We start from the raw sequence: 55,971 nt of genomic DNA, 5'->3' as shown, positions 1-55,971 counted from the left end.
AGCCTTTTTGGGTACTTTTTCGGCGTTTGGAAAAAGTGCCTCGCCGTAAGGGCGAAACCCGTAGAAAGCCGTGGCGCATCGAATGGATATGTACGCTGTAAAGGCAGCTATTTACCTGCTGCAAAAACAACAGCCCCCCCAAGTACATATCCGGCACACGCGTCCAAGTAACAGCACCTGCGTTGATCTTTCCCGGCAGGCAAACCCCTTTTAAAGGGGCAACTGCTCAGGACTGCTCTAGAGTCCATACACACCTCTAATAAAAACAATCGAGTGTCGTGAGCCGCCATGAACATTCTTTACGATGAACGCGTCGATGGCGTTCTGCCTGACGTCGATAAAGCCGTCTTGCTGCACACCTTGCAGGCGCGCTTGCCGGATCTTGAAGTCCTGCATCTGCGCGAGGAACTCAAACCGTACGAATGCGACGGTCTGTCTGCCTACCGCACCACACCGCTGCTGGTGGTGTTGCCGCGCCACCTTGCCGAAGTCCAAGGCGTGTTGCGAATCTGCCATGAACTGCATGTTCCTGTCGTCGCCCGCGGCGCCGGCACCGGTTTGTCCGGTGGTGCACTGCCGCTGGAAAAAGGCGTGCTGCTGGTGATGGCACGCTTCAACACCATCCTGCACATCGATCCGGATGCCCGCACCGCACGGGTCCAGCCAGGAGTGCGCAACCTGGCGATTTCCCAGGCCGCGGCGCCGTTCGGCCTGTACTACGCGCCGGACCCCTCCTCACAAATTGCCTGCTCGATCGGCGGCAACGTCGCGGAAAACGCCGGTGGCGTGCATTGCCTGAAGTACGGCCTGACCGTGCACAACCTGCTCAAGGTCGAAATACTGACCGTAGAGGGTGAACCCCTGACCCTGGGGTCGGACGCCCTCGACTCCCCCGGTCTGGACCTGCTGGCGCTGTTTACCGGCTCCGAAGGCATGCTGGGGGTCATCACCGAGGTGACGGTCAAACTGCTGCCCAAGCCCCAGACCGCCAAAGTGCTGCTGGCCGCGTTCGATTCTGTCGAAAAAGCGGGGCGGGCCGTGGCAGACATCATTGCCGCCGGCATCATCCCCGGCGGCCTGGAGATGATGGACAACCTGGCCATCCGCGCCGCCGAAGACTTTATCCACGCAGGCTACCCCGTCGACGCCCAGGCCATTTTGCTGTGCGAGCTCGATGGCGTGGAAGCCGATGTCTTTGATGACTGCAACCGCGTGCGCCAGGTGCTGCAACAGGCCGGCGCCACCGAAGTGCGCCAGGCCAGGGACGAGGCAGAACGGGTGCGCTTCTGGGCCGGGCGCAAGAATGCCTTCCCGGCGGTGGGCCGCCTCTCGCCGGATTACTACTGCATGGACGGCACCATACCGCGCCGTGAACTGCCGGGCGTGCTGCAAGCCATTGCCGCGCTGTCGGCCGAATACAACCTGCGGGTCGCCAACGTGTTCCACGCCGGTGACGGCAATATGCACCCGCTGATTCTGTTCGATGCCAATCAACCCGGCGAACTCGATCGCGCCGAGGCCCTGGGCGGCAAGATCCTCGAATTGTGCGTGAGGGTCGGCGGCAGCATTACCGGCGAACACGGTGTGGGCCGTGAAAAAATCAATCAGATGTGCGCGCAGTTCAGCAGCGATGAGCTGACCCTGTTCCACGCGGTCAAGGCCGCCTTCGACCCCGGTGGTTTGCTCAACCCCGGCAAGAACATTCCGACCCTGCATCGCTGCGCCGAGTTTGGCGCCATGCATGTCCATATGGGTCAGTTGCCCTTCCCTGATCTGGAGCGTTTCTGATGCGCAGCCCTCAGGATATCGATGACAACAGCAGGCTGCTGGAGCAGGTAAACCAGGCGTTGCAGTACGCCACCCCGCTGCGCATCCAGGGCTCAAACAGCAAGCTGTTCCTTGGCCACAACGTGGCGGGTGAAGTGCTTGATACCCGCTCCCACCGGGGCATCGTCAGCTATGACCCGACCGAACTGGTGATCACCGCCCGCTGTGGCACGCCGCTGTCCGAGTTGGTGCGGGTGCTGGACGAGGCACAACAAATGCTGCCCTGCGAACCGCCCTCCTTCGGCGACGCCACAGTGGGCGGCATGATTGCCTGCGGGCTCTCGGGGCCGCGTCGGCCATGGTCGGGCTCGGTCAGGGACTTCGTGCTCGGCACACGGGTGATCACCGGGCACGGCAAGCATTTACGGTTTGGCGGCGAGGTCATGAAAAACGTCGCCGGCTATGATTTGTCACGCCTGATGGCTGGCAGTTACGGCATGCTCGGAGTGCTGACCGAAGTGTCCCTCAAGGTTCTGCCCAAGCCGCGCCAATGCCTGAGTATCAGCCTGGAACTGGACGCCGGTCATGCCCTGCTGCGCCTTGCGCAATGGGGCCAGCAACCGCTGCCGATCAGCGCCGCATGTCACGATGGCCAGCGCCTGCATCTGCGGCTCGAAGGCGCAGAAGGGTCCGTGGCGGCGGCCCATGAACGGCTGGGCGGTGAGCTTCTGGCCCCGTCCTTCTGGGCCGGCCTCAACGAGCACCGGCTGCCGTTTTTCAATGAAGACCAGCCCCTCTGGCGGCTGTCATTGCCTAACAACATCCCCGAACTGGCACTGCCCGGACGGCAACTGATCGACTGGGGCGGCGCCCAGCGCTGGCTCAAATCGGACGCCGACGGGGCGTTTCTTCGCCATGTGGTAGCCGAGGTCGGCGGGCATATGACCTGCTACAGCCACGGCCTTGCTGACAGCCCGTTCCAGCCGCTGCCCGAGACCCTGATGCGCTACCACCGCAACCTCAAACAACAACTCGATCCACAGGGCATCTTCAACCCCGGGCGCCTGTACGCGGAGCTTTGAGCCATGCAGACCACCTTGAGCGAACACGCACGCCAGCTTCCCCGCGCCCTGGAGGCCGAAAGCATCCTGCGCAGTTGCGTGCACTGCGGCTTCTGTAACGCCACTTGCCCGACCTATCAACTGCTCGGTGACGAACTGGATGGACCCAGGGGCCGTATCTACCTGATCAAGCAGGTACTCGAAGGCAACGAGGCGACCCAAAAAACCCAGCAGCATCTGGACCGCTGCCTGTCGTGCCGCAATTGCGAAACCACCTGTCCCTCCGGCGTCGACTATCACAATTTGCTGGATATCGGCCGCGCGGTGGTCGACGCACAAGTACCAAGGCCACTCGGCCAGCGCTTGCTGCGCGAAGGTTTGCGCAGCGTTGTACCCAATGCGGGGCTGTTCAAAAAGCTCCTCGGCAGCGGCCAGGTTCTGCGTGCGTGGCTGCCCGCCCCTCTGCAAATCAAGGTGCCTCGCCAGGTGCCGGCGGCTAAACCACGCCCCGCTACCCGCCATGCACGCCAGGTGCTGATGCTCGAAGGCTGCGTGCAGCCCGGGCTGTCCCCCAACACCAACGCGGCCGCCGCCAGAGTCCTGGACCGACTGGGGATCAGCGTCACTGACGCCCGCGAAGCCGGTTGCTGCGGTGCCGTGGATTATCATCTGGACGCTCAGGCTGACGGCCTGGACCGCGCCCGCCGCAATATCGACGCCTGGTGGCCGGCCATTGAACAAGGCGCCGAGGCCATCGTGCAAACCGCCAGCGGTTGTGGTGCCTTTATCAAGGACTACGGCCACTTGCTGTGCAGCGACCCGATGTATGCGCACAAGGCAGCCAGGGTCAGTGCGCTGGCCAGGGACCTGGTTGAAGTGCTGCGCGACGAGCCGCTGGAAACACTCCGTATCCGCAGCGATCAGCGCCTGGCGTTCCACTGCCCCTGTACCTTGCAACACGCGCAAAAGCTCACCGGGGCGGTTGAAGCCATGCTGACCAGCCTGGGTTTCAACCTGACCCACGTGCCCGACAGCCATCTGTGCTGCGGCTCGGCAGGCACTTATTCACTGACCCAGCCCGAACTGTCCCGGCAACTTCGCGACAACAAACTCCAGGCCCTGGAAAGCGGGCACCCCGATGTGATTGTCACGGCCAATATCGGCTGCCAGTCCCACCTCGACAGTGCAGGCAGAACCCCGGTGCGGCACTGGATCGAACTGGTTGAGGCCGCCCTGCCCTGACCCGAATCAGCGAAGGCCGGCTACTGGCACGAAACACGCCAGAGCTGGTCAACCCTGGTCGTATAGCTCTGGCTCATCATCTCCCGCCGCATTCCCCAGTCCGGGTTTCGCGGCACGCTGGCCGTTCGCAGCGTGCCCCTGCCCCAGCGCCCGTTGATCGCATCCAGTACCGCCATCACCTTTGAAGCGTCCGCCGGTTGATTGACCGCAAACAGGTCGTCCGAGAACTCACCCGGCTGGCGCAGATCCAGCAGCAACACCTCGGCCTTGCTGTATTTGAACCCCGGCTGGAAAACATGTCCCAGCGCATCGACCGCAGCCTTGGTCAGTAACCGCACGTCATCGGTGGGGTACGGCAAGGTCACCACCACCCCTCTGGCGTATTTCGCTTCGTCCGGGTTGAACATGCCTGTGCGAATGCTGACCCGGATTTTCTTGCAGAAGGATTTTTGCCCCCGCAGTTTTTCCGAGGCACGCATCATATAGGTGGCCACGGCCTCCTGGATGGGCGCCAGCTCGGTCAGGCGCTTGCCGAACATGCGGCTGCAACAGATTTCCTGCTTGGGCGGGTCGGGTTCGTCCAGGGCCAGGCACGAGGTGCCGGCCAATTCACGGGCGGTCTTTTCGATGACCACACTGAATTTTTTGCGCAGCGTCCAGGGGTCGGCCCTGGCCAGGTCCATGGCGGTGCGGATGCCCATGCTTTCAAGGTGAACGGTCATGCGCCGCCCGACGCCCCAGACCTCTGACACCGCAGTATTGCGCAGCACCCAGTCACGCTCATGGTCGCCACAGAGGTTCACAACCCCGCCCGTATGGGTCTGAAGCCTTTTGGCAGTATGGTTGGCCAACTTGGCCAGGGTCTTGGTATGAGCAATCCCGACCCCGACCGGAATACCCGAGCACCGCAGGATCCGGCTGCGCAACTGCCGCCCCGTCGCGGTGGCATCCACAATGCCGGTCAGGTCGGCAAAGGCCTCGTCGATGCTGTACACCTCGACTGCCGGCACCATCGACTCAATCAGGCTCATGACGCGCTCGCTCATGTCGCCATACAGCGCATAGTTGGACGAGAACGCCACAATTCCCAACTGCTTGAGCCGGTGCCTGATCTGAAAATACGGTTCTCCCATCTTCACATGGGGCTTGGCGTCATAACTGCGGGCGATCACGCAGCCGTCGTTATTGCTCAGCACCACGATGGGAACCTTGGCCAGATCCGGTCGAAATACCCGTTCGCAGCTGGCGTAGAAGCTGTTGCAGTCAATCAGCCCATAAACCGGACCAGGCTTAGTGGTCATGGCTGCGCACGGTATAGGTGATCACGCCCCAGATCGAAAGCTCATCACCTTCCAGCACATAGCGGTCCGGGTATTTCAGGTTTTCGGACTGCAGGATCACGCTCTTGGCGCGCAAACAAAGGCGCTTGCAGACGGGGTCATTGTTGAGCAGCGCCACCACCACATCGCCGTGCCCGGGTTCGATTGCGCGATCCACCACCGCCAGGTCCCCGGAAAAAATCCCGGCGCCCTGCATGCTGTCGCCATCGATCCGTACCAGATACACGTGGGGCGCGCGGATACCGAGCAGTTCGTCGAGGGAAATTTCCTTGTCGATATGATCCGCCGCCGGTGACGGAAACCCGGCAGGAACCTTGAAGGAACACAGGGGCAGGCGAATGCCATCTTCAGCAATAGGTCCCAGGGGTGTGAAGCTCATGACGCGCGCCTTCTTCTAACTGTATGAATATACAGTTAACAGCGTAGGATCATTCCGGTCAATTTATCTATCAGGGATTGCGACGAGAGGACGGTCATCCGCGAGCAGCCCTGCCTGTCTGGGCCTGCTCGCTGATGGCATGTCTTATATCTGAAGATCGGCCAGACGCCACGCCGACATGCTCCCGAAACACCCCGTGCCATTGACGGCGAAGGCGCTGGCCAACAGGCTGTCGGGCCGAGGATAGATCCGGCTGCTCAGGGTGTAAGCGCCATCGTCAACAAATACTTCGATGGACGAGCGATCAAGGAACACCCGCAGCGCGATCCGCGTTTGCCCCGGTGCAATCGGTACGCTGCGCACACCGCTCACCCCGGCTCCCGAGTACTGGCGGTCGAGCACCAGACGGCGGGCCATCGCATCGAAATACAGCAAAGTGCGCTCCCGACCGTCTTCGCTACAGCGCAGCGCCAACCCGAAACGCTCGGCGCTGCTGCCCGCCAGGTCCAGTTCAAGCTCAAACTCCAGCAGCGCCCCCTGAACATCGAGCACGTGACTGGCGGATGCGACCTCATCGATCTGCAACAGGGTCTGTGACTGCCTGAGTGCCGTCAGCTCGCGGGCGGGACGCATGCGCAGCCGGTCGCCGTCACGGCTCAATTCACGCGGCAGTGACAGCGCGCCACACCAGTGCTGCGCCTGGCTGGGCATAGGGCTTTCCCACATGTCCATCCAGGCCCAGAGCAGGCGGCGGCCGTCGGGTGCCAGCAGTGTCTGCGCGGCATAGAAATCGTGGCCATGATCAAGCTCGTGCAGTTCACCGCAGGGGGTGAACTGCCCGCTGTCATCCAGCCGGCCTGTTCTATAGCTGTTCTGGTACAGGTTCCAGTTATCGTAGCCACAGGGCTTGAGGCCTTGGGGCGAGTAAAGAAACACGTCGCAGCCGTCCAGCTCGAAAATATCCGGGCATTCCCACATGTAACCATCGGGCTCGCGCCGCCCTTGCAGCGCACAGCTCAGGTACTCCCAATGGTGCAGGTCAGCGGAGCGGTAGAGCAGCAACTGCGGGTCATCACCTTGGCGTGCGCCCAGTGCCATCCACCATTGCCCGTCGCGCCTCCAGACCTTCGGGTCACGCCAGTGCATGATCGAGGGGTCAGGAGGTGTCTGGAGCACGACGCCCTGCTTGGTAAAGGTGATGCCGTCCGCGCTGCTGGCCAGGCATTGCACCTGACGAATCTGCTCGTCATTGCGCGTTTCACCCAGCCACTGGTGCCCGGTGTAGATCAAGTACAGGGTGTCGTCCGCGACCACGGCCGATCCGGAAAAGCAGCCGTCCCGGTCGTAAGGTTCACTCGGCGCCAGGGCAATGGGCAGATGCTCCCAATGCACCAGGTCCCGGCTTTTGGCATGCCCCCAGTGCATCGGCCCCCACTGCGCCGAATACGGGTGATGCTGGTAAAACATGTGGTACTCACCGCGAAAAAAAACCAGCCCGTTCGGGTCATTCATCCACCCTGCCGGCGGTGACAAGTGATAGCCGAGGCGATAGTCATTACCTCGTTCAGGCAGTTTCTTTTCGATGGCGCGATGCGCTTCATCCAACAGTGCAGCGTGCATGGTTTGATCCTTATCAGGGTTCATAGCGGGTAACGGATTGAGCAATGGCAGGCAGTGCCAGTGCATCCGGGAGAGAGGGTTTTTCTGTGGCTCGCACCGGGTCCGGGCGCAGCAGGTTCCAGGACAGCAACAGGCAAGCCCCCACAAGTCCGGCCATCAGGATGTATACGTTGGCAAAGCCAAACTGGTCATAGCCGTAACCCACCACCGGCGACAGCACCATGGCTGTCAGTTGCTGCGCAAAATGGAAGCCTACAAGATAGATCGAAGCAGACAGGCGCACGTCAAAGTTCAGCGAAATGTATTTGAACACCGACACCAGCAGGATCGGCACCTCGATGGCATGCAGCATCTTGCAGGCCGCGACTGTCCAGACGTCCGTCGCCAGCCCGGAGCCCAGGATGCGCACAAACATGATGGCGCCGGCCAGGATCAATCCGTACTTGGCCCCGGTACGGCTGACCAGCCAGGGCGCCAACAACAGCAAGGCGGCTTCAATCAGCACCTGGGATGAGTTCAAGTACCCGTAGGCGCTGGTGCCCTCCTGCGGTGTGGCGAAAAAGGACGCAAAATAGACCGGGAATTGTTGCTCGTAGATCATGTAGATCCCGCAAACCCCGGTCAGATACACACTGAATGCCCAGAAATGCGGCATTTTAAGCAACTGCCAGAGGTCGGCCATGCGGACCGGAGCGGCCCCACCCTTTTGCAGGCCCGGCTGGTTGAGCCGGCTCAGGTCCAGCCGGGACAGAATCAGCAGGAACATGACCCCGGCCGCGCTGCTCATGTAGAAAGCAATATCAGGGTCAATGTTGAAAACCACCCCCACCACACAGGTTGCCGCAGCCCAGCCTAAAGACCCCCACATCCTGGTAGTGCCGAACTCGAAGCCCACGTGACGCGATACACGTTCGGTATAGCTCTCGATCACACCCACACCCGCAAGCATCGCGAGCGCCAGGAAAACTGCGCCGACCACGGCCCCCAGCACCACGTTCTGGGCCAGTAGATTGCCATAGACGTAGATCGAAAACGGGGCGGCGGCGCACAGCAGCAGACCGATCCACACCAGCAGTTTCTTGGACAGCCCGAGCCGGTCCTGAAGCGCGCCATAGAACGGTTGGATCAACAGCGCCGCCACTGCGTTGGCGGCGAACACATACCCGGTTTCGGTGCCGGAGAGGCCTATGACCCGGTGGAGCCAGATAGAGAAAAGCGAATAGCTGGATGACCATGCAAAAAAGAAAAAAAACAGCAAACCACTGATAAGCCAATACTCGCGCTTGACCGTCTGTTGCATGTGATGCCCCTCTTATTTTTATTTAAGTTAACGTTAACATAGCAACATCATTACGCGGGGCAAACTCGTTGCTGTCAAGGATTTCTAGTGCAAGTGGCTGCGGGTTGCTGTGGGAACCTGCCTGCCGGCGATGGCGTCACCGGGGTGTGCCTGAAACACCTCACCGCCGGCATCGCAGGCAGGCCAGATGCCGAAAAAATTGCGCCGTCGCCGTTGTATCAGGCAGCAGCTTTCGGTTTGCGGCTGAACCCGTCGATCACGATATACAACAGCGGGCCTATGGAGACGAAAACCGCCGTGAGCAGAAAATAAGGCACCAGGGAGACAAGCGAGCGGCCCTTGGCACGGCCATCCCGATACATCCACACGCAGGCCATGGCTGCGAGCAAATAAAGATCAATGACCACCTGAGCCGTGTCCGGGCTCGACATCAGCCCAAGACCGAACGCAACAAGGGACTGGTCGGCCCGCAACATCGTGCCTGCCGTATACAAGGAGAAACCCAGCAATGCAGCGAGGGCGATATAAGGTCGGTTCATGTCGTCTTCCAATAAGGCTGAAGCAGGTGATAAGTACGGGCACGTTAGTGATACTTTTGCCCCTGCAGCAATGACCTCACAGGTCATGGACTCAGCCCCCCGGTACTGCCAGAGTTAACCCATGAACAGCCGACCTTTCCCCCACACGACGCCCCCGACCACAGGCGGCACGCAACTGCGCCTGCTACGCCGTCAGGCCAGGTTGAGCCAGCTGGATCTGGCCTTGATCACGGGTATTTCCCAACGCCATCTGAGCTGTATCGAGACGGGCCGTGCCAGGCCAAGCCCCGGCACGCTGCACAACCTGTTGATGGCGCTTGAAGTGCCACTTGAGCAGTGCAACAGCGTGTTCCTCGCGTCCGGCTATGCTCCGCGCTACGAGGCCACCCCGCTCTCTTCACCGGCAATGGATGCCGTGCGTGACGCCATCACTCATGTACTTCACGCCAACAATCCCGCCCCGGCGATTGTGCTGGGCAGCCACTGGGAAGTCCTGGCGGCCAACGCCAGCACCCGGGCGCTGTTCGATCTGGTCGGGTTGCCGGCAGACTCGGCACAAGGGCTGAACCTGCTGGTTACGCTGCTGCAGCCCGGGGGGCTGGGCGACCATTTGATCAACCCCGGGGAGATACGCAGCCTTGCCTGGCAGAGGGCAACGCGAGAAGCCCTGGACAACCCCGTGCTGGCCGACCTGGTGCAAACCCTCACCGCGCCGGACTCCCCGCCTGCAGTGGCCGGTGAACTGCCCCCGCTGGTGTTGACCCGAATCCGAACCCCCCATGGCGAGCTGAATTTCATGTCGACCTTCACCACGTTCGGCATGCCCCTCGACATCACGATGGCCTCGTTACGTATTGAGCATTTGATCCCTGCCGACGCGAACACCTGGCAGATCATGACGACGGCCTATGAGCAATCGTCCCGCCCCCTCACAGATGCCTGAACACCGCGGCCGCAACCACGCCTGCGGCAATCGCGGGCAGGGGCTTCCTGAGCAACAGCATTACGACAGCCGTGGTCAGCAAGGCGAGCCGCGCGCCGTTGTCGCCGTTGAGCGCCAGGGGCGCCAGAAGGGCCACCAGCACCGAACCCGACATCGCACTGATAAATTGCTGCACCCTGTAGTTGATGGGCACAAAAGACATCACGAACACACCCCCCAGGCGCGTGATCAGAGTCACCACGGCCATGATCAGGATGATGATAAAAGTGCCGTAACCTGCGCTATCAATGCTCATGCTTCTTCTCCATCCATACCGCACCCAGCAGGCCGCCGGCCAACGCCCCGACAACCACATGGCTGTTGTCAGGCAAGTAGCGGTGCGCCAGCAGTGACGACACGGCTGCCACGCTCCAGATGATCAGCATGCGCAGGTTCTTTTGCCCGCCGACCACCATGGCCAGCAGAAAACAGCCCATCACCATGTCCAGTCCCAGGCTCACCGGGTCCTGGATCTCGCTGCCAAAATACACACCCAGCCAGCTGCCCAGCACCCATGCAGCCCACAAGGCAATGCCACCGCCCAATATCAGCCCCACACCCGACTTGCCGCTGTTGAATGCCTGCATCGACATCGCCCAGTTGGCGTCCGAGATGACCATCATCACTCCGTAGCGCTTGGCCGCGGGAAGCTCACGCAGCCAGGGATACAGGGTCGCACCCATCAAAAGATGCCGGGCATTGATCGCGAACACCGTCACAATCAACGGCACAACAGGGACCTGTGCCCCCCACAGGTCCAGCGCCGCAAACTGTGACGCACCGGCAAAAACCAGGGTGCTCATCAGCAGGCTCGCCCCGTTATCCAGCCCGGTCTGGGCGGCAGCCAGACCGAAGGCCACCCCGAACACCACCACAAACAGGGAAATGGGCAACAGTTGCTTGAAGCCCCCCCACACTTCACTCCAATCCAGTTCGACCGGACTCTTATCACGACTCAACAAAGCATCCCCTCCTCTGTGCCACGACCTGCTGTTTTATTGTCAGTATTTTTGGAGGTTGAATTTAATCCAGAAAAGCAGGTAAGTGTTACAAGTTGCCGCCACTGTTGTGGTTTTCCCTGAATGTTGATTGTGGAGCCTGCCATCAAAGCCTTATCCATCGTGCACCCGGGAGGGAGCCGTATAGCCTGCGGCGAGAAAACCCTTGAAGTACGGCGCTGGCATCCGGAACTGGAGCCTTTTGAGGACCTGCTGATTGTTGAAAACGGGCGATTTCTTCATCTGGACGGTGAGGAAGATGCCGAGGGGATGGCCGTGGCCATCGTGCGTGTCAAAGCGGTGCGCCCGTTTGTGCTCGCCGACATGCCCGCAGCCTGTGGCAACTATTTCGAAGAAGGCTGGCTGGCATGGGAGCTTCAGGACGTCAGGCCTCTCACGCCACCGGTGCGCATGCGCGCGGCTCGGGGCATTTACGAAGCTGACCCGGGTCAGCTCAATAGCACCCGCCCACACATGGGCTGAGCACTCAGCCCATCAACCCCGCGACCCGGTGCCGGGTAACGCCGGACTGGCTTTGCACCAGTTGCGCCACCCGCACATAGTCATTGCCCTGCCCTTTGTCCTGCTCGAACACGCGCCCGGCAAAGTCATGGGCCCAGCGCTTTTCATCCTTGCTCTCGTGGCGGTTGATCTGTTCCTTGACGTGGCCCTGGCGCTGGTTGAGCTGTTCAATGACGCCATTGACCCGCACCAGCCCCTTGTCCACCGTGTCCAGCAGCTTGCGCAGCTCGATGCGGCCCGTGTTCTGCGGGGCAATCAGCGGTGCGCCCAGCAGGTTCTCTTCCCTGCTTTGCACCGGGGTGAAACCGGCCTTGTCGAAGAGCTTGCCTTCACCCTGAATCGACATCTGGCCCTTGAGCTTGCCCCACTGCGACTCGGCAGCCGAGAAGCGCAATTGCGCCTCGTCGGTGACCTCTGCATGCAATCCGGCCTGGGCCAGACTAGTGTTGAAACGGCGCAGGATCTGGCTATTGCTCATGTCATCGTCCAGCACCACGGCGATCGGCCCCGCCATATGCCGGCCAGCGCTGAACAGCAGGGTTTCGTTGCCGGACGCCTGAACGTGGCTCATCGACTCAAGGCCCTTGATGCTGAACCGGCTGCGCAAGGGCTGATCCAGGTTGAGGCCCAGCTGGGCATCGACACTGGCCGCCGACAAGCGGCTGCGGTTTTCCAGCAGGTCGTTGAGGCGCTTGACTGAACGACCAAGGGTCTCGCTGTCCAGAGTGCCCTTGCTTGCACCATTGAGGCTGCGTCCCAGATCACGCTTGAAGCTGCTCAGTTGCTCAGTCACCTGGGTCAGATACAGGTGCGCCGACTGGATCGACGAAGACTGCTGGTTCAACTGCAAACTCAAACCGACCATTTTCCCCGGTTGCCGGGCGGGCGGCTGCACCTGCGGCAACTTGGGGTTGTGCACCCGCTGCCGGGGGGCGGTATCGCGCAATTGAGCCTGGGTGCGCATGCCCAGGTCATAGGAGGCAATGGCAGAGCGTTCGTTAACAACTTTCATCAATAGCTATCCGCAATCAGGTTTACATCAGGTCAAACAGGGAGACAGCTGCCACCCGGGTGTAGACCTTCTGGCTGGCTTGCATCGCCAGCTCATAGCCGCTGACTTGCAAGAACGCACCACCCAGGTCCAGCTGCGACAGGTCGCCCTGGATTTTCTGGTTGACCAGCGACACATCGGCGTTGCTATTACCCAGCAGGGTCAGGGTGTTTTGCCGCCCGCCCAGATCGGTAATGGCCCCCATCACCCGGCCGTGGGTCAGGTCCAGTTGCTCCAGCGTGCTTTTGAGCTGGTCTCGGGTAGCCGGGTCATTGGGTGCGGTTTTAAGGCTTTCGATCAGGCTGTGCAGGTCATTCAGCAGGTCGGCATCCGCCCCCAGGATGTCCTTGGCTGTGACGTTGTCATCCATCAATACGCCATTGCCGACCACGGCCTGGCGGTGCTGATCGTTACCGGTGACGCTATAGGTTCCGGAAGCCGGGTCGAAGGTCACTGCCGGTGTATCGTTGAGCGTGCCGGAAAACAGATAGTTGCCGGATTCATCCTTGGCGTTGAAATAGCTCATGAGGCTCTGCTCCAGGCTCGACATTTCGCTGGCGATGGCCGAGAGGTCCTCGCCACTGTTGCTGTCGTTACTGGCCCACAGCATCAGGTCACGGATGCTGAGCAGGGTGTCCGAACTGGATTTCAAATAGGTTTCCTGTGCATCCAGGCCATCCGAAACCTTGCCGATGTTGAGGTTGTACTGCCCCAGGCTGGCCTGCTCGCGCTCGATGCGCATCAGGCGGGCACTGGCAATCGGATCGTCCGATGGCACTTGGATCCGCAGGCCGCTGCCGATCTGCGCTTGCAACTTGCCAATGGCTTGCGCATTGCGGTTCATGTTGGCGTGCATCAGGGCGCTGGTTTGCGCGTTGGAAATTCGCATGGTGTCGGGCCTTTCCTTAAATCGGGACGCTGATGCTTCAGACAGCAGCAAGAATGGTGTCGAAAATTTCGTTGGCCGTCTGAATGACCTTCATGTTGGCCTGCAACGCCTTGTTGTAGTCCATCACCGCCTGCGCCTCTTCGGTGTCGTTGACTGCACTGACACTGTCACGCTGGCTCTGCGCCTGTTCGGCCACGGTGCCGGCAGACTTCAGGTCGGCCTGGTTCTGCCGGCTGGCGCTGGCCACTTCCCCCAGCATGCCGCTGTAGGCTTCGCTCAAGGTCACGGAGCTGCCGCCCACCGTGACCTTGGTGTTTTTCAATTCAATCAGGGCCAGCAGCACTTCATTGTTGCCACTTTCGCCAGCCACGCCGGACAACGCCAACTCCTCGGGCTTCAAGTCGTTCATCTGCAACAGGCCGGTGGTGCTGCCGGGGTTGAAGGTCAATAACCCCTGGCCCGGGTTGCCGGCCAGATCGAAGCCGGTAGCCAAAGTGTCATTGACCTTGGTCACCAGCGCTTCGGCCATTTCCTTGAGGTTTTCCCGGGCCGGCAACAGGTTGTTCTGTTCAACGTCGTAGAGCCCGCCGAACGCGCCGCCCAGGTTGTCCTGGCGCAACGGGAAGCTGGTGCCGGCAAAGCTGAGCGCCACTTCCTGCTGGCCTGCGGCATTGGTGGTAATCGACAGTTGGCCGGCAGTTTTACCCGACACCAGAGGCTGACCGTTGGCCAGGGACACGTTAAGGCCTCCGTCACGGCCCTCGGTGACCCGGATGTCAGCGTATTTGCTCAGCTCACCCACCAACTGTTCGCGGTGGTCACGCAAGGCCGCCGTGTTGTTGCCGGTGGATTCGGCCTGGATGATTTTCTGATTGATCAGGGCCAGGTTGTTGGTCAGGCCATTGATTTCCGTGCTCATGGCCGTACGTTGCTCGTGCAGGGCCTTGAGCTGGTTATCAATGCTGGAATTGAGCCCGTTGAAGCGCTGCGTGAGGTTTTTCATCTCGGACAGGATCTGCTGGCGCATCGGAATATCGCCGGGGCTGCTGCTGGCCGCGCTAAGCGCCGCATAAAAGTTATTGAGCCCGGTGCTCAGGTTGGAGCCCTCGCCCGACATCACGCCTTCGAGTGAACTCAGGTAATCCTGGCCTGCCTGGTAGTAGTTCATGTCGGTGGTGGCGCGCCACAATTGCTGGGTCTTGAATTCGTCGCTCATGCGCTTTACGCCAATCACGCTGACACCGCCACCCGCCTGCTGGCCTTGCCCGACGACCGACCCCAGGACCGTGCTCACACGGCTGTAGCCCGGGGTGTACATGTTCGCGACGTTCTGGGCAGCACCGTTGAGCGCGATTTGCGCGGCGGATACGCCGGAATAGCCAATCTGACTCATCATGCTCATGATTCAATCTCCTTGCGTGCAGACCGCATGTTCGGGGCAAAGGCCGGTGAACTAAGTTCGGCTGTACGGCTGACGGTGGTTGTGTGGTCTTGCCCTCTTGAGGCGACCAGATCGGGCCGGGACTTAAACCCCAGGCCATCAGGCTGCAGACCCACTTTGTGCGGCACCGCAGACTGCACCTTGAGGGGCACGCGGGACTGACCAAGGTCCGCCAGAATGGAGCGTGTGTAGTTGCGGGTTTCCTTGAAAGGGATGCGCTCGACCCACTGGCTGACGCTGATGGTTCCCTGACGCGGATCACCGTTGCTTTTAAGCCACTGGTCCACACGGCCGGGGCCGGCGTTATAGGCCGCGACCGCCAGCGCCGTGGCACCGTCATAGCGCTTCAACAGTTTGTCCAGGTAGGCCGAGCCCAGTTGTTTGTTGTACTCGCCATCACGGGTCAGGCGTTGCTCGCTGTACTGCAGGTTCAGCTCCTGGGCCATTTCCCGTGCCGTGCCGGGCATCAACTGCATCAGGCCACGGGCCCCCTTGGGGGAAACCGCAGCAACCCGCCCGCCCGATTCGTGCACGATGACCTTTTCCACCAGTGCCATTAACCCCGCCGCGCCTTTGCCCAGGCTGTCGATACCCCGCTGCCAGGTGTTGACGATCGGGGCCAGCAAACTGTCGACCGTCTGCGGCTTCGGCCCGGCGGGCGGCAAGTCATGATGCGCGGCTCGCACGCTCGCCAACTGCTTGCCCGCGGGCATGAAGGGCTGGGGGGCGGACGGGCTGCCACACAGCCCGTTCTGGCCGCTCTGGGCTGGCACAAAGGCAGGCGCTTTGGGCGCATCGCCCTGGGACAGCTGTTTGACCAGCATGTCGGCGATGCCTGTCTTGCGATGGCTGGCCAGGGTCCCGGCCAGCGCTTCATCGTGAAACTCACGCAGGGTGTCGGTCTGCCGGCTGCGCAGCGGGCTGCCTTCTGACAGCACGTCACCGGCCTTGCGCATTTGTTTGAGGATCTGCTGCAAGAACATCGCTTCGAACTGTTCTGCAGCGTTTTCCAGGCGCGCCTGACGCGCAACGGCCGGGTCAGAGGACAGTTCCTGAGCCGATTTACGAGAGTGCGAAATGTGGGTAATGCTCATGGGTATGCGGCCTTAAATCACGATCAATTCGGCGTTCAACGCGCCTGCCTGTTCCAGCGCCTGCAAAATGCTCATCACGTCATCGGGCGTCGCGCCAAGGCTGTTGACCGTTTTGATGATGCTGTCCAAATCAGCCCCGTCCGGCCAGGCGAACATCGGATTGCGCTGCTGGCTGACGCCGATGTCCGAGCGCGGCACAACGGCTGTCTGCCCGCCCGAAAAGGCACCCGGCTGGCTGACTTGCGGGGTTTCACTGATGGTCACGGTCAGGGTCCCGTGAGCCACCGCTGCCGCTTTTACCCGCACGCCCTGCCCCACCACCACCGTCCCGGTGCGGCTGTTGAACACCACCTTGGGCCGGGTTCTGCCTTCCTGCACATCCAGGGTCTCAAGGATCGCCATGTAGCTGATGCGCTGGTTGCTGGAGATCGGCGCCGTCACCGAAACCTTGGTCCCGCTCAGGGCCGTTGCGCTGCCGGAGCCAAAACGTGCATTGACTGCCTCGGCAACCCGGCTGGCGGTTTGAAAGCTGGGTTTGCGCAGGTTGAGCATCACATCACTGCGCTCATTGAAATCGCTGGGGATCATGCGTTCGACGGTCCCGCCGTTGGCAATCAGCCCGGTGTTGGCGCTGTTGATTGCAATACTGGAACCGCTGCGCCCCGAGGCCGTGACACCGCCCACCACCAGAGCCCCCTGGGCCAGGGCATACACCTCGCCATCCACGCCCATCAGGGGCGTCATCAACAATTGCCCGCCACGCAGGCTTTTGGCGTCGCCCAGGGAAGATACCGTGACGTCCACCGTCTGCCCGGCGCTGTAAGACGGCGGGATATTGGCCGTGACCATCACTGCGGCCACGTTTTTCAGTTTGGGGTCGACATTGGGCGGCAGGTTGATCCCGAATTGCTTGATCAGGTTGGCCACCGATTGGCTGGTGAACTTGACCTGGTTCTTGTCACCGCTGCCGTCGAGCCCTACCACCAGGCCATAACCGACCACCTGATTGGCACGAATCCCTTCAATGTCCACCAGATCCATCAACGGCGTGGCCTGTGCAGGCAGGGTCAGCAACAAGGCCCAGACCATCAGCCCAAGTTTAAAAACGCTTCGCATAAAAAACTGTCCACTCACATCGGAAACAGGGGGCTGGCGAAAAACCGCGTCAGCCAGCCTGCAGAGTTGCTGTCATTGAGCACACCACGCCCCGCATAGGAAATACGGGCATTGGCCACGCTCTGGGAAGACACCTGGTTGTAGCGGTTGATGTCATCCATGCGCACCAGCCCGGCCAGACGGATAAATTCATCCCCCTGATTCAGGCGCAATGCCTTTTCACCCTTCACAAACAAGGTGCCGTTGGGCAAAACCTTGTGCACGGTCACCGCAATAGAGCCGCGCAAGGTGTTCTGCTGCGAGCTGTTGGCCGTTCCGGAAAAATCGCGCCCGGCGCCTATTTTGGTTGCCAGTTGGGGAACGGCCTTGCCCAAAATGGTCGGTGCGTCGATGCCAATTCCGGACTTCTTGCCGAAGCTGGTGCCCGCACTTTTGCTCGACTGGGTCGACTCATCGAGGACGATGGTCAGAATGTCCCCCACCCGCACCGCGCGTTTGTCCTGATAGAGCGAACCGCCGTAACCGGGGCGGTACAAGCCGCCACTGCTGGTGGGCGGAATGCTGTAGTCCAGGGGCAGCGGCTCAAAGGCGCTGGAGTCCTCATCAGGCAACATTTCTGAAAAGCTCTGGCAACCCGTAAGCACCAGAACCAGAGACAGCAGGATAAAATTACGCATTGCCCTGCTCAGACCGTTTGATTGAGGAATTGCAACATACCGGACGAAGCGTCCATTACCTTGGCGTTGGCTTCATAGGCACGCTGGATCGCCATCATCGAGACCATGGCTTCCACCACTTCGACGTTGGAACCTTCCAGCTGGCCCTGCTTGATCACGCCCAGGCCATCCTCGCCTGCGATACCTTCAACCGGCAGGCCGCTGGCCACGGTTTCCTGATACAGATTGCCGCCCAGGGCCTGCAAGCCTGCCGGGTTGGCAAAGTTGACCAGGGTGATTTGCCCCAGCTGCACCGGCTCGGTACCGCCCGGCAGGACCGCAGTGACAATGCCGTCGGTGCCCACCATGAAGTTTTTATGGCCCACCGGCAGCTGGATCGCGGGGGTCAAAGGCAGGCCCTGGGTGTTGACCAGCATGCCTTCGGCATTGAGCTGCAACTGCCCGCTCTCGGTGTAATAGGTCTCACCGTTCGGGGCTTCGATCTGGAAGAAACCCGGCCCACTGATCGCCAGGTCCATCGGCTGGCCGGTGGTCTGGATATTGCCTTCGGTGAAGACCTTTTGCGTGCCCACTACCCGCACGCCGCTGCCCAGCTGAATGCCCGAAGGTACGGTGTTGACTTCATCCGCCTGGGCGCCCGGCGGTACTTCGGTGGTGTAGAACAAATCTTCAAACACCACGCGGTCACTTTTAAAGCCGACGGTGTTGACGTTGGCCAGGTTGTTGGCCACGGTGGCCATCGCCTTGTCTTGCGCAGCGAGGCCGGTCTTGCTGATCCAGAGTGCAGAGCTCATGTGTTAATTCCTGTCGGGCATCAATTGCCGCGAATCATGCTGTTACCGGCCGTGGACAACTCCTCGGCTGCTTTCATCATCTTGACCTGGGTCTCGAACAACCGGCTCAGGCTCATGGTCCCCACCAGCTCGTCGATGGCCGTGACATTGCTGGCCTCCAGGAAACCGGAGGCCAGTTGCACGTTTTCATCCGCCGCAGCCGGGGCGCCATCACGGGTGACCAGCAGCCCGCGGGTGTCCTTGCTCAATTGCCCGGCAGGCACGTCCACCAGCTTGATCTGATCGACTTCAACCATCGCCACCTCACCACGGGGCAGTACGGAGATACGCCCATCGGCGGCAATGCGGATTGAGTCGAACTCGGGCAGCACGATCGGCCCGCCCCCGCCCAGTACCGCACGCCCATTGATCGTCAACTGCATGTCGGCATCCACCTGCAGGCTGCCGTGGCGGGTATAGGCTTCGCCGTCTGCGCCTTGCACCGCGATCAGGCCGGGGCCCTTGATTGCAAAGTCCATGTCGCGACCGGTCGCCATCAACGCCCCCGGCGCAAGGTTGACGCCATTGCCTTGCGACAGCGCCAGGTGTCGGCTGTCGTAGCCGTAACCCTCGACCTTCACACTGACTGCCTGCTCAAGGTCGCTGCGAAAACCCGGGGTATTGACGTTGGCCAGGTTGTTGGAGCGCACAGCCAGGGAACTCATTGTGCGGCTGGCGGCGTTCATTGCCGTGTATGCCAAACGATCCATGGGTCAGCCTCAGATGGAGTTGAAGAGCACTTGGGTCAGCTCTTTGTTGGTCGACAGCACCTTGCTGTTGGCCTGGTAGTTACGCTGGCCTTCCATCAGGCCCACCAGTTGCTGGGTCATGTCGACGTTCGAGTTTTCCAGCGCGCCTGCTGTCAGGTCGCCGAACAAACCGCTACCCGGGGTGCCGATCAGCGGGTTGCCCGACTCGCCCGTGGCACTCCAGTGGGTGGCGTTTTCATTTTTCAGCCCGTTGAGGTTGGCAAAACCGGCCAGTACCACCTGCCCTTGCAACATGCGCTCGCCATTGCTGTAGGTGGCGAAGACCTTGCCGTCCTTCTCTACCGTGACCCCGGTATTTTCCCCGGCGGCATAGCCGTCGGGGTTGTTCTTGGTGACCACGAAGGCCGAGGCGCTCTGGCTGCTGCCGGTGTAGTCGACATTGATGCTCATCGCATCCACGCCGGGCAAAGGAAACGCGATGTTGACCGGCGCCAGCGGCGTCACAAGCTGACCGCGAGTGTCGAACGTCATGGCTACCGGGCCGGCCACCTGGGTGTTGTTGACGGCGTAATAGGTGTCCCAGGTGTTGTCCCCGGTCTTGACGAAATACTGGGTCAGGGAGTGCTGCTTGCCCTGTGAGTCGTACACCGGAGTGGTCTGGGTGTCGGTGTAAGTATTGAGGTTGCCAGGATCAAACGGCGTGACGGTGACCGCCGGCTTGTTGGCATCCAGGTTGGTGGCGAAATCAATCTTGCCTGTTGCCTTGGCCGGCAGGTTGCCGTTTTGCAGGCGCAGGTCCGTCACCGTACCCACTTGCAGATTACCCGCCGCATCAACCGGATAACCCTGCAGGTACTGCCCGCTGGCATCGACCAGATAGTTTTCGCGGTCTTTGCCAAAAGCACCGGCGCGGGTGTAGTTGATGTCGCCACTGGAGGTGCGGGTAACGAAAAAACCGCCTTCGGAAATTGCCAGGTTAAGGTTGTTGCCCGTACCGAAGTGCGAACCTCCCAGACTCATGCTCTGGGTCTGGCCCAGCACACCGACACCCATGGCCTGAGTCCCGGAATACAGGCTGCCAAATTCGGTACGTGATGACTTGAAGCCCACAGTACCGGCGTTGGCGATGTTGTTACTGATGGTGTTGAGTTGGTTGGACACGGCGTTCAGACCGGTCAGGGCAATATTGAAACTCATGGGCGCAGGCCTTGTGGAAATTGACTGAGGGAACGTTGAAACGGGTTCAGGCCAGTGGGCCCGCCCAGACCCGAGAGCAGTGAGGCTTCACTGAACTCGGTAATTTTGTAGAACGGCACATCCCCGACCCCGTCCAGTGAAAGCACCGGACCATCGCTGCCAAGACGTACGCTGTTGACCTTGCTCTTGACTTCAACCCCCAGGGTTTCACCGCTGGAAGATTTGACTTCAATGCCGTATTTGCCCGGTGGCAGGCCCAGGGCAACAGGGTCGATCTCAAAAGCAACGCGGCCCGGTTCGCCGGGTGGCAGGGGGATCTCGGTTTTAACCCCGTTGGCATCGGTCAGGATCACCGTCAGGTCCGAGGCGCTGTGCTCCAGCTCCACCTCGGCCTGCACAGGCTTGTCCTGCAGGTTCAGTTGATCGACGCTGACCTTGACGACCTGGCCCACGAGCGTGGACGCACTCAGGTACTGCAGGTTTTCCAGCAGCACCATGTTGTTTTCTGTCAGAAGCGCCATTTTCTCCATGCTCTGTACTTGAGACATGGTTGCGAACTGGCTAAGGAATTCGCTGCTGTCCACAGGTTTGGTCGGGTCCTGGTTCTTGATTTGCGCAACCATCAACTGAATGAAGGTGTTTTGCATGTCCGCCCCGTTGGATTTGGGGCCGCCCTGCCCACCGCCCTTGAGGTTGTTCCCATCGTTATTGACCGCGCTCATTACGCCTCTCCCAGTTTGAGCAAGCCTTGCTGCATGCTCTTGATGCGGTTCAGGACTTCAACACCGGTTTCAAAACTGCGAGTGGCGGACATCATGTCGGTCATCTCTTCAATCTCGTTGATATCGGGATAAAACACCGAGCCGGTGCGATCCGCGAGTGGATGGTCGGGCTCATAGCGTTTTTTGGCTTCGCGCCCGGAAGCCACTACATCCATGACCTGGACATGGGCGCCGCCCATGCCCACGCCACGGGTCAACTGGTTGTTTTCATACACGGCGGCAAATACCGGTTTGCGCGCCTGATACACATCCTTGGCACTGCCGGCAGCCGAATCCGTGTTGGCCAGATTGCTGGCCACGGTGTTCAGGCGCACGGTCTGCGCGTTCATCGCAGAGCCGGCAATCTTGTAGATAGAATCAAAAGCCATAATGATCAGCGTCCTTCGATGGCCTGCTTGAGGCCTCGAAATTTCATGTTGAGAAAGGTCAGGCTGGTTTGGAAATCGGATGTGCTTTTGGCGAAGGCCGCCTGCTCTACGCTCAACTCCACGGTGTTACCGTCCTGGGCGGCCTGGGCGGGCACGCGGTACTGCAAGCGGGCCTGGGCACTCTCGCCAAACTGTGGCGCGGGAGCGCTGCGGCTCATCTCGGCGGCGAAGTCCAGATCACGGGCCTGGTACCCCGGGGTATCTTCGTTGGCCAGGTTGGCCGCCAGAATTTCGGTACGTTTCATATGCAACCCGAGGGCCCTCATATGCACACCGAGTGCGTCATCTATCCTTATACTCATTGCCTTGCACCATTGATCGAAGTTGAGCTCACGACCCTTGATTGCAGGAAGCGTGCCCACTTCAAAAAACCACTTTAACCACATGATTTAAAAGAACTTTCATGAAATCAAAAGTGTTAGCGACGGCCGTATTCCTTCCGCTTTTTTCGCGCCTGACGCGACCATGGGGAAGTGCTGTTTCCCCATCCGGACGGTTCAGCGCACTGCTGCTGGCGCTGGCCTGCACAGGCGCCATGGCACAAGAGCCCCTTGACCGGCAAATCGACCAGACGGTGCGCGACTACTTCACCGGGCAACTGGCAGATAAAACCGCTACCGAGGGCTGGCAAGGCGCACGCTTTACACAAAAGATCTTTGCCCTGCCCGAAAACTCGCCAACCGGGCCGTGCTCGCAACCGCTGCTAGTCCAGGGAAGTGAACCCGTCTGGCCAGGCTATGGGCGCCTGCGCCTGACGCTGGCCTGCCCTGACCAGCCGCAGTGGTCCGTGCAGGTAACCGCCCAGGCCACGGTCTTTACCCGGGCCGTTGTGGCCGCACAGGTGCTGGAACGCGGGCAACTGATATCCCCCGCCATGCTCGCGTACCAGGAAGTCGCCCTGAGCAGACAGAATCGCGGGCTGTTCAGTCATATCGAAGAAGTGGCCGGTCTCAGCGCCAAGCGTCGAACCCGCAGCCAGCAGATACTGACCCGGGACATGCTGGTATCGCCCTGGCTGGTGCGCCGCGGGGAGCGCGTCACGGTGACCGCCAACCACGGCGACATTCACGCCAGCACTGAAGGCGAGGCCCTGCAGGATGGGCGCAAAGGCATGGTGATCCGGGTGAAGAACGCCGCCAGCGGCAAAGTCATCGAGGCCAAGGTCACCGCTGCCGGGGTTGTAAGCAGTACATTTCAGAACCCGGGCAAATAATTTTCATCGGTGGCTTAAGCGGATCGATTCATGGGTCGCCCTTTGAGTGTCAGCGGGCAGGACAACATCCTCCGCACCCCACACTCAATCAGAATCAGGAATACCGATCATGGCCTTGACCATCCACACCAACTACTCCTCGCTGGTCACTCAGACCAACCTGAACAAAACCAACAACTCGCTGGCTACCAACCAACAGCGTCTGGGCACCGGCCTGCGCATCAACTCGGCTGCCGATGACGCCGCCGGCCTGCAGATCGCCACCCGCCTCAACGCACAATCCAAAGGCATGGCCGTTGCATTGCGCAACGTCAACGATGCCTCTTCGTTGCTGCAAACTTCCGATGGCGCGTTCAGTGAAATGACCGACATCATGCAGCGCATGAAAGACCTCGCCACCCAGTCTGCCAACGGAACCAACAGCGACGACGACCGCAAGGCAATGCAGGCCGAATACGACCAGTTGGGCAAAGAGCTGGGCAACATCATGGAAAACACCACTTTCGCCGGTGAAAAACTGTTCGGCAAAGACGGCACTACCGGCAAGTTCGGCAGCGCAGTGAGTTTCCAGATCGGCGCCACCAGTGCCGAGACCCTGGAGCTGAACGTCAGCGGCAAGACCGCGACCCTGGGTACCGAGCTGGGCAAGCTGTCCAGCAACTACGCCACCAGCGGCGCTGCAGGCTCCGAGATCACCACCAGCGGCGGCGCCAACGGCAAAATTGACGAACTGGCCAGCGCCCTGGCTAAAGTCGGTGAATTGCGCGGTGAGTTCGGTGCCAACATCAACCGCCTGAACCACACCTCCAACAACCTGGCCAACATGAAAGACAACACCGAAATGGCCCGCGGCCGCATCATGGATGCCGACTTCGCCAGCGAAAGCGCGATGATGAGCAAGAACTCCATGCTGATGCAGTCGGGTATTTCGATGCTCAAGCAAACCGGCCAGATGCCAAGCATGGTTATGTCCCTGCTGGGCTAATCACCAGGCAACGGATACAAAAAAAACGCCCCCGAAGTGATTCGGGGGCGTTTTTTTATAACGCTGACTCTGTGCAAGCGAACAGCTTCAGCCTGGCAACCAGGCCTTGCGCCATTGCTCAATCCCGGTCTCATCGAGCATCCAGTGCTGTTGCACGCAGTCACGCAACTCATCCCCCGCCATGGCTGCTGCATCCAGATCATGGGTGTGCGCACGAATCGCCTCTACCCAATCGCGAAAACGGTTTCTGACCCGGGTCACTTGCGCAATATCACGGTAACCCGGGGTATCGCTACAGACCACCGGAATGCCGCAAACACCGTACTCCAACAGACGCAGATTGCTTTTACAGGCATTGAACAAGTTGTCTTCCAGCGGTGCCACTGCCAGATCCAGATTGAGCCTTGCCAGCGCTGCCGGGTAAAGATCGATGCGTATCCCGGGGTGGAACTCTTTCACATAGGGCCGCAGCTTCGGCGGGCACATGCCGAAAAACACCCAGTCGACCTCGCAAGACAACTCCTTGACTACATCCCCGATCAACTCCAGATCGCCCGTGTGGCTGGCCCCGCCTGCCCACCCTACCCGGGGTTTACCGGCAGTACGTCGCGCATTGGTCGGCAGCGCTCCCCACCAGGCCGGATCGAGGCGATTCTTGACCACCTGAATATCCCCGTGAAAACCGCTGAGGGCATCGGCCAGGGCGTCGGTGGAAACCACGAAACGATCGGCGCAGGCCAACCCTCGGCGCAATGAACGCATGATGTCTTTGGGGATGCCGGCGCGGTGAATGCTCTTGACCGGCAGGTTCGGCAAGTAATCGTCCAGTTCATACACCTTGAACGTCTGGCTAAAGGCCTTGATTTTCAGTGCGGCCACCTGGCTCGAGTCACTCAGGGGGCGCTGCATCACCAGCGTATCCGGCGCATAACGCTGCAACTGCATCAGATCGGGAAGCGCCAGGGTCAATGCGCCTTCGACACACCCGGCTTTTTTCATCGCATCGAGCGGCTGAATCACACGGTAATGCCCGCAACCGTGCAGGTCCGCAGCGCGTGCCAGAATCACCGGCAATGGTTTCCAGCTCAAGGGTTGCCATGACAACTGCGCATCGGCCAGTTTGAAACCTGCCGGTTCGCTCAAGGACAAGTTGGCGTTGTAAGCCGGATCGCAAGGCAATTGCGCAGCCCAGCGATCATGGAATGCCTCGCGGGAGGACTCGGGAACGGCGGTTCGCGGATGATCGTGAATAATTGCCGCGTGGGGCGTCCACACCGTCAGGTAACCCTGTTGCGCCACCCGCAGGCACAGATCGACATCTGCCGCGCCATGCTCGAAGGCCTCGGCATCCAGCCCGCCCACCGCGTCATACACCTGCTTGCGAATCAGCAGGCATACATCGGATACCGCGCTGTAATTCTGATCGACCCGCAAGCGATTCATATAACCGGCCGAGCTGATGGGCTCCCCTGCAAAGCAGTGGCCGGCGCTGTCCTGCAACCCAAGAATGATCCCGGCATGGGTAATCTTGCGTTCGGTGGAAATGGCTTTGGCCCCCACGATGGCAACTTCCGGACGCTGCCCATGATTGAGCAACTCACCCAGCCATTGCTCCTGCATCATGACGGTGTCGGCACGCAGCAACAGCAGGTATTCGCCCCGGGCCTGTTCGGCACCGGCCCGCATGGCCGACGTGCGCCCCTGGGCCGCGTCCAGGTGGATGACCTGCAGCCGTGAGCCCAATAACTGCCGGGTGGCCTGCAACCAATGACGTGCATCGGGATGAGCACAGGCATTATCGACAATCACCAGGTCGTAATACGGGTATCGCGTGCGTTCCAGCAGGCTGATCAGGCAACGCTGCATGGCCGGCAGGTCTGTGTCCAGGACCAACACGATGGACACTTGCGGCTGGCGGAGGTGGCCATAATCGATCTTGAATTGACCGGGGCCTGAACACTCCAAAGTGGCCTGCCCATAGCCCCGCTCCTGTAAATGAGTGGCCAGTACCTGAGTAAATTCGGGGCTTTCATCCAGGCAGGCCGACTGGTTGATCACCAGCGGTTCAGACAAATGCCCGAAACCGAACATCCCCTGTTGGTTGACCATACGCAGAATCAGCTCCAGCTCCAGGGCTGCGCCAAACTGCGGATTGAAACCGCCTGCTTGGGCAACCGCATCACAGCGATAGAGCCAGTTGCGCGCCATCACCCCTGGAAAGCTCAACAGGTAGTCCAGGTTGAAATCCGGTCGCAATACAGGCGACAGCACGTCGTCATATTCCTGCACCATCGCGTCGCCGAACACCGCCCGACAATCGGGATCACCAAGCAACTCCAGAGTCGAGATCAATAGCCCGCTGGCGGTTAAACGGTCACCGGCTTCAACCAGCATCAACCAGGTGCAATCACCGTTCGCCACAAGCTGGTTAAGCTGTGCGACGAACATGTCGGGGCTGCGCTTGAAATATTGCACGTCATGGTGGCTGGTCTTGAGACAAATTCCGGGGCTGAGCACAAAGCCCTGCACCTGCGCTCCGGCGTTGCGCACTTGCTGCAAGCTGTCGAGGGTGATCTGCTGCGCCTGCAAGTCGCCTTCAGGGTCGAGCACCACCACCGCGATCGTGTTGCCGCCGCCATGCTGAGCCAAACGCTGCCTGATCAGATCCGACTGCAGTGCGGTGGGCACTCTTGAGGCAAACCACTGGCGCTGTTTTTGCTGGTCATTCAGGCTGTTTTGTACGTCATGCAAGCGCTGAACAATATCGACCTGCTCCATCACCTGCACATTGCCCAACTGCGCCACGGCTACCCGGCGCCCCTCAGGAGCCTCCTGATACCAGCCCAGCGCACGGATCTGCTCGCGAAAGTCCTCATGCCCTTTCTGACCGATACCGGGCATATCACGCCCCTGCTGGCTGAACTGCTCGGTAGACACCCGCACGTGGGTCAAGGCATCGGCCAGATACGCCAGATTGCCCTGTTGCAGGAGTTTGACGTAGAGGCTCAAGTCGCCCACCCAGTGGATGGCCTGGCCATTGAGTGACATCAATTGATCGCCAAATGCCAGGACGTCAGCCCGGCGGCACAATACGCAACTGGGCTCGCCAATAAAGTTCAGCGTGTTATCGACCAGCAGCGAAACCAGGCCCTTGCCTTCAATTTGCACATCCTGGGGGAATGCCGGGGTGGTGGCCAGAATGTCCGGCAGAGGCAGCCCCGTGCTATCAATTCGGGTGCGTCTGGACGAGGCCAGCGCAATCCCCGGATCACGTTCCATAGCCGCCACCAGGCGGGCAATGCATTCAGGGTGCAAGACGTCATCATCGTGCAGAAACTTGACATAAAAGCCGTGGGCCAACCGAATGCACTCGGCCGTGTTGCCCATCTCATGCAAGGGCTGCGGATTGCGCTGATAACGAATCGGCACACCACTGTTTTTCACAAACTTGTCCACGACAGAGGCAATCACGAGGTCGCCGCTGTCATCGCAGACAATAATTTCCAGGTTCGCGTAGGTCTGCTGGCAAGCACTGGCCAGCGCCGTTTCAAACCAGGTCGACTTGTAGGCAGGAATCAGCACGCTGACCAGAGGCAGAGTACTCATGGCGCAACACCTCTGGTACAGGGTTGGGTTGGCGGCATCAAGCCCGGGCTCGCAAGCGCCACAGGCTCAACCGGGGAAAACAGGGGGGGACTTTTTGTAGCTGTCACAAAAACCTCGACACTGGATGCCTGACATACACGTCCATGCGTCAGGGATTGATAAACGTTTGATTAATCGCGCCAGTCAGCCCAAGGCGGGCTCACATTGCCGCCGAGCTGTCGCGGATGACAGCCACCACCCGCTCAACATCGGCCAGGGAAAGATCGGCATGCAGCGGCAGGCAAATGATCTGCCGGGCTATCTGCGTGGCAACGGGTAATGGATGGCGATGGGTATCGGGACGCGCACGGTAGGCCTGCATGTCGGTGATCAGCGGGTAAAAATAGCGGCGGGCAAAAATCCCCTGCTGCTTGAAGGCGTCGTACAGCTGGTCGCGGCTCAGCGGGTACGTGCTCTGCACCAGGATCGGAAAATAGCCGTGATTTTGTGCTTCCCGGCACAGGCTAATCCCCCCGATGCCGCTCAGCAGTCGCCGATAGGCCGCATCCACGGTCTGGCGCCGAGCCAGTGCCTGATCAATATGCTGCAACTGCAACAGACCAAACGCGGCATTGATTTCGCTCATCTTGCCGTTGATCCCGCACGTCACCACTGAGGTTTCATTGACGAACCCGAAGTTGCGCAACTGATCCACGTGGCGCTTGGCTTCTGCATGCGGGCTAATGATTGCTCCGCCTTCGAAGGTGTTGAACACCTTGGTTGCGTGCAGGCTCAAAATGCTCATGTCACCGTGGCGCAGCACACTGCCCTCGCCGTCCTTTACCGCAAACGCATGGGCGGCGTCGTAGATCACACGTAACCGATGGCGCCGGGCAATTTGCTCAATGGCCCGGACATCGCACGGCAGGCCATAACAATGCACCGGCAAGATGGCCTGGGTCCGTGGCGTAATGGCGGCTTCAATGGCGCGGGGGTCGAGATTGAAGGTGTGCGGGTCAATATCGACAAATACAGGTGTCAGGCGATTCCAGACCAGGGCATGTGCCGTGGCGGCGAACGTGTAGGGTGTGGTGATGACCTCGCCCTCGATCGCCATGGCCTGCAACGCAGTCACCAGCGCCGTGGTGCCGTTGTTGAATAACGACAGATGCTCTACACCCAGGTAGTCAGCCAGGGCTTGCTCCAGGCGCTGATGATAAGGACCGTTATTGGTCAGGCACTTGCTTTGCCATATTTGCTGCAAGTAAGGGATAAAGGCGTCCAGCTCCGGCAATAGAGGCTGAGTTACATAAATTTCTTTTTCCATGGGCGGTATCTTTTCAAGTGGCTACGATCCGGGCGCACAGCAAGTACCAACGGCACTGCAAGTACGCAACGTAGATGCCGACCCGTGCAACGTAGTGAATAGCAGAACCCGTGCCAAACTTAACAACCAACTTAACTTATTGTTTTTAATTGGTTTAATTTAAACCCACGATCTAAGAAGACCCTATTCCTTCCCGAACACTCAAACTTGCTTCCGCCTGGCGGAAGCGCACTTTCCTCATGGGCCGCCCGGGCACCCATGTTTAAAAAATTTGAAAATAAATTTAAACCCGGCGTAAAAGTCGTCGCCTTGTGGTGTTACCGGCACTTATTAGATGCCATAACTCAACCCGACAACGGAGCACCCCCCATGGCCCTGACTATCCACACTAACTACTCCTCGCTGGTCACTCAGACCAACCTGAACAAAACCAACAACTCGTTGGCTACCAACCAACAGCGTCTGGGCACCGGCCTGCGCATCAACTCGGCTGCCGATGACGCCGCCGGCCTGCAGATCGCCACCCGCCTCAACGCACAATCCAAAGGCATGGCCGTTGCATTGCGCAACGTCAACGATGCCTCTTCGTTGCTGCAAACTTCCGATGGCGCGTTCAGTGAAATGACCGACATCATGCAGCGCATGAAAGACCTCGCCACCCAGTCTGCCAACGGAACCAACAGCGACGACGACCGCAATGCAATGCAGGCCGAATACGACCAGTTGGGCAAAGAGCTGGGCAACATCATGGAAAACACCACTTTCGCCGGTGAAAAACTGTTCGGCAAAGACGGCAAAACCGGCAAGTTCGGCAGCGCAGTGAGTTTCCAGATCGGCGCCACCAGTGCCGAGACCCTGGAGCTGAACGTCAGCGGCAAGACCGAAACCCTGGGTACCGAGCTGGGCAAGCTGTCCAGCAACTACGCCACCAGCGGCGCTGCAGGCTCCGAGATCACCACCAGCGGCGGCGCCAACGGCAAAATTGACGAACTGGCCAGCGCCCTGGCTAAAGTCGGTGAATTGCGCGGTGAGTTCGGTGCCAACATCAACCGCCTGAACCACACCTCCAACAACCTGGCCAACATGAAAGACAACACCGAAATGGCCCGCGGCCGCATCATGGATGCCGACTTCGCCAGCGAAAGCGCGATGATGAGCAAGAACTCCATGCTGATGCAGTCGGGTATTTCGATGCTCAAGCAAACCGGCCAGATGCCAAGCATGGTTATGTCCCTGCTGGGCTAATTACCAGGCAACGGATACAAAAAAACGCCCCCGAATCACTTCGGGGCGTTTTTGCTCGTGCCCGAGATACAACTAAAAAGCAAGTTCGGAATTGCCCTACAGAACCCGGTTTATAACAGGTAGTAACATTTGCGCTCCAGACCTAGCGAAGCCTCTAAATGAACACTCTTTCTGCGAACATGAAGACTGGGCACTGCGATCAAAATGCATACTTTTGCCCAGTGCTTTATACGTTGACCTTGTTCAAGGATGAAAGTAAGCACACGGTAGAGCTGGGTTACTCCGGAGGTCGACTGCTTGAGCGCCTGATTCAGGCACCTGGCCAGGTGATCGATCGTGACACCCTCGTGGCCTATGCCTGGTCTGACCGCGTGGTCGGCCCTGGCAGCCTCAACCAGCAGGTGTATACCCTGCGCAAGATGCTGGGCGACGAGAAAAACCTGCAAATCATTCAGACCGTTCCACGCCGTGGCTATCGGTTCAACCCCGCCTTTATCATCGAAAAAGCATCTGTGCAGCCCCTGCAACAGCCTGCCACCCCGGCCCTGGAACAGGTGCCGGCGAAGGCTGCGCCTGTACGTTCGCAGCTGCGTCGCAAGTCAATGGCAGTCAGCGCCACGCTGGCAGTCATTACCGCTTATTTTTTCGCCTCCCCGTCAACCGAGCTCTACGCCAGCCTGCAAAGTGCAGGAAACAGCAGCGTAGTGTTCGTTGAGCAGCAACAGCCCAAGGTCAATGAACTGATCAGCAAGACGCGTGCCTTGAGCGAGCGGATGATCCACTTGAGTGAAGAGCCGGTTGAACTGGCGATCGTTGGCGCTGCTAACGGCTATTACCATATCCATTGCTCATACAACACGGGCACAAACAACACCCTGGTCCTGCATGCCAATGAGATCCAAAGCATCAGCGACACACGTCTGCGCAGCTGCGTGCAATAACCCGTTTCGAATATGAAGTGTGAAGAATGCGCGGCCGGACGGCCGCGCGAAGGGTGTTTCGTTTGACGCCTGTTTACTCTACCGGGGCCCCAACCGGCTTGATGTAGTCAACCTTGCCCAAGCCATACTGCGCATAACTGTCACTGAACAACTGTCGGTACAAGGTTTCGGCCTGACCGGTCAGCAGCAACAGTTCGATCCGGCGGTTTACACCACTTTGCGGATCTTCAGGGCGCAGGGGCATGACATCCGCCTGGGCAGATACCTGCAACACACCTGTCGCCGGCAAGCCTGCCGCCACCATAACGCCCCGCGCCTGCAACGCACGCTCGCCTGACAGGTTCCAGTTGTCATAGTCGCGCTTGCCACGGTACGGCGTGGCGTCGGTATGACCACTGATTATCAGCTTGTTGTCGACCTTGGCCAACTCCTTGGCCAGGGTACCCAGCAACGCGCGAAAGTGCGGGTTGATCGTGGCGCTGCCACGCTCGAACATAAAGCGTTTGTCATCATCCTTGATCAAAATCCGCAGGCCTTGAGGCACCACTTGCACCTCGACGTTGGCCAGCGCATCCGCACGTTCTGCCAGCAGGCTCATCAGCTTGGCCAGAGCTTGCAACTCGGCTTCAGTGTCAAAACGCTCGGTCTCCAGGGGCTGGCTGTTGTCCACGGGCGCCTGCCGGGCAAGGATTTCGACAGGATCCGGCTCCTGCACAGCGGCAAAGTCAAACGGGATGCTGCTTTCACCGTCGAAAACCCCGGCGCCGCCCTCAAACACTGACGGAGCGTTTTGAACACGTATAGCCTTGCGTTCAGCGTCGGCCTGGGGCTGGATAATCCACAGCACCATAAACAACGCCATCATGGCCAGGGCAAAGTCAGCGAATGCCACCTTCCATGCCCCGCTATGCACTTCTTGGTGCCCACGCTTGCTGCGGCGTTTGATAATAATCTGATCACTTATTTCGTTACGCCTCCTCATCGCGTCGGTCCTCGTAGTTGGTCACCCAGGTTTCCAGATGCTTGAAGGCCGGTTTAACGTCCTGCTCAATCAGTTTGCGGCCGGCATCCACTGCCAGCAGCGTCGGTTTGCCAGCCAGATGCGCCACCAGAGTGGTACGCACACACTCAAGTGCCGACAACTCTGTACGGACGCGCTGGGCCATCGCATTGCTGATCGGTTCGAACAGGCAATAGCAGAAAAAAATCCCGAGGAAAGTCCCCACCAGGGCAGCGGCCACGTGCACACCGATTTCGGCGACCGAACCGCCGATGCTGTCCATGGTGATGATGATCCCCAAAATCGCCGCCAGAATTCCGAACCCCGGCATGGCTTCACCGACCTTGTGCAGGGACCGGGACGGCAGCAACAGCGCTTCGTGCATCGCGTCGAGTTCCTGCTCAAGGAAACCTTCCAGTTCGTGGGCTGAGATCTTGCCCATGGCCATCAACCGGAAGTTGTCGGCAATAAACGCCATCAGGTTTTTTTCCTGAAGAATCAGCGGGTACTTGCTGAACAGATCGCTCTGTTCCGGCTCTTCGATGTGAGCATCGAGCGCCTTCAGGCCGCCGGCCTCCACGGTTTCGAGCAGTTCATAGAGCAGCATCAGCAGCTCGCGCTGGAACTCTTCGCCACGTCGGCGAAACGAGAAGATCCCCTTGGCCTGGTACCACATTTCCAGCAGCACTTCCTTGGGGTTGCCGATAATCAGGCTGCCCAGCGCGGCCCCGACCACAATCAACAGCTCGGAGGGCTGCCACAGTACCGACAAGGTGCCACCGGCGATGGCAAAACCACCCAGCACACAGCCAATGATGATTAATGCACCTAAAATTTTCTGCACGTTCAATTACTCTTGGTTAAAAAATGACGAGCCTTATCAATAGCCTGCTTGCTCAACTGGCAAACCCGGGCATCGCTGATTTCGAGCACCAGGCCGATTTCCTTGAGACTCAACTCATGTTGGTAGTAAAGCGTCAGCACCAGACGCTCACGCTCGTTGAGGCAGTCCAGGGCCTGAATTAGCAGGCGCTCACTGAGCACCCGCTCTTCAATGCTTGCCCCTGACTGTTGAAAATCGCGATGGCCATCGAGCAGCAGCACATCCAGGCTTTCGATGGCTTCTGCCGCTTCCGCCTGGAGATAAGCCTGGTACTGGGTGTCGTTCAGGCCTGTGGCCTTGAGCACCTCTTCGTCCCTGGGCTGGCGCCCCAGCTGACGGGTCAGGCTGCGCAGGGCATCGCGAACCTTGTGCGCCTGCTGACGCACCAGCCGGGGACGCCAGTCCATGCGGCGCAACTCATCAAGAATCGCCCCGCGAATACGCAATGCTGCAAAACGTCCAAAACACTCATCCGGGGTGCCATAGCGGCGCAACCCCTGTAACAGACCCATCAGGCCAATCTGCTCCATGTCTTCACGGTCCAGCGCATGACTGGCCTGCAAAGACAGCTGATTGACAATGCGCTTGACCAGCGGCAAGTACTGCAGCATCCAGTGTTGCTCCACACCCGGTGCCAGCATTTGCGGGCAGTGGTCAGCGCTGCCCGGGCCGTAATCGGCCAAACGATCGTTGTTCATAGTGCGATTACTGCGCCAGGAGCTTGCTGACAAGCACACTGGTGAACGGCACCTCCATGCCCTTGCTCGCGAAGTCCTGTTTCAACTGTGCTTCTATCCGGCTCTGGACATCGGCAACGGCCAACAGCCGCAGCTCGCTGAACTTGAGCCGGGACAGTGAAGCGATTACCGAACTGCGCACCAACGGCTCAATATTCTTGAAGGTGCTGCCTGATACCTTGGCGTCGGCCTGCAAGGCCAGGTCGAGCACAACGTAGCGCTCGCGCTTTTCTCCCGGCAGGTTCATCACAATTTTTTCAACCGGATAAAACGTAAAGTCGGATATTTGTTTAGGCCCGTCCGCAAGCGCGGAACTGGAGGCAAGCGCCGGAGACAGATGCAAATAGCCCAACACCACCGCGCCAACGGTAATGGCCGTGTTAAGCCCCACTACTAATAAAATGACACGCGACATCAACATGAAAAATTTCAATCCACTTGTAGATCAGTTTCAGGGGCGACTCACAGCAGGCTGTTTGTCGGGTTAAACAGTCACCAGTACGCCGCTGTCTTGCCGTTTGGGCGAAACAGCGCTGCCCTCGGCTTCAGCCATGGCATCGGCGATGCTCGGTTCACGCGCAGACCGGCCCTGCTCCCGTTGCGAATGCCCCTGGGAATCGCTGGAAACCTGAACCTGCACTTGCAAGGTGTTCTGCTCCACCAGTTCCTGGCGCAAGCGTTCACTGGTGGTCGCGATCAAACGCGCCACATCGGTTTGGGCCGCCGAAATGTGCACACTCAGGCGCCCGTTTTCGTGGCTGATAAAAATCTCCAGGCTCCCCAGCTCGGGTGGGTCGAGGCGGATCGTGGCCTGCTGAAAGCGTTGCTGGACCTGTACCTCGACGGTCTCGCGCAAAGCATGCAGCATCTGCTCTCCCCAACGGGCCTGCGGCGCCGCCAGCTTGAGCCCGCGCTCAAGCACCGGTTCAGCCGTCGTGCTGCTGCCCGGCAACGAGGTTGTCGGGGCAGACACTTCAGTGCTCGACAGGGGTTCGACCGAGCCTGCCACCACAGCTGTTGCTGTTGCTGTTGCCGTAGCTGTAGCCGCAACCCAAGGGTTCTCACCCGTGCTGACCGCTGGTGCAGCGGGAACCGGCAGCCTTGGGCCGACGCCCGTCCCCGGATGCTCGAACTCTGCGTCAGGGCCGGACTGGACCGGCAAAGGGGCTTCAAACACTCTGCGTGATTCAAGGACAGGAGCCGGGTCCCGGGGCTCAGGTGCCATGCGAGCCAGCAAACGTTCGCCAGGCACGCCGGAAGGCGTTTTGCCGGCGTCATCCCGGGCCTGTAACCGTATGGCTTGCTGACTCAACATCATGCTGAGCCACTGTTGCGGGTCCACGGATTCCAGCGCCGGATCAAGCACCGGTTCGGCGACCTCCAGTTCCCGGGCCTGCTGCGGCTCGGCACTGGCCAACGCATCAGCTTCTGGCACAGGCACAGGCAATTGCGGTTCAAGTTCGGGCTGTTGAACATAGAGCACCCGGGACAGCTCGTCCGCCGGCAAGCTGCTGTCCAGGGGCAGGCTGTTCTGTTCCAGGGCCGCGCCGAAGCCGCCAGGCATAGAAATGGAAATGCCCATGCCTAACCCTCCACCTGCACGCTGTCTGTCAGGGAATAGGCGAGGCGCCCTTCCTGATGTTCGGTATGACTACCCAGCAGGTCACTCAAGCGCTTGCATTCGCGCGAGCAGGCTTGCAATGCCTGCCCATGCAAGGCCTGGAGTGGTGCCAGTTCAGCCAGGGTGCGGGGGGTAAACTCACCGCTCTCGCCCAAGCGTTGCAAGCCCTCACGGATCAGCAGGTCAATCTTGTGGATCCGCGCCCAGTCCTCTTGGGCCAAGGCCTGGGCGAGCGATTGCCGCAAGTGCGCCAGGCGGCGCAAATCAGCTGCGTGTGGCATGCACACCTTCCCAGCCTTCACGCACTTGCCCAAGCAGGTGCACGACTTCGTCGATACTGGTTACCGACAGCGACACACTGACCTCCACCAGACGGTGCAGGCAATAATCGTAAAGCCGTGACAGGTCGTGCACGAGTTCGCCGCCCTGCTCGTAATCAAGGGTGCTGTTGAGTGCGTTGAGAATGTTCATGCACTTTTCCAGCGACTTTCCCTTGAGTTCGTAATGCCGGGCTTCGATGTGCCCGCGTGCTCGACTCAACTCGTCGAGCAGGCCATCAAACAGCACCAGCACCAGTTCGTAGGGCGAGGCCGAACACACTCGAACTTCAAGGTCGACTGCACGGTACCCGTCATAGCTTTCATTCATTATCTATTTCCAAACATGCCTAAGGTTTGTTCCATTGACGCCATGATCTGCGCCATCTGCGTGTACTGTTTGACGTAGCGCTGGTAATGGTTCTGGTACTTGCTTTCCAGTTCCTCATACTTGACGTCGATCTTCTGCAGCATGCTGTTGAGGTTGTCCTTGCGGGCCTTCATCGAGCCGGTGCTGCCGCTGGTGTATGTCGCGAGTTTCTTGTCCAGGGTGTCGATCAGGTTGTCCCGTCCCGAAAACAGCTTTTCAAAGGCATCGGGGTGGGCGTCGAGCATTTTCTCGAACGCTTTGTTATCCACTTTGAGCTTGCCTTTGGAGTCCGCCAGGATCCCGAACTCCATCAGCGTGATGCCGTCAAACGGGGTACGCAGCACCGAGTTGATCATCGCTTCCACAGCACGAATGCCCGAGTCTCCTGCCAGCACACCGCGCCCTTCTGTTTCACCACCCGCCGAGGTCAGGCTGTCAAAGGTGCCCAGCAATGCGTTGATCGCGCTAATGAACTCATTGAGCTTGTCATTGGTCGCTTTCTGGTCGCGATTGATGTTCACCACCAGTGGCTCATCACCGGCCTGATGCACCTTGTTGAACGTCATGCTGACGCCATCGATCATGTCCTTGAAGGTATTGGAGCTTTGCTGAAGCTTCATGCCGCTGGTAGCGTCAGCCCCCAGATAGACAATCGCGTCCTTGGCCTCGGACAGTACTTGCGGGTTGATCAGGCTGGTTTCCAGCGCGCTGCCCGTGGCATCGGTACGCAATTGGATCGCGTTCTGCTCGCCGGTTTTTTCGGCGGTCAACACCATCGTCACTTCACCGCCGCTGCGTACCAGAGTGGCTTTCACGCCCTTGTTATCGGGGTGGCCATTGATCGCAGAAGCCAGCTCCTCCTGGGATAAGCTGCCATCGCCATTGCTGTCGCCAGCACTCAGGTCAACCGCAAATTCCACACCATCCTGTTTGATGTAGAGGCTGCCCGAGTCCGCGGCATTACTGCCCAGCCCACTGAGGGCGACCTGATGCCGGCTCGCCAATTGCTCGACAAAAAACTGGTAGCTGCCTTCCTTCGCGCTGGGGCCCAGGGTTGCGCTGGCCATGCCTTCCTTGCTGAACGTGGCGGCGTTGATCAGCATGCTTTTATCAGTGCCTTTGAGCCCCTTCACTGCCGTACCCAATGCCTTGAGTGCAGTGTCCAGTTGCGTCACGGCGGCCAACTGCGCCTTGTACTTCTTTTCATTGCGCTCGGCCTGCATCAACTCCCGCTGCACTTCATACTTGGCGAGATGTTTTGCCTGGGTCTGGATGTAGTCTGTATCGATTGCCATGTGTGATCGCTCCTCTTCAGGTAGATAGCAAAACCAATGCCAACTTTTAATTCATTGTTTTATAAGGATTTTTTTATTTATTCGAGAAGTACGGCTTCCGCTTTGAGCACGGCGTATACCCGCGGGTGGAAAAACTGCTTCCGCCCCCCTGACCCGCAGCAAAGCCCCGGGGCCTGAGTGTCAAAGGCGACCGGAACGGGGGGGTTGATTAACCCCGATGGAAAACTCGGACTTGGGGGATGGATCACTGCGGTAAAGGCACCGCCCGGGACATAACGTGCGGGTTGCCACCCGGTCGGGCGGCTAAAGCGAAGGGGAATAAACCTGTGCCGTGTCTTGCCGGGCCAGTTGCTGGAAGATCTCGCTGTGCATCGCCAGCAGCTTGCCGTTGCGCTCATTCAGGTCGCGGCAGCGCTCGACACTGGCAATCAGGGTTTTCCAGGCCTGGTCCAGGTGCCCACGGCGCACGGGCTCGTACAGGCCGATCAGGCTTTCCATCGCGCGGGTATCAGCCCCCAGGCGAAATACCTCCAGCACTCGGCTGCGGCGTCGCGCACGCGCACTGGCGGCATCCATCAGCGCGGCAATATGGCCGTTGGCCTCAGCAATGGTGACGGTTTCGCGGGCCATTAGCGCCACTTGCAGACGCCCCATCCACTCGTACAACCGGGCAAAGCCTGTCAGGTCGTCGTGCACATCCTGCTCGACAACCTTCAGCAACTGGTCACGCTGACTCACCGCTCACCACGGTGATAGTTGAGCATGGCGCTGGCCAGCGAGGCGCTGTCGCTGGTGAGCGAGCCTGCAGCCAGTGCCGCCTTGAGGGTGGCGACCTTGTCCAGGTCCACTTGTGGCAATTGCCCCAGTGCCGAGTGAATTTGCTCCAGCCCTGGCTTGACCGCTGCGGGGGCGCTGACTGGCGTCACGGGACCGCTGCCGGTGCGCTCACTGCTGCCTGAAACCGGGCGCTCGGCAGAAGGGGTAAAACTGATGACAGGCTGTCGTGTGATTTCCATGATGCGCTCCAGAACTGGGTGATACTGAGCAAAGGCGACCCTTTGCCGGGGCGACTTAAGTCCAGTCGCCAACAATTTAAATAAATACTTCCTGAGCCTTGTTCCGCCACCAGGTCTGGCTGGCCAGCCCGTCCTGGATTTTCTGTTCCTGCCGCGCCAGGGTCGCTTGCCAAATGCGCATTTTCTCGTCGATCACCTGAGCCAGAACCTTCTCCTGGCGCACCACGTGCTGCAGTTCGTCCTGGATACGGCTGAGGGTCTGCTCGGCCAGTTTCAGCTCGCGAACCTGCAAGTTGGTCATCGCATGCAGCGTGGCCTTGTACTGCTGCTGGTTGTGGCGTTGCAAGGGCGTGGTGGTGGCACTGGTGAAGCCGCACAACCGTTTGAGGGCGGCAATGTTATTACGATAACGCTCACACAGATTCTGCTGGTAGCTGACCCGGCCCATGATCTGACGCATCTGGATATGGCGTAACTGCGCCAGCCGGTTGAGTACATTGATCCGGTTTTTCATCGCTCTGGTCCCTGGTTAACAACCGTCATTTGACGATGCTCTGCAGGGTGTCGATGCTCAGGCCCAGCTCGGCGCTGGCCCCCACATCCTGGCGCAGGAAGCGCTCGATATTGGGCGCCAGCTTGACCGCGCGATCCGTGCCCGGGTCCATCCCCGGCGTGTAGCCACCCAGCGGGATCAGGTCCTTGATGCCGTCATAAACGCTGCTGTATTCCTTGAAGGAACGCGCCGCATTCAGGTGCTTGCGGTCCGCCACCTGGCTCATGCAGCGGCTCACTGACGCCGCCACATCGATGGCCGGGTAATGACCGATGTCGGCCAGTTTGCGCGACAGCACGATATGCCCGTCCAGAATCGCCCGGGCACAGTCAACGATCGGGTCCTGCTGATCGTCGCCTTCGGCCAGTACTGTGTAGATCGCACTCAGGCTACCTTCGGCACTCTCACCATTACCGGCGCTTTCAACCAGCTCCGGCAGCATGCCGAAAACCGAAGGCGGATAGCCTTTGGTTGCCGGAGGCTCGCCCAGCGCCAGGGCTATTTCACGCTGCGCCATGGCATAGCGTGTCAGGGAGTCAACCAGCAGCAACACATCATTGCCCTGGTCGCGAAAGTAGGCCGCAATGCTGTGGCACAGCTCTGCGGCCTTGAGCCGCATCAGCGGCGATTCATTGGCCGGCGCCACCACCACCACGGCCTTGCGCAGACCTTCGGGGCCCAGCGAGTGCTGGATGAATTCCTGCACCTCCCTGCCCCGCTCGCCGATCAAGCCGACCACGACCACATCGGCCTTGGTCTGGCGGGTGATCATGCCCAGCAGCACGCTTTTACCCACACCGCTGCCCGCAAACAGGCCGACGCGCTGGCCCTTGCCCAGGGTCAGCAGGGCATTGATTGCCCGCACGCCTACGTCCAGGGGCTCGCTCACCGGCTGGCGCTTGAGCGGGTTGACCTTGGGCAGCTCGACATCCAGCTCGTCGCGCCCGGTCAGCTTGCCCAAATCGTCCATCGGCTCGCCCAGGCCATTAAGCACACGGCCCAGCCAGGAGTCATCAATGTGCAGCGCCGCTTCTTCCCTGGCCGCAAATACCCGCGACCCTGCACTCAAGCCCACTGGCTTCTTGAACGGCATCAAATAGGTGATATCGCGGTTAAAACCCACCACCTGCGCATCGAGCATTTCACCGTCGGACTGCTCGACGTAGCAGCGCTGCCCGGTCACCCGCTGGCAGCCCAGACTTTCAAGCAAGATGCCCGACATGCGCACCAGCCGCCCGCTGACCTTGGCCAGTTGTACGTCGTCCAGCGAGCGCAGGGCTTCATTGAGTGCAAAAGGTTTGAGCACGGATCAATCCTCGGTCAGGTGCAGGTGTTGTGACAGGGTTTCAACACAGGCATCCAGGCGCTGCTGACAGCCCACATCGACTTCGGCCCGGGGCGTCACAATCCGGCACTCACCCAGCGCCAGCGTCTCATCAGCCACCAGGCGCCAACTCGCGGCCCGATCGGGTGCCAGGTCCTTGATCCGGGCAAACTCCTGAGGATGCAAATTGATATGCACGTCCGTCGTCTCCAGCGGCATGCCGGCCAAGGCCTCTTCTGCCAGGGTCAGCAACTGCGTCGGGTTCAGGGTCAACTCGCAGCGGATCACTTGCTCGGACACTTTTTTGACCAGTGCCAGCAGTTCCTGGCGCCGCGTGCGCTCAAGCCCCGACAAAAAGCTGCGCAGTTGCCGGTTAGCCGCTTCGAGCGGGGAACTGGCCTGATCGAATGACTCGCGCCCTTCTACACGGCCCTGCATCTGGCCTTCCTGCAAACCCTGCTCGCGGCCGGCCTCATAGCCCAATTGCTGGCCATGCTCCTGCCCCTGAATCAAGCCTTCCTGGTAGCCCTTTTCATTGCCTTCCTGAAAACCGTCGGCAATCGCCCGCTGCACCGCAACGGGGTCATTTTTCCACTCCGGCGCCAGCACTTGCGGCAAGGGAGGAAAACGATAGGGCCGCCAGTCGCGGGTCTTGCCTTTCAGCACATTGATCGACACGGAACAGCCCTCACTCTACGGTTGGCTCGCGAAACAGCTGAATGGCCAAACCACCTTCGGTTGCCATCTCCCGCACCACCGCCATGATTTCCTTGCGCACCTGTTCGACCCGGCTCATGGGCACCGGCCCCTGACGGCGGTTCTGGCCTTCCATCTGCTGCATCTGACGGCGCGGCATGGCCCCTTGAATCGCCTTGACCAGGGCCGGCTCTGCCCCTTTGAGCGCAACTACCCACTCGCTCAACGGGATGACCTCAAGCAAGGTTTGCAAGACTTCCTGGCTCTGGCGGGACAGGATGAAGAAGTCATACATTTCGTCTTCGATACGCTCCACCAATGAGGTGTCGTGGGCACGCAACAGCTCGAACATCTGATCGCGGTCGCCCTTGAAGCGGTTCATGATGTCTGCCGCCTGCTTGACCCCGCGCACCTGCGAGCCCTGGGTGGACAGCACCGACAGGCTGCGCTCGATCAACTGCTCCAGCTCCTTGATCACATCACCATTGATCTCGTTGAGGTTGGCAATGCGATACAGCAACTCGTCCTGACGCCAGCTGGGCATGCTTTCAAGCACTTCGCTGGCCATGCCGGGCGGCAGGAAGGCGAGGAACACCGCCTGCATCTGCGCATGTTCCTTGGCAATCAGAGTGGCAAACTGCTTGGGATCGACCCATTCCAGCTTGACCATCTTGGCGCGGATTTCCTCGCCATAGATGCTGTCCAGCAGGCTGCGCGTAATGTCGCTGCCCAATGCCTTGCCGAGCATCCCCGACAGGTAGCTGCGCGAGGCACCCTTGATGCTGCTTTGCTCCTTGTAGTCGTCAAAGAAGCGGCTGATGACCTCTGAAACCATCGGCTGCTTGACGTTGCTCAAGCGGGCCATGGCCTGGCTGATGCAGACGATTTCCTCCCGGGAAAAGTGCTGCAGCACCCCCGCGGAAACACTGTCGCCCATGCTCAACATAAGGATCGAGGCTTGCTCAAGGGAGCTCATGGTGCGGTTCTGCGCTGTGCGGGCGCGCAACTCCTGCATGACGTCAGCTGGTCGTGTTGACATTGGTTTCATTCCGGCCTATCCACTGTTTGATCACTTCCGACACGCGTTCGGGGTCGTTTTTAGCCAACATTTGCAAATGCTCGATTTGCAGCTCCAGCCCCGAACCCGGCGCGGGAAGACAAATTTCAGACAACGGGTTCGTTTCGCCCAGCATGGTCGCGAAGTTGCCGCTTTCATTGTTTGGCGCCAGCGATCTGGGCTTGTGTTCACTGCCCGGTTTCAACTCGGCAGTGACCTCCAGTGCAGGTTGCACCGGTTGATCCTTGCGCCCCGACAGGCGGCTCAAGGCCGGGCGTACCACCATCAGCAGCAACAACAGGCTGATCAGGCCAAACAGGCCCATCTTGATCAGTTGATGAACTTTATCGTCCTGCCACCAGACGGCCTGCTCAACCGACATATCCGTGGCGGCAAACGGGAACACACTCAGGGTCAGCACATCGCCACGGCCGGCATTGAAGCCCACCGCGCTTTTGAGCATCGCTTCGAGCTCTGCTCGCGCTTGCGGCGACCAGCCGCCGTCAGCCTCGGTGCTGGTGGCATTGAGCACAACCGCAATACTCTGGTTGCGCAGGTTGAACGGCGAGTATTTGACGTGGGTAACACTCTGGTCGTAGTCCAGCTTGCGAGTGGACTCCTTGCGGATCGAAGTCGCGCCCTGGTCAGCGGTTTTTGCCTGTGTTGCGGCTGCCGGTGCCTGGCCACCGGCAGGCGTTACCGGGCGGTTGCTCAACGAACCCGGAACACCGATTGCCAGCTTGTCCAGCACGCTTTCATCCTGCAGCACTTCATTACGCAGGCGCGGGGTATCGCCAAATGCCTGAAGGGTTTCTTCCTTTTGACTGAAATCGATATCGGCCGTGACACTGATGCGGTAGTTGCCGTTGCCCAGGATAGGCGCAAGCACTTGCTCGACATTGCTTGACGTCTTGAGCTGATACTCGTCGACCACCTGCCAGCTCTGTGCCGGCGCGCCATCGGCATTGAGCCCGCGGGTCAACAGCGCACCGTATTGGTCGACAACGCTGACATCCTTGCTTTGCAGCTTGGGTACGCTGTTGGCCACCAGGTTGATGATCGCCCCCACCTGCTCGGGCTTGAGCCGTGCCCCCGGGCTCATTTGCAACATGACCGAGGCCTTGGCCGGCTCACGGTTGCTGACCACAAAGGAGCTGCTCTCGTGCAAAGCCAGATGCACGCGGGCGTTATCGATCCCCTTGAGGGCCATGATGGTGCGGGCCAGCTCCCCTTCCAGGCTGCGCTTGAGGCGTACATCCTGGACAAACTGGCTGGTGCCCAGAGGCTCGTCCTTGTCGAACAGGTCATAACCGGCCGGTACGGCCACTTGCACGCCCTTGGCGCTGAGCAGCATGCGCGCCCGGCCAAGATCGGCCTCGCGCACCAGTACCTGACCGCTTTGTGGATGCAGTTCATACACAATCTTTTCGGCATCCAGCACTTGCATCACGTCGGCGGCAGGGTAAGCCTCGCCGGCACCGTACAGCGAGCGCATGGAACCCTGGTCCCGCCACAGGTAAAACACCACGCTGACGGCCAGCAGGCCCGCAATGGCGGCCATCAGCACCAGGCCCAGGCGCGGGTCGGGTTTCACCCCGCCGAGCAGCACCCTGAATTTATCGTTAATTATTTGCAGCACGTTCAGTACTCACTATCCATCACAACGGCATTCTCATCACGTCATCAAATGCCGTGGTCAATTTGTTGCGCACTTGCAGCAAGGCACTGAACGCAACGCTGGCCTTCTGGCTCTCGATCATCGCCCCCGCCAGGTTGTCGCTTTTACCGCTGTCAACGTCGGCCATCGCCTTGCCCGCCACATGCTGCTGGGCATCGACCGAACGCATGGCCTGCTCGAACGCCGCACCGATTCCGCCACCGGCGGTTTGTTCGAACATCGCCGCGGGTTGAATGATCGGGTTCTGCATCAGGCTCTTGGCCTGTTCCATCTGGCCCAGCATTTGTTGCTGGACGCTCAAGATTGAACTCATGGGTTGCTCCACAGAGGTAGGCATAAGGGTTGAAAGGTGAATGACGAAACTCAGAAAGCCGGCATCGCAATGCCTTGCTCGCGCATCGCGCTGAGTCGGTAACGCAGGGCGCGAGGGGTCATGCCCAGGCTTTGAGCGGCTTTGCTTTTATGGCCGTCAAACTTGCGGATGGTGTCCAGCACGTGCTGGTATTCGGCCCACTTGCCGGTGGCACGCAGGGCCGCCTTGCCATCGCCGGCGTCCGGCCCCGAGATCTGCGACGGGCTGCAGGGCACGGCACTGGCGGTCAGACCAAGGTCCTGGGGCTGGATAAACAACCCCCGGCGCAGAACCAGAGCGCGCTGCAAGGTGTTTTCCAGTTCGCGTACATTGCCTGGCCAGTCATGCTGCAACAGGGCCTGGCAGGCCTCCTCGGTCAGCAGGCCATCGGCGGCTTCCTGAGGGGCGTACTGCGCGATAAAACGCTGGGCCAGGGCTAAAACGTCTTCCTGGCGTTCGCGTAACGGGGTGATGTGCAAAGGCAGCACATCCAGACGGAACATCAGATCCGAGCGAAAACGCCCTTGGGCAACTTCTTCGCTCAAATCGCGGTTGGTGGCGGCAATGATGCGTACATCCAGGGCGATCTCCTTATGCCCGCCCAGACGCTCGACGCGCTGCTCCTGAAGCACACGCAGCAATTTCGCCTGCAACCCCAGGGGCAACTCGCCGATTTCGTCCAGCAACAAAGTGCCGCCATTGGCCAGCTCGAACTTGCCGCACTGGGCCGTCACCGCGCCGGTAAAGGCGCCGCGCTCGTGGCCAAAAAGCAGGGATTCGAGCATTTGCTCAGGAATGGCCGCGCAGTTGACCGCGACAAAAGGGGCGTTATCCGCCGATGCAAAACGATGGATATAGCGCGCCATCATCTCTTTGCCGGTCCCGGTTTCACCGGTGATCAGGATGGGCGCGCGAGTGACGGCCACACGCTGCGCCATCGCCAACAGGCGACGCCCTGCCGGCGAACGCGAAACAAAGCTTTCCTGGGCACTGACCGCAGCGGCCTGACGCTGCAACAAGGCCTTGATCTGCGCAGCACTGAAGGGTGCCAGCAAGTAATCCACACATCCTCTTTCCAGCAAGGCGGCCGCTCTGTCCTGTTCGGCATACTCAACCACCGGGATCACACTGATATGGGGAGCGCGGCGAATCAGGCTTTCAGTCTCGGCATTTAACACGTGACCTGAAAAACCACTGACAAAGATAAACACCAGGGTGGCCTGATTTAATGAATACCCTTGCAACTGCGCGCAACTTTCAACGCACGCCACCGCGCAGTGCTGCTCAGACAAACTTTCGACCAGTATGGAATAACCCTTGTTGTCCGAATGCCCCACAACAATAACGGAGGCCTGTTCAGTATCCACTTCAAAGGGCACAACACCTGCATGACTAAAAGATTTAATGGCTGTATACCTGCGTGTTGGATCGCCTTGACCAAAGTGCACCACTTGGGGTGTTCGAGGGTGGACCATGTTCATGTACCGGCGATGCCTGTGCGTGTTCGTTTCGGGTGTTAATCCCTTCCGGGCAAGGGCTCAATGCCGCCTTGAAAGCTCACGTTCCTGTGTCCCGCCGAACTGTAGGCACCCACGCGCCAAAACTGAAATCAGTAACCATCAAATCGACATCAACCCCATCAAATGGCGATTTGATGGTTTTTGATTTAATGCCCGGTACGCTCATCCCTATACTCGCCGCAGCCAGACGGACCCGCCAGCATCCCTTGCCACCCACGCCGGCAGCGGAATGCACGAACCTCGATTCCAGGACCTGAATCACCTGCCCCTGTGGTCAGGCATGAGACACGCAGGATGACGTTACACCTATTCAGGAATGACTCTTTCACAATGACTGGTTATAGAAAAGTTCAACATCAGGTGCCCGTCGATGACCTGATGTTCTTGAAACCCGAAAAACTGGGTCGTTACTATCATAAAGTACCGACTTATATAAAAGAGCTGGCCGGCAAATACCCAAAAGTTATCAGTGACTACTTCCTGAGTACCTATCGCATCAACAGTGACTTGCGCAACGTGCACGTGCATGAAGCTTTATTGACGTTGCCACAATGCCGTTACATGACCGGGATCGGAAAAATCGGTTTCAGTATTGACCGTCCTTTATTGGCCGAGTTACTGGAAAGTTACTACGGCGGCTCCACGCCACCCGCTCAGGACGAACCGCCAGTCAGCGCTTCGGAAAACCGTATGCGCCTGCGATTGGGCATTGATATCTCGAAAATCTGTGCCCGCATCCTGATGGGCGGCGTTCCACTGGGGCATATCGATACCACCGTCAGTACTTATGACGAAATTCACTGGGGTTACTGCGTGGAGTTTGTATTTTCCAGCCTTGCCACCGGTATCGAGTCTTCCGTGCACCTGTACCTGGACGCACAAGTGGTCGATGAACTGACCCGTCGCCAGAGCGAGGCTCAGCCCTCGACCACAACCGAACACGCCGGGCATCGCATCGCCCAATTGCCGGTGCACCTCAACTGCGTGCTGGCCCGCGCACAACTGCCCTTGAGCAGCGTACTGGCGCTCAAGGTCGACGACATCCTGATGGTGCGGTTGCTGGACCGCTGCGAAGTACACATCAAACAGCAAAAGTTGTTTCACGGAGCCATTTCCGAAGATGACGGCTCCTTGTTCTTAACTTCTCTCGACAGTGTTAAATGCCAATGAACAACTCCATTTCCGATTCTGATTTCGACAGCCTGCTCAACGACACGCAGCCTGATTTTGACGCCGAAACCGACCCGTCCAGCGCGGCCCCCGAAGCGGTTTCACTGCCACAACAGGATTTGAAGTTTTTCGGCAAGATCCCGGTCACCGTCACCCTGGAAGTGGCCTCCACCGAAATCACCTTGCGCGAACTGATGGACGTCGACACCTCCAGCATCATTGCCCTGGACAAACTGGCCGGCGCGCCGCTGGACGTCAAAGTCAACGGAGCCCAGTTCGCCAGGGCCGAAGTGGTAGTGGTTCATGGCAACTACGGCCTGCGCATCGTCGAACTCAGCGGTTCAAGCCTGAGCGACCTGGCGTTATGAAGTCGAAATTGATCAAGCAGGCACTCGTCTGCGCCCTGTTGTTACTCGCCTGCCTGCTGCCGCAATGGGCAGTGGCGGCCAATGGCGAAATTTCACTGTTCAGCCTCAATGACGGCGAAAACGGCCAGGAATTAAGCATCAAGCTGCAAATCCTGGTGATGATGACCATGCTCGGCTTTCTGCCGGCCATGTTGATGATGATGACCAGCTTCACCCGCTTCATTATCGTGCTGGCGATCCTGCGTCAGGCCCTGGGCCTGCAGCAGAGCCCGCCCAACCAGATCCTTATCGGCATTGCGCTGTGCCTGACCATGCTGGTCATGCGCCCGGTATGGCAAGAGGTCTACAACGACGCCTACCAGCCCTTCCAGAATGACCAGATCACCATGGACCAGGGCCTGGACGTGGCGAAAAAAAGCATCAGCGGTTTCATGCTTGCGCAGACCAACAAGGCCTCCCTGGAAACCATGGTGGCGCTGGCCAATGAAAAAATGCCGGAAAACCTTGAGGAGCTGGACTTTTCCCTGCTGCTGCCGGCCTTCGTCCTGAGTGAGGTGAAGGCGGCCTTCCAGCTGGGGTTCATGATCTTCCTGCCCTTCCTGGTAATTGATCTGGTGGTCGCCAGTGTCTTGATGGCCATGGGGATGATGATGCTGTCACCGATGATGATCTCGCTGCCCTTCAAGCTGATGGTGTTCGTTCTGGTGGATGGCTGGGCCCTGCTGATGGGTACGCTGGCCAGTAGCATCCAGCCGTTTGGAGGTTCCTGATGATGACCCCCGAAGCCGCCGTCGCACTGGTGAGCAACGCCGTGCTGATCACCGCGCTGATTGTCTGCGTGCTGGTGGTGCCCAGCCTGCTGGGCGGGTTGCTGGTGAGCGTGTTCCAGGCTGCGACCCAGATCAACGAACAAATGCTCAGTTTTCTGCCTCGACTGCTGATCACCCTGGGCATGTTGCTGTTCGCCGGGCACTGGATTTTGCGCAAGCTCAGCGACCTGTTCATTGAGACGTTCAAGATCGCCGGTTCGCTGGTGGGCTGAACCAATGAACGCGACCGAACCGCTGATGCAGGCCAGCCAGTACCTGCACGCCCTGCAGGGCTACTGGTGGCCGTTTTGCCGGCTGCTGGCGGTGTTCAGCATGGCCCCGCTGTTCAACCACAAGGCCGTCTCGAAAAAGGTGCGGGTGCTGCTGGCGCTGGTTGTGACTGCGGCCATCGGCGGCGCCTTGCCCCAGGTGGCGGATATCAACCCCCTGTCCGCCCAGGGTGTGCTCGTGACCCTCGAACAAATCGCTTACGGCCTGATCCTGGGCCTGAGCCTGCAACTGGTATTCACCGTATTCAGCGTGGTGGGCGAAGTGGTTTCAGCGCAAATGGGCATGACCATGGCCCGTTACAACGACCCGGTGAACGGTGTGTCTTCATCCTCCATCGTGTATCAGGTGTATTTCGTGCTGCTGGCGTTCCTGTTTTTGTCCATCGACGGGCATTTGCTGACCCTCAGCGTGCTGTTCAAAAGCTTCAGCCACTGGCCGGTGGGCAGCGGGCTCAACTTTACAAGCTATACGATCTTTATCCAGGCCCTGTCCTGGGTGTTCAGCGCCGCTGTGCTGCTGACCCTGCCCATGGTGTTCTGCGTGGTGCTGGTGCAGTTCTGCTTTGGCCTGCTTAACCGTATTTCGCCTTCGATGAACCTGTTTTCCCTGGGGTTTCCCATCACCATTCTGGTGGGGCTGCTCTGCATTTTCATCACCTTGCCCAACCTGCCGGAAAACTACCTGCGCCTGACCCGCGACCTGCTGGACAACATCGGGGTCATGCTCGAAGGAGGCCCTGATGTCTAACGACAGTGCCCAGGAAAAAACCGAAGAAGCGTCGGCCCAGAAGCTGCGCAAGAGTCGCGAAGACGGCCAGACAGTCCGCTCCAAGGACCTGTCCACCACCGTCTCGCTGATCGCGACCCTGTTTATTCTCAAACTGGTGTTTTCCAGTTACTACCACGGGCTGGAAGAGAGCTTCCGGATCTCGTTCCTGAACTTTCATTCCAGTGAAATCACCCAGGAAGACCTGGGCCTGATCCTGAGCCACAACCTGCTCCTGTTCGTGAAAATACTCGCCCCGCTGCTGCTGACCAGCCTGCTGGTGGTGGTGTTCTCACTGATCCCTGGCGGCTGGCTGTTTGTCGCCAAGAACTTCTACCCCAAGTTCAGCAAGCTCAACCCGATCACGGGGCTGGCGCGCATCTTCTCCAAGCAGAACTGGGTAGAGCTGCTCAAGTCGATGGTCAAGATTGCCGTGCTGATTGCCGTGGCCTGGATCCTGATCAGCGATGCCATCCCCCAGCTGACCGCCCTGCAGCGCACCAGCCTGCCCACCGCCATCGGTACTGCATTTTCGATGGTGTTCAACGTGATCCTGGCCCTGATGGGGGTGTTTGTTGTGTTTTCGGCCATTGATGTACCGATCCAGAAGTACTTCCACCTCAAGAAGCTGCGCATGACCAAACAGGAGCGCAAGGAAGAACACAAAAACCAGGAAGGCCGCCCCGAGGTCAAGGCGCGGATCAAGCAGATCCAGCGCCAGATCTCCCAGCGCCAGATCAGCAAGGTGATCAAGGACGCCGATGCCGTGATCGTCAACCCGCAGCATTACGCGGTGGCGATCAAGTACGACAACAAGAAGGCCCAGGCACCTTTCGTGATCGCCAAGGGCGTCGACGACATGGCCCTGTACATCCGCAAAATGGCCGCTGCCAACCAGCTTGAGGTGCTGGAAATACCGCCGCTGGCCCGAGCCATTTATTTCACCACCCAGGTCAACCAGCAAATCCCGGCGCCGCTCTATGCCGCGGTAGCCCATGTGCTGACCTACATCCTGCAACTCAAGGCGTACAAGAGCGGAATGCGGGCCAAACCGCAGATGCCACACAACTTACCGATACCCGAAAGCATGGCGAACAAGGCTTAATCATGAACGTATTGAACACACTCCTCCCGACGTTGCGCAGCGGGCGTATCGGGATCCCGCTGGTCATCCTGTCGATCCTGGCGATGATCATCCTGCCGCTACCGCCCTTGCTGCTGGATGTCCTGTTCACTTTCAACATTGCCATGGCCGTGCTGGTGCTGATGGTCAGCGTGTCGTCCAAAAGCCCGCTGGACTTCTCGCTGTTCCCCACGGTGATCCTGATCACCACACTGCTGCGCCTGACCCTCAACGTGGCCTCGACCCGGATCGTGCTGCTTGAAGGGCACACCGGTACCGGTGCGGCGGGCAAGGTGATCGAGTCATTCGGTGAGGTGGTGATCGGCGGTAACTTCATCGTCGGCATGATCGTGTTCGTGATCCTGATGATCATCAACTTCATGGTGGTCACCAAAGGGGGTGAGCGCATCTCGGAAGTGACGGCGCGTTTTACCCTGGACGCCCTGCCCGGCAAACAGATGGCAATCGATGCCGACCTCAACGCCGGCCTGATTACCCAGGACCAGGCCAAGCAGCGGCGCCAGACCATCTCCAAGGAAGCCGATTTCTACGGTGCCATGGATGGTGCCTCCAAGTTTGTGCGCGGCGATGCGATTGCCGGGATCCTGATCCTGATCATTAACCTGTTCGGTGGCTTTGCCATCGGCATGTTTGTCTACGACTTGCCGGCCGGCCTGGCCTTCAAGCAATTTGCCCTGATGACCATCGGTGACGGCCTGGTGGCCCAGATCCCGGCGCTGCTGCTGTCCACAGCCGCCGCGCTGATCGTCACGCGGATCAACGAATCCGCCGAAATCACCACCCAGGTGCGCAAACAACTGCTGGCCTCGCCAAGCCTGCTGTACACCGTGGCCGGGATTCTGCTGGTGCTGGGCATCGTGCCCGGCATGCCCCACGTCGCCTTCCTGAGTTTTGCCGCCGTTGTCGGCGGCGTGGCGTGGAGTGTTTCGCGCTTTCAGCCACCGGCCGAAGCCACTGAGCTGGAGAGCGTCAGCGCGTTGAGCGCGGCCATGCACAACGAACGCAGCCAGACCCTGGCCTGGGAAGACATCCCCCACGTCGAGCGGCTGTCGGTGTCTTTGGGCTACAAACTGGTGGGGCTGGTGAACGAAGCGGCAGGTGCGCCCCTGACCCAGCGGGTGCGCGGCTTGCGCCAGACACTGTCGGAGAACATGGGCTTTTTGCTGCCCGAGATCCAGATCCGCGACAGCCTGCGGCTCAAGGCGGCGCACTACTCCATCCATATCAACGGTGAGCAGATCGACGGCGCGGAGATTCACGCCGAGCACCTGATGGCCATTCCCTCGGCCGATCTGTATGGCGAAGTCGATGGCATCCTGGGCATTGATCCGGCCTACAAAATGCCTGTGGTCTGGATCAATCCGGCCGACAAGAGCCGGGCGCTGAACCTGGGCTATCAGGTCATTGATTGCGCGGGGGTGATTGCCACTCACTTGAACAAGGTGATTCGCGACAACCTGGCGGAAATCTTCAAGCACGACGACGTCGACAACCTGATGCAACGCCTGACCGAACTGGCGCCCAAGCTCACGGAAAATCTCAAGGGCCAGCTGTCCTATACCCAGCAGCACCGGGTGTACCGCCAATTGCTGATCGAAAACATCTCACTGCGCGATATCGTCACCGTGGCCACTGCGCTGGTAGAAAGCAGCGAAAGCACCAAGGACCCGGTGCTGCTGGCCTCCGACGTGCGCTACGCCTTGCGCCGCAACATTGTGGCGAGCATTACCGGGCGCCGCGATGAGGTCAGCGTGTTCGTGCTCGACAATGCCCTGGAAAACACCCTGCTGGGTGCCTTGAGCATCGCCCAGCAAGCGGGCCCGGTAAGCCTGGACAACATTCCCGTGGAGCCTAACCTGCTCAACCAGTTGCAAAACGCGATGCCGGTGGTCAAGGAAAAACTGCGCAAGGACGGCCACCCGCCGGTGCTCACCGTGATGCCGCAACTGCGTCCGTTGCTGGCCCGTTATGCGCGGGTATTCAGCCCGGGGCTACACGTGCTGTCGCAGAACGAAATCCCGGAGAACGTCAGCGTCAATATCGTCGGCACCCTGGGCTGACGCAAAGAGCCCCTCTCCCTACCGGAGAGGGGCAGTGACACCCCCCCCGCAACGCATTCCTCATCGCCATCGCCATCGCCATCGCACGCGATCACATCCAGTAACGATTTTTTTGACATTTTTTTCTCATCCCCGCCCCTACATTTTCTGAATACATATGCAAATGATTTCGACTTAGTTCGCAGCCATTGTGCAGTGCCTTTATTGCCTCCCCGCATAACTCAAAAAACCGGAGCTTGCACACCATGACCCGCCGTATCCCCTGTTTGTTTAAAGCCGCCCTGCTGACCACGGCGCTGATCAGCGCCGGGCACGTTTATGCCGCAAACCCGGCTGACGGCATTGTGGTCTACAACGCCCAGCACGAAAGCCTGACCAAATCCTGGGTCGAAGGCTTCACCAAAGAAACCGGGATCAAGGTGACCGTACGCAATGGCGACGACACGGAGATGGGCAACCAGATCGTCCAGGAAGGCAGCGCCTCCCCGGCCGATGTGTTCCTGACAGAAAACTCCCCGGCCATGGTGCTGGTGGACAACGCCGGCTTGTTGGCGCCCGTTGCGCCCGCCACGCTGGAGCAGGTCGGTTCTGCCTATCGCCCGGCGCAGGGTAAATGGCTGGGCATCGCCGCACGCTCCACGGTGTTCGTCTACAATCCGAGCAAGCTGCCTGCTGCCCAACTGCCTGCCTCCCTGCTCGATCTGGCCTCGCCGGACTGGAAAGGCCGTTGGGCCGTGTCCCCTGCCGGGGCCGACTTCCAGGCCATCGTCGCCGCCGTGCTCGAACTCAAAGGCGAAGCCGCCACCCTCGACTGGCTCAAGGCGATGAAGGCCAACGCGGCGATTTACCGTGGTAACAGCGCAGTGCTCAAGGCCGTCAATGCCGGTCAGGTCGACAGCGGCGTGATTTACCACTACTACAGCTTCGTCGATCAGGCCAAGACCGGCGAAAACAGCAAAAACACCGCACTGCACTACTTCAAGCACCAGGACCCGGGGGCCTTTGTCAGCATCTCCGGCGGCGGCGTGCTGGCCTCCAGCAAACACCCGGAGCAGGCTCAGGCGTTCCTCAAGTGGATCACCGGCAAAGACGGCCAGGCCATTCTCGAAACGGGCAACTCGTTCGAATACGCGGTGGGCCAGAACGCCCGGTCGAACTCCAAACTGGTGCCGCTAAAGCAACTCGACGCCCCGACGGTCGATGCCTCCCGACTCGACAGCAAAAAAGCCGTGGCCCTGATGACCCAGGCCGGACTTCTCTAATTGCTGCCTGAAACCCTGCCGGCGGGCATCGCTCCCGCCCTCCTGACAAAACGCTCCCGCGGCCGGTTCATGGGCCGCGGTGGCGCGTGGATCACTGGGCTGGCCGTGCTGGTTTCGCTGCTGGCCTTGCTGCCGATTGCCTTTGTGGCCGGTGTGTCGTGGCAAGTCGGCTGGGAGCAGATCGAGGCCCTGGTGTTCCGCCCCCGGGTTGGCGAACTGCTGATCAATACCGTCTTGCTGGTACTGCTCACCCTGCCCCTGTGCGTGGTGCTGGGCACCGCACTGGCCTGGCTGACCGAGCGCAGCAACCTGCCAGGGCGGCGCGCATGGTCATTGCTGGCCGTTGCGCCGCTGGCGGTGCCGGCCTTTGTGCACAGTTACGCCTGGGTCAGCCTGGTGCCGTCGATTCACGGGTTACCGGCCGGGGTACTGGTCTCGGTCATTGCCTACTTCCCCTTTCTTTACTTGCCGGTGGCCGCGACATTGCGCCGGCTCGACCCGGCCATCGAAGACGTGGCCCAGTCCCTGGGGCTCAAGCCCCGGGCCGTGTTCTGGCGGGTGGTGGTGCCGCAGTTGCGTCTGGCAATCTGCGGCGGTGCACTCCTGGTGGGCTTGCATCTGCTGGCCGAGTACGGCCTGTACGCGATGATCCGCTTCGACACCTTCACCACGGCAATTTTCGATCAATTCAAGTCCACCTTTAATGGTCCGGGGGCCAACATGCTGGCCACCGTTCTGGCGTTGTGCTGCCTGGCGATGCTCACCGTCGAATCCGCCGCCAGGGGCCATGCCCGCTATGCCCGTGTCGGCTCGGGCAGCGCCCGGGAGCAGCCGATCGTGCGCCTGGGCACGCGCACCACGCTGCTCGCCCTGGCCTTGCAAGGCGCAACCTGTCTGCTGGCACTGGGCGTGCCGCTGCTCACCCTGGGCAAATGGCTGATTGCCGGTGGTGCCGAGGTCTGGCACTGGGGCGAGCTGCTCCCGGCACTGGAGCAAACCCTGTTGCTCGGGCTTGCCGGCGCCGTGCTGACCACCTGCGCGGCGGTGCCGGTTGCGTGGCTGTCGATTCGCGCCCCCGGCCGCCTGCAGCGGGTGCTGGAAAGCTGCAACTACATTACCAGTTCACTGCCCGGCATCGTGGTCGCCCTGGCACTGGTGACCGTGACCATCCACTTCGCCCGGCCGATCTACCAGACGACAATCACCCTGCTGCTGGCCTACCTGCTGATGTTTGTGCCCCGGGCTCTGGTGAGTTTGCGCGCCGGCATTGCCCAAGCCCCGGTGGAGCTGGAGAACATGGCCCGCAGCCTCGGCCGCTCCCCCGGCCGGGCCCTGTGGCTGATTACCTTGCGCCTCGCGGCACCGGGCGCTGCGGCCGGGGCGGCGCTGGTGTTCCTGGCGATCACCAATGAACTGACCGCCACCCTGCTCCTGGCACCCAACGGCACCCGCACCCTGGCCACCGGCTTTTGGGCCATGACCAGCGAAATCGACTACGCCGCAGCAGCACCCTATGCACTGCTCATGATCCTGCTGTCGCTGCCGTTGACCGGGCTTCTTTACCAACAATCCAAACGCACGGCTGGCCGATGAACGCCCTCGAACTTAACGCGATCTGTAAATCCTTCGGCCCCCAGTGCGCCCTGGACAACGTCAACCTGTCGGTGCCCACCGGCAGCCGCACGGTGATTGTCGGACCTTCGGGCTCGGGCAAGACCACCCTGCTGCGCATGATTGCCGGCTTCGAGTTCCCCGACTCCGGCAGCCTCTCGTTCAATGGCCAGATCCTGGTCGACAGTAACCGCGAAGTCCCGGCCCACCAGCGCCAGATCGGGTACGTCCCCCAGGACGGCGCCCTGTTCCCCCATATGAGCGTGGCGGACAACATTGGCTTCGGTATCGCCACCAAAGGCAATGCCCGACATGAACGCATCGCCGAACTGATGGACAGCGTGGCCCTGGATGCACACATGGCCACGCGCTGGCCCCACGAGTTGTCCGGCGGGCAACAACAGCGCGTGGCACTGGCCCGTGCACTGGCGCAACAGCCACGCTTGATGTTGCTGGACGAGCCCTTCTCGGCGCTGGATACCGGGTTGCGGGCCGCCATGCGCAAAATGGTCGCCCGCCTGCTGTCAGATGCTGGCGTCACGGCGATTCTGGTGACCCATGACCAGGGCGAGGCCTTGTCTTTTGCCGATCAGCTGGCAGTGATGCGCCAGGGCCGTCTGGTGCAGTCCGGCCAGCCCCTGGAGCTGTACCAGCACCCTCGGGACGAGCAAACCGCATTGTTCCTCGGCGAGGCGGTGCTGCTGCCCGCCAAAATAGAAAGCGGCTGGGCCGATTGCGATCTGGGCCGCATTGCCGTCAGCCATCAGGGCAGCAGCCATGCCGCCAGAATCATGCTCAGGCCCGAACA

General features: G+C 59.9%; 58 protein-coding genes (1 of these 58 running past the window's edge). 19 read left to right on the top strand and 39 right to left on the bottom strand.

From position 1 onward, the window contains the following. The first annotated feature begins 288 nt into the window (after positions 1-288). The 3 genes from glcD to glcF are packed head-to-tail and all read left to right on the top strand — an operon-like array spanning position 289 to position 4,070. Positions 289-1,788, top strand: coding sequence for a glycolate oxidase subunit GlcD (glcD, locus tag ACZRMS_RS20250; protein ID WP_463996774.1), 1,500 nt, complete (start codon positions 289-291; stop codon positions 1,786-1,788). Continuing rightward, entirely contained in the window at positions 1,788-2,849 is a 1,062-nt protein-coding gene (glcE, locus tag ACZRMS_RS20245; protein ID WP_463996773.1) for a glycolate oxidase subunit GlcE, read from the top strand. The genes glcD and glcE overlap by 1 nt, the downstream gene beginning before the upstream one ends. Positions 2,850-2,852: 3 nt before the next feature. Further along, positions 2,853-4,070, top strand: a complete 1,218-nt coding sequence (glcF, locus tag ACZRMS_RS20240; RefSeq protein WP_463996772.1) for a glycolate oxidase subunit GlcF — start codon at positions 2,853-2,855, stop codon at positions 4,068-4,070. Between the two features lie 20 nt (positions 4,071-4,090). Here glcF and umuC read toward each other — a convergent pair whose 3' ends face one another. From umuC to ACZRMS_RS20215, 5 genes are all read right to left on the bottom strand, one after another. After that, entirely contained in the window at positions 4,091-5,371 is a 1,281-nt protein-coding gene (gene umuC / locus ACZRMS_RS20235; RefSeq protein ID WP_463996771.1) for a translesion error-prone DNA polymerase V subunit UmuC, read from the bottom strand. Further along, positions 5,361-5,789: a LexA family protein gene (locus ACZRMS_RS20230; protein ID WP_463996770.1), complete on the bottom strand. Its 429-nt coding sequence runs from the start codon at positions 5,787-5,789 to the stop codon at positions 5,361-5,363. Before ACZRMS_RS20230 ends, umuC begins: the two co-directional genes overlap by 11 nt. Positions 5,790-5,933: 144 nt before the next feature. Then, the gene (locus tag ACZRMS_RS20225) at positions 5,934-7,409 is read right to left on the bottom strand and encodes a glycoside hydrolase family 32 protein (RefSeq protein WP_463996769.1); all 1,476 of its coding nucleotides are present in this window, start codon (positions 7,407-7,409) and stop codon (positions 5,934-5,936) included. A 13-nt stretch (positions 7,410-7,422) separates the two neighbouring features. Then, a complete protein-coding gene (locus ACZRMS_RS20220; protein WP_463996768.1) occupies positions 7,423-8,709 on the bottom strand; it encodes an oligosaccharide MFS transporter in 1,287 nt (428 codons plus the stop codon). Between the two features lie 218 nt (positions 8,710-8,927). After that, complete coding sequence (locus ACZRMS_RS20215) at positions 8,928-9,248, bottom strand: DUF2834 domain-containing protein (RefSeq protein ID WP_463996767.1); 321 nt, start codon at positions 9,246-9,248, stop codon at positions 8,928-8,930. A 121-nt stretch (positions 9,249-9,369) separates the two neighbouring features. On the opposite strand from ACZRMS_RS20215, the gene ACZRMS_RS20210 reads away from it, so the two are divergent. Beyond that, on the top strand, positions 9,370-10,191 hold the full coding sequence (locus tag ACZRMS_RS20210) for a helix-turn-helix domain-containing protein (RefSeq protein ID WP_463996766.1): 822 nt from the start codon (positions 9,370-9,372) through the stop codon (positions 10,189-10,191). On the opposite strand, the gene ACZRMS_RS20205 is transcribed toward ACZRMS_RS20210, so the two are convergent. Further along, positions 10,178-10,486: an AzlD family protein gene (locus ACZRMS_RS20205; RefSeq protein WP_463996765.1), complete on the bottom strand. Its 309-nt coding sequence runs from the start codon at positions 10,484-10,486 to the stop codon at positions 10,178-10,180. The two genes, ACZRMS_RS20210 and ACZRMS_RS20205, sit on opposite strands and share 14 nt — an antisense overlap. Further along, on the bottom strand, positions 10,476-11,192 hold the full coding sequence (locus tag ACZRMS_RS20200; protein ID WP_463996764.1) for an AzlC family ABC transporter permease: 717 nt from the start codon (positions 11,190-11,192) through the stop codon (positions 10,476-10,478). Before ACZRMS_RS20200 ends, ACZRMS_RS20205 begins: the two co-directional genes overlap by 11 nt. A 120-nt stretch (positions 11,193-11,312) precedes the next feature. On the opposite strand from ACZRMS_RS20200, the gene ACZRMS_RS20195 reads away from it, so the two are divergent. Continuing rightward, a complete protein-coding gene (locus tag ACZRMS_RS20195) occupies positions 11,313-11,711 on the top strand; it encodes an ASCH domain-containing protein (RefSeq protein WP_463996763.1) in 399 nt (132 codons plus the stop codon). A 4-nt stretch (positions 11,712-11,715) separates the two neighbouring features. Here the strand turns inward: ACZRMS_RS20195 and ACZRMS_RS20190 are convergent, their stop codons facing one another. From ACZRMS_RS20190 to ACZRMS_RS20130, 13 genes are all read right to left on the bottom strand, one after another. Next, the gene (locus ACZRMS_RS20190) at positions 11,716-12,762 is read right to left on the bottom strand and encodes a hypothetical protein (RefSeq protein WP_463996762.1); all 1,047 of its coding nucleotides are present in this window, start codon (positions 12,760-12,762) and stop codon (positions 11,716-11,718) included. Positions 12,763-12,784: 22 nt separating this feature from the next. Beyond that, complete coding sequence (gene flgL / locus ACZRMS_RS20185; protein ID WP_463996761.1) at positions 12,785-13,690, bottom strand: flagellar hook-associated protein FlgL; 906 nt, start codon at positions 13,688-13,690, stop codon at positions 12,785-12,787. A 37-nt stretch (positions 13,691-13,727) separates the two neighbouring features. After that, positions 13,728-15,092: a flagellar hook-associated protein FlgK gene (flgK, locus tag ACZRMS_RS20180; protein WP_463996760.1), complete on the bottom strand. Its 1,365-nt coding sequence runs from the start codon at positions 15,090-15,092 to the stop codon at positions 13,728-13,730. Continuing rightward, on the bottom strand, positions 15,089-16,225 hold the full coding sequence (locus ACZRMS_RS20175; protein WP_463996759.1) for a lytic transglycosylase domain-containing protein: 1,137 nt from the start codon (positions 16,223-16,225) through the stop codon (positions 15,089-15,091). Before ACZRMS_RS20175 ends, flgK begins: the two co-directional genes overlap by 4 nt. A 12-nt stretch (positions 16,226-16,237) precedes the next feature. Next, on the bottom strand, positions 16,238-17,341 hold the full coding sequence (locus tag ACZRMS_RS20170; protein WP_463996758.1) for a flagellar basal body P-ring protein FlgI: 1,104 nt from the start codon (positions 17,339-17,341) through the stop codon (positions 16,238-16,240). A gap of 14 nt (positions 17,342-17,355) precedes the next feature. Then, entirely contained in the window at positions 17,356-18,018 is a 663-nt protein-coding gene (gene flgH, locus ACZRMS_RS20165; protein WP_463996757.1) for a flagellar basal body L-ring protein FlgH, read from the bottom strand. Between the two features lie 8 nt (positions 18,019-18,026). Beyond that, positions 18,027-18,812: a flagellar basal-body rod protein FlgG gene (gene flgG, locus ACZRMS_RS20160; protein ID WP_463996756.1), complete on the bottom strand. Its 786-nt coding sequence runs from the start codon at positions 18,810-18,812 to the stop codon at positions 18,027-18,029. A gap of 20 nt (positions 18,813-18,832) precedes the next feature. Next, positions 18,833-19,561 carry a flagellar basal body rod protein FlgF gene (locus ACZRMS_RS20155; RefSeq protein ID WP_463996755.1) on the bottom strand — a complete coding sequence of 243 codons (729 nt, stop codon included), beginning with the start codon at positions 19,559-19,561 and terminating at the stop codon, positions 18,833-18,835. Positions 19,562-19,570: 9 nt separating this feature from the next. Then, complete coding sequence (flgE, locus tag ACZRMS_RS20150) at positions 19,571-20,758, bottom strand: flagellar hook protein FlgE (protein ID WP_463996754.1); 1,188 nt, start codon at positions 20,756-20,758, stop codon at positions 19,571-19,573. Next, positions 20,755-21,480, bottom strand: coding sequence for a flagellar hook capping FlgD N-terminal domain-containing protein (locus ACZRMS_RS20145; protein WP_463996753.1), 726 nt, complete (start codon positions 21,478-21,480; stop codon positions 20,755-20,757). The genes flgE and ACZRMS_RS20145 overlap by 4 nt, the downstream gene beginning before the upstream one ends. After that, positions 21,480-21,908, bottom strand: coding sequence for a flagellar basal body rod protein FlgC (gene flgC, locus ACZRMS_RS20140; protein WP_463996752.1), 429 nt, complete (start codon positions 21,906-21,908; stop codon positions 21,480-21,482). Before flgC ends, ACZRMS_RS20145 begins: the two co-directional genes overlap by 1 nt. A 5-nt stretch (positions 21,909-21,913) precedes the next feature. After that, the gene (gene flgB / locus ACZRMS_RS20135; RefSeq protein ID WP_463996751.1) at positions 21,914-22,270 is read right to left on the bottom strand and encodes a flagellar basal body rod protein FlgB; all 357 of its coding nucleotides are present in this window, start codon (positions 22,268-22,270) and stop codon (positions 21,914-21,916) included. A gap of 61 nt (positions 22,271-22,331) precedes the next feature. Further along, a complete protein-coding gene (locus ACZRMS_RS20130; RefSeq protein WP_463996750.1) occupies positions 22,332-22,505 on the bottom strand; it encodes a hypothetical protein in 174 nt (57 codons plus the stop codon). Between ACZRMS_RS20130 and flgA the strand changes: the two genes are divergently transcribed. After that, on the top strand, positions 22,504-23,181 hold the full coding sequence (gene flgA, locus ACZRMS_RS20125) for a flagellar basal body P-ring formation chaperone FlgA (protein WP_463996749.1): 678 nt from the start codon (positions 22,504-22,506) through the stop codon (positions 23,179-23,181). The genes ACZRMS_RS20130 and flgA overlap by 2 nt on opposite strands. Positions 23,182-23,290: 109 nt before the next feature. Continuing rightward, positions 23,291-24,166 carry a lateral flagellin LafA gene (gene lafA / locus ACZRMS_RS20120; protein ID WP_463996748.1) on the top strand — a complete coding sequence of 292 codons (876 nt, stop codon included), beginning with the start codon at positions 23,291-23,293 and terminating at the stop codon, positions 24,164-24,166. 87 nt (positions 24,167-24,253) lie between these two features. Here the strand turns inward: lafA (ACZRMS_RS20120) and ACZRMS_RS20115 are convergent, their stop codons facing one another. Continuing rightward, on the bottom strand, positions 24,254-27,772 hold the full coding sequence (locus tag ACZRMS_RS20115) for a glycosyltransferase (protein WP_463996747.1): 3,519 nt from the start codon (positions 27,770-27,772) through the stop codon (positions 24,254-24,256). A gap of 199 nt (positions 27,773-27,971) precedes the next feature. Beyond that, entirely contained in the window at positions 27,972-29,078 is a 1,107-nt protein-coding gene (locus ACZRMS_RS20110; RefSeq protein ID WP_463996746.1) for a DegT/DnrJ/EryC1/StrS family aminotransferase, read from the bottom strand. A gap of 369 nt (positions 29,079-29,447) precedes the next feature. Here ACZRMS_RS20110 and lafA (ACZRMS_RS20105) point away from each other — a divergent pair, with 369 nt between their 5' ends. Both lafA (ACZRMS_RS20105) and ACZRMS_RS20100 read left to right on the top strand, forming a co-directional pair. After that, positions 29,448-30,323, top strand: coding sequence for a lateral flagellin LafA (gene lafA / locus ACZRMS_RS20105; RefSeq protein WP_463996745.1), 876 nt, complete (start codon positions 29,448-29,450; stop codon positions 30,321-30,323). A 221-nt stretch (positions 30,324-30,544) separates the two neighbouring features. Continuing rightward, a complete protein-coding gene (locus tag ACZRMS_RS20100; RefSeq protein WP_463996744.1) occupies positions 30,545-31,264 on the top strand; it encodes a winged helix-turn-helix domain-containing protein in 720 nt (239 codons plus the stop codon). Between the two features lie 73 nt (positions 31,265-31,337). Here ACZRMS_RS20100 and ACZRMS_RS20095 read toward each other — a convergent pair whose 3' ends face one another. The 17 genes from ACZRMS_RS20095 to ACZRMS_RS20015 all read right to left on the bottom strand — a co-directional run bounded on the left by ACZRMS_RS20095 (position 31,338) and on the right by ACZRMS_RS20015 (position 45,530). Then, positions 31,338-32,246 carry an OmpA family protein gene (locus tag ACZRMS_RS20095; protein WP_463996743.1) on the bottom strand — a complete coding sequence of 303 codons (909 nt, stop codon included), beginning with the start codon at positions 32,244-32,246 and terminating at the stop codon, positions 31,338-31,340. Beyond that, positions 32,233-33,108 carry a flagellar motor stator protein MotA gene (gene motA / locus ACZRMS_RS20090; protein ID WP_463996742.1) on the bottom strand — a complete coding sequence of 292 codons (876 nt, stop codon included), beginning with the start codon at positions 33,106-33,108 and terminating at the stop codon, positions 32,233-32,235. The genes ACZRMS_RS20095 and motA overlap by 14 nt, the downstream gene beginning before the upstream one ends. 2 nt (positions 33,109-33,110) lie before the next feature. Further along, positions 33,111-33,845 carry a FliA/WhiG family RNA polymerase sigma factor gene (locus ACZRMS_RS20085; protein WP_463996741.1) on the bottom strand — a complete coding sequence of 245 codons (735 nt, stop codon included), beginning with the start codon at positions 33,843-33,845 and terminating at the stop codon, positions 33,111-33,113. Positions 33,846-33,852: 7 nt separating this feature from the next. Then, the gene (locus tag ACZRMS_RS20080; RefSeq protein ID WP_463996740.1) at positions 33,853-34,305 is read right to left on the bottom strand and encodes a flagellar basal body-associated FliL family protein; all 453 of its coding nucleotides are present in this window, start codon (positions 34,303-34,305) and stop codon (positions 33,853-33,855) included. Positions 34,306-34,368: 63 nt separating this feature from the next. Beyond that, on the bottom strand, positions 34,369-35,466 hold the full coding sequence (locus ACZRMS_RS20075) for a flagellar hook-length control protein FliK (RefSeq protein ID WP_463996739.1): 1,098 nt from the start codon (positions 35,464-35,466) through the stop codon (positions 34,369-34,371). Positions 35,467-35,468: 2 nt separating this feature from the next. Continuing rightward, entirely contained in the window at positions 35,469-35,786 is a 318-nt protein-coding gene (locus ACZRMS_RS20070) for a hypothetical protein (protein WP_463996738.1), read from the bottom strand. After that, a complete protein-coding gene (gene fliS, locus ACZRMS_RS20065) occupies positions 35,770-36,153 on the bottom strand; it encodes a flagellar export chaperone FliS (RefSeq protein ID WP_463996737.1) in 384 nt (127 codons plus the stop codon). Before fliS ends, ACZRMS_RS20070 begins: the two co-directional genes overlap by 17 nt. Beyond that, entirely contained in the window at positions 36,153-37,487 is a 1,335-nt protein-coding gene (gene fliD / locus ACZRMS_RS20060) for a flagellar filament capping protein FliD (protein WP_463996736.1), read from the bottom strand. The genes fliS and fliD overlap by 1 nt, the downstream gene beginning before the upstream one ends. Positions 37,488-37,790: 303 nt before the next feature. Continuing rightward, the gene (flgN, locus tag ACZRMS_RS20055) at positions 37,791-38,225 is read right to left on the bottom strand and encodes a flagellar export chaperone FlgN (RefSeq protein ID WP_463996735.1); all 435 of its coding nucleotides are present in this window, start codon (positions 38,223-38,225) and stop codon (positions 37,791-37,793) included. Next, positions 38,222-38,503: a flagellar biosynthesis anti-sigma factor FlgM gene (gene flgM / locus ACZRMS_RS20050; RefSeq protein ID WP_463996734.1), complete on the bottom strand. Its 282-nt coding sequence runs from the start codon at positions 38,501-38,503 to the stop codon at positions 38,222-38,224. Before flgM ends, flgN begins: the two co-directional genes overlap by 4 nt. Positions 38,504-38,579: 76 nt before the next feature. Next, positions 38,580-39,017, bottom strand: a complete 438-nt coding sequence (locus ACZRMS_RS20045; protein ID WP_463996733.1) for a flagellar FliJ family protein — start codon at positions 39,015-39,017, stop codon at positions 38,580-38,582. Between the two features lie 25 nt (positions 39,018-39,042). Further along, a complete protein-coding gene (fliI, locus tag ACZRMS_RS20040; RefSeq protein ID WP_463996732.1) occupies positions 39,043-40,362 on the bottom strand; it encodes a flagellar protein export ATPase FliI in 1,320 nt (439 codons plus the stop codon). A 3-nt stretch (positions 40,363-40,365) separates the two neighbouring features. After that, positions 40,366-41,058, bottom strand: coding sequence for a flagellar assembly protein FliH (fliH, locus tag ACZRMS_RS20035; RefSeq protein ID WP_463996731.1), 693 nt, complete (start codon positions 41,056-41,058; stop codon positions 40,366-40,368). Positions 41,059-41,068: 10 nt separating this feature from the next. Then, the gene (locus ACZRMS_RS20030; protein WP_463996730.1) at positions 41,069-42,124 is read right to left on the bottom strand and encodes a FliG C-terminal domain-containing protein; all 1,056 of its coding nucleotides are present in this window, start codon (positions 42,122-42,124) and stop codon (positions 41,069-41,071) included. Then, positions 42,096-43,772, bottom strand: coding sequence for a flagellar basal-body MS-ring/collar protein FliF (gene fliF / locus ACZRMS_RS20025; RefSeq protein ID WP_463996729.1), 1,677 nt, complete (start codon positions 43,770-43,772; stop codon positions 42,096-42,098). Before fliF ends, ACZRMS_RS20030 begins: the two co-directional genes overlap by 29 nt. A 19-nt stretch (positions 43,773-43,791) precedes the next feature. Continuing rightward, positions 43,792-44,124: a flagellar hook-basal body complex protein FliE gene (locus ACZRMS_RS20020; protein ID WP_463996728.1), complete on the bottom strand. Its 333-nt coding sequence runs from the start codon at positions 44,122-44,124 to the stop codon at positions 43,792-43,794. Between the two features lie 50 nt (positions 44,125-44,174). Then, a complete protein-coding gene (locus ACZRMS_RS20015) occupies positions 44,175-45,530 on the bottom strand; it encodes a sigma 54-interacting transcriptional regulator (protein ID WP_463996727.1) in 1,356 nt (451 codons plus the stop codon). Positions 45,531-46,013: 483 nt separating this feature from the next. Here ACZRMS_RS20015 and ACZRMS_RS20010 point away from each other — a divergent pair, with 483 nt between their 5' ends. The 10 genes from ACZRMS_RS20010 to ACZRMS_RS19965 form a co-directional block, all read left to right on the top strand. Then, on the top strand, positions 46,014-46,853 hold the full coding sequence (locus ACZRMS_RS20010; RefSeq protein WP_463996726.1) for a FliM/FliN family flagellar motor switch protein: 840 nt from the start codon (positions 46,014-46,016) through the stop codon (positions 46,851-46,853). Then, the gene (locus ACZRMS_RS20005) at positions 46,850-47,221 is read left to right on the top strand and encodes a flagellar motor switch protein FliN (RefSeq protein ID WP_463996725.1); all 372 of its coding nucleotides are present in this window, start codon (positions 46,850-46,852) and stop codon (positions 47,219-47,221) included. The genes ACZRMS_RS20010 and ACZRMS_RS20005 overlap by 4 nt, the downstream gene beginning before the upstream one ends. Further along, positions 47,218-47,991, top strand: a complete 774-nt coding sequence (gene fliP / locus ACZRMS_RS20000; RefSeq protein ID WP_463996724.1) for a flagellar type III secretion system pore protein FliP — start codon at positions 47,218-47,220, stop codon at positions 47,989-47,991. Before ACZRMS_RS20005 ends, fliP begins: the two co-directional genes overlap by 4 nt. Next, positions 47,991-48,263: a flagellar biosynthetic protein FliQ gene (locus ACZRMS_RS19995; RefSeq protein WP_048361635.1), complete on the top strand. Its 273-nt coding sequence runs from the start codon at positions 47,991-47,993 to the stop codon at positions 48,261-48,263. Before fliP ends, ACZRMS_RS19995 begins: the two co-directional genes overlap by 1 nt. A gap of 4 nt (positions 48,264-48,267) precedes the next feature. Then, positions 48,268-49,068 (top strand): flagellar biosynthetic protein FliR, encoded by an 801-nt coding sequence (fliR, locus tag ACZRMS_RS19990; protein WP_463996723.1) that lies wholly within the window; start codon positions 48,268-48,270, stop codon positions 49,066-49,068. After that, positions 49,058-50,191 carry a flagellar biosynthesis protein FlhB gene (flhB, locus tag ACZRMS_RS19985; protein ID WP_463996777.1) on the top strand — a complete coding sequence of 378 codons (1,134 nt, stop codon included), beginning with the start codon at positions 49,058-49,060 and terminating at the stop codon, positions 50,189-50,191. Before fliR ends, flhB begins: the two co-directional genes overlap by 11 nt. 2 nt (positions 50,192-50,193) lie before the next feature. After that, positions 50,194-52,290, top strand: a complete 2,097-nt coding sequence (locus ACZRMS_RS19980; protein WP_463996722.1) for a flagellar biosynthesis protein FlhA — start codon at positions 50,194-50,196, stop codon at positions 52,288-52,290. 245 nt (positions 52,291-52,535) lie between these two features. Next, positions 52,536-53,552, top strand: coding sequence for an iron ABC transporter substrate-binding protein (locus tag ACZRMS_RS19975; protein ID WP_463996721.1), 1,017 nt, complete (start codon positions 52,536-52,538; stop codon positions 53,550-53,552). A 69-nt stretch (positions 53,553-53,621) separates the two neighbouring features. Beyond that, positions 53,622-55,145, top strand: coding sequence for an ABC transporter permease (locus ACZRMS_RS19970; protein ID WP_463996776.1), 1,524 nt, complete (start codon positions 53,622-53,624; stop codon positions 55,143-55,145). After that, positions 55,142-55,971, top strand: partial view of an ABC transporter ATP-binding protein gene (locus ACZRMS_RS19965; RefSeq protein ID WP_463996720.1) — the 5' portion only. 223 nt of this gene lie beyond the right edge of the window; the window shows 830 of its 1,053 coding nt (coding positions 1-830); its start codon is at positions 55,142-55,144; the stop codon falls past the right edge of the window. Before ACZRMS_RS19970 ends, ACZRMS_RS19965 begins: the two co-directional genes overlap by 4 nt.

This window comes from Pseudomonas sp. B424, from assembly GCF_055408345.1.
This window is presented reverse-complemented; position numbering and strand designations above follow the sequence as displayed.

Bases quoted from the DNA above. Each gene is read 5' to 3' on its own strand.
- ACZRMS_RS20215 (WP_463996767.1), bottom strand. From the start codon at position 9,248: ATGAACCGACCTTATATCGCCCTCGCTGCATTGCTGGGTTTCTCCTTG.
- ACZRMS_RS19975 (WP_463996721.1), top strand. From the start codon at position 52,536: ATGACCCGCCGTATCCCCTGTTTGTTTAAAGCCGCCCTGCTGACCACG.
- lafA (WP_463996748.1), top strand. From the start codon at position 23,291: ATGGCCTTGACCATCCACACCAACTACTCCTCGCTGGTCACTCAGACC.
- lafA (WP_463996745.1), top strand. From the start codon at position 29,448: ATGGCCCTGACTATCCACACTAACTACTCCTCGCTGGTCACTCAGACC.
- ACZRMS_RS20230 (WP_463996770.1), bottom strand. From the start codon at position 5,789: ATGAGCTTCACACCCCTGGGACCTATTGCTGAAGATGGCATTCGCCTG.
- fliP (WP_463996724.1), top strand. From the start codon at position 47,218: ATGAAGTCGAAATTGATCAAGCAGGCACTCGTCTGCGCCCTGTTGTTA.
- ACZRMS_RS20210 (WP_463996766.1), top strand. From the start codon at position 9,370: ATGAACAGCCGACCTTTCCCCCACACGACGCCCCCGACCACAGGCGGC.
- flgE (WP_463996754.1), bottom strand. From the start codon at position 20,758: ATGAGTTTCAATATTGCCCTGACCGGTCTGAACGCCGTGTCCAACCAA.
- flgC (WP_463996752.1), bottom strand. From the start codon at position 21,908: ATGGCTTTTGATTCTATCTACAAGATTGCCGGCTCTGCGATGAACGCG.
- flgG (WP_463996756.1), bottom strand. From the start codon at position 18,812: ATGAGCTCTGCACTCTGGATCAGCAAGACCGGCCTCGCTGCGCAAGAC.
- flgK (WP_463996760.1), bottom strand. From the start codon at position 15,092: ATGAGCATGATGAGTCAGATTGGCTATTCCGGCGTATCCGCCGCGCAA.
- ACZRMS_RS20190 (WP_463996762.1), bottom strand. From the start codon at position 12,762: ATGAAAGTTGTTAACGAACGCTCTGCCATTGCCTCCTATGACCTGGGC.
- ACZRMS_RS20155 (WP_463996755.1), bottom strand. From the start codon at position 19,561: ATGGATCGTTTGGCATACACGGCAATGAACGCCGCCAGCCGCACAATG.
- glcE (WP_463996773.1), top strand. From the start codon at position 1,788: ATGCGCAGCCCTCAGGATATCGATGACAACAGCAGGCTGCTGGAGCAG.
- glcD (WP_463996774.1), top strand. From the start codon at position 289: ATGAACATTCTTTACGATGAACGCGTCGATGGCGTTCTGCCTGACGTC.
- ACZRMS_RS20045 (WP_463996733.1), bottom strand. From the start codon at position 39,017: ATGAAAAACCGGATCAATGTACTCAACCGGCTGGCGCAGTTACGCCAT.
- ACZRMS_RS20145 (WP_463996753.1), bottom strand. From the start codon at position 21,480: ATGAGCGCGGTCAATAACGATGGGAACAACCTCAAGGGCGGTGGGCAG.
- ACZRMS_RS20095 (WP_463996743.1), bottom strand. From the start codon at position 32,246: ATGAGGAGGCGTAACGAAATAAGTGATCAGATTATTATCAAACGCCGC.
- flgL (WP_463996761.1), bottom strand. From the start codon at position 13,690: ATGCGAATTTCCAACGCGCAAACCAGCGCCCTGATGCACGCCAACATG.
- fliD (WP_463996736.1), bottom strand. From the start codon at position 37,487: ATGGCAATCGATACAGACTACATCCAGACCCAGGCAAAACATCTCGCC.
- ACZRMS_RS20170 (WP_463996758.1), bottom strand. From the start codon at position 17,341: ATGCGAAGCGTTTTTAAACTTGGGCTGATGGTCTGGGCCTTGTTGCTG.
- ACZRMS_RS20030 (WP_463996730.1), bottom strand. From the start codon at position 42,124: ATGAAACCAATGTCAACACGACCAGCTGACGTCATGCAGGAGTTGCGC.
- flgB (WP_463996751.1), bottom strand. From the start codon at position 22,270: ATGAGTATAAGGATAGATGACGCACTCGGTGTGCATATGAGGGCCCTC.
- ACZRMS_RS19995 (WP_048361635.1), top strand. From the start codon at position 47,991: ATGATGACCCCCGAAGCCGCCGTCGCACTGGTGAGCAACGCCGTGCTG.
- ACZRMS_RS20075 (WP_463996739.1), bottom strand. From the start codon at position 35,466: ATGGGCATTTCCATTTCTATGCCTGGCGGCTTCGGCGCGGCCCTGGAA.
- ACZRMS_RS20010 (WP_463996726.1), top strand. From the start codon at position 46,014: ATGACTGGTTATAGAAAAGTTCAACATCAGGTGCCCGTCGATGACCTG.
- ACZRMS_RS20220 (WP_463996768.1), bottom strand. From the start codon at position 8,709: ATGCAACAGACGGTCAAGCGCGAGTATTGGCTTATCAGTGGTTTGCTG.
- flgM (WP_463996734.1), bottom strand. From the start codon at position 38,503: ATGGAAATCACACGACAGCCTGTCATCAGTTTTACCCCTTCTGCCGAG.
- ACZRMS_RS20080 (WP_463996740.1), bottom strand. From the start codon at position 34,305: ATGTTGATGTCGCGTGTCATTTTATTAGTAGTGGGGCTTAACACGGCC.
- flgH (WP_463996757.1), bottom strand. From the start codon at position 18,018: ATGCGTAATTTTATCCTGCTGTCTCTGGTTCTGGTGCTTACGGGTTGC.
- glcF (WP_463996772.1), top strand. From the start codon at position 2,853: ATGCAGACCACCTTGAGCGAACACGCACGCCAGCTTCCCCGCGCCCTG.
- ACZRMS_RS19980 (WP_463996722.1), top strand. From the start codon at position 50,194: ATGAACGTATTGAACACACTCCTCCCGACGTTGCGCAGCGGGCGTATC.
- ACZRMS_RS19970 (WP_463996776.1), top strand. From the start codon at position 53,622: ATGGGCCGCGGTGGCGCGTGGATCACTGGGCTGGCCGTGCTGGTTTCG.
- umuC (WP_463996771.1), bottom strand. From the start codon at position 5,371: ATGACCACTAAGCCTGGTCCGGTTTATGGGCTGATTGACTGCAACAGC.
- ACZRMS_RS20130 (WP_463996750.1), bottom strand. From the start codon at position 22,505: ATGGCGCCTGTGCAGGCCAGCGCCAGCAGCAGTGCGCTGAACCGTCCG.
- ACZRMS_RS20205 (WP_463996765.1), bottom strand. From the start codon at position 10,486: ATGAGCATTGATAGCGCAGGTTACGGCACTTTTATCATCATCCTGATC.
- fliS (WP_463996737.1), bottom strand. From the start codon at position 36,153: ATGAATGAAAGCTATGACGGGTACCGTGCAGTCGACCTTGAAGTTCGA.
- fliR (WP_463996723.1), top strand. From the start codon at position 48,268: ATGAACGCGACCGAACCGCTGATGCAGGCCAGCCAGTACCTGCACGCC.
- ACZRMS_RS20020 (WP_463996728.1), bottom strand. From the start codon at position 44,124: ATGAGTTCAATCTTGAGCGTCCAGCAACAAATGCTGGGCCAGATGGAA.
- ACZRMS_RS20195 (WP_463996763.1), top strand. From the start codon at position 11,313: ATGTTGATTGTGGAGCCTGCCATCAAAGCCTTATCCATCGTGCACCCG.
- ACZRMS_RS20225 (WP_463996769.1), bottom strand. From the start codon at position 7,409: ATGCACGCTGCACTGTTGGATGAAGCGCATCGCGCCATCGAAAAGAAA.
- ACZRMS_RS20175 (WP_463996759.1), bottom strand. From the start codon at position 16,225: ATGAGCATTACCCACATTTCGCACTCTCGTAAATCGGCTCAGGAACTG.
- flgA (WP_463996749.1), top strand. From the start codon at position 22,504: ATGGCACAAGAGCCCCTTGACCGGCAAATCGACCAGACGGTGCGCGAC.
- ACZRMS_RS20085 (WP_463996741.1), bottom strand. From the start codon at position 33,845: ATGAACAACGATCGTTTGGCCGATTACGGCCCGGGCAGCGCTGACCAC.
- ACZRMS_RS20005 (WP_463996725.1), top strand. From the start codon at position 46,850: ATGAACAACTCCATTTCCGATTCTGATTTCGACAGCCTGCTCAACGAC.
- ACZRMS_RS20070 (WP_463996738.1), bottom strand. From the start codon at position 35,786: ATGCCACACGCAGCTGATTTGCGCCGCCTGGCGCACTTGCGGCAATCG.
- ACZRMS_RS20115 (WP_463996747.1), bottom strand. From the start codon at position 27,772: ATGAGTACTCTGCCTCTGGTCAGCGTGCTGATTCCTGCCTACAAGTCG.
- ACZRMS_RS20110 (WP_463996746.1), bottom strand. From the start codon at position 29,078: ATGGAAAAAGAAATTTATGTAACTCAGCCTCTATTGCCGGAGCTGGAC.